Source organism: Streptomyces sp. NPDC048370, assembly GCF_043200825.1.
Taxonomy (GTDB): Bacteria; Actinomycetota; Actinomycetes; order Streptomycetales; family Streptomycetaceae; genus Streptomyces.
Genome location: NZ_JBICYI010000010.1, coordinates 1 through 55761, shown reverse-complemented (window position 1 = coordinate 55761; position 55761 = coordinate 1). Strand labels below are relative to the sequence as shown.

The 55761-nt window shown below is 69.8% G+C and carries 52 protein-coding genes and 1 tRNA gene (1 of these 53 only partly in view); 17 read left to right on the top strand and 36 right to left on the bottom strand.

Annotated features, from left to right (window positions below):
- The 6 genes from ACGFYP_RS21805 to ACGFYP_RS21780 all read right to left on the bottom strand — a co-directional run.
- Window positions 1-1396 carry the 5' portion of a molybdopterin oxidoreductase family protein gene (locus tag ACGFYP_RS21805; protein ID WP_393495927.1) on the bottom strand. The gene continues 923 nt to the left of window position 1, outside the view, so the window shows 1396 of its 2319 coding nt (coding positions 1-1396); it begins with the start codon at window positions 1394-1396; its stop codon lies beyond the left edge, outside the window.
- Window positions 1393-2490, bottom strand: coding sequence for an MFS transporter (locus tag ACGFYP_RS21800; RefSeq protein ID WP_393495924.1), 1098 nt, complete (start codon window positions 2488-2490; stop codon window positions 1393-1395). Before ACGFYP_RS21800 ends, ACGFYP_RS21805 begins: the two co-directional genes overlap by 4 nt.
- 67 nt (window positions 2491-2557) lie before the next feature.
- The gene (gene pflA, locus ACGFYP_RS21795) at window positions 2558-3334 is read right to left on the bottom strand and encodes a pyruvate formate-lyase-activating protein (protein ID WP_393496493.1); all 777 of its coding nucleotides are present in this window, start codon (window positions 3332-3334) and stop codon (window positions 2558-2560) included.
- A gap of 117 nt (window positions 3335-3451) precedes the next feature.
- A complete protein-coding gene (gene pflB, locus ACGFYP_RS21790; RefSeq protein ID WP_393495922.1) occupies window positions 3452-5722 on the bottom strand; it encodes a formate C-acetyltransferase in 2271 nt (756 codons plus the stop codon).
- Window positions 5723-5900: 178 nt separating this feature from the next.
- A complete protein-coding gene (locus tag ACGFYP_RS21785) occupies window positions 5901-7325 on the bottom strand; it encodes a NarK family nitrate/nitrite MFS transporter (RefSeq protein ID WP_393495920.1) in 1425 nt (474 codons plus the stop codon).
- Between the two features lie 130 nt (window positions 7326-7455).
- Window positions 7456-7581 carry a hypothetical protein gene (locus tag ACGFYP_RS21780; protein ID WP_393495917.1) on the bottom strand — a complete coding sequence of 42 codons (126 nt, stop codon included), beginning with the start codon at window positions 7579-7581 and terminating at the stop codon, window positions 7456-7458.
- Between the two features lie 35 nt (window positions 7582-7616).
- Between ACGFYP_RS21780 and ACGFYP_RS21775 the strand changes: the two genes are divergently transcribed.
- The 4 genes from ACGFYP_RS21775 to ACGFYP_RS21760 all read left to right on the top strand — a co-directional run bounded on the left by ACGFYP_RS21775 (window position 7617) and on the right by ACGFYP_RS21760 (window position 11022).
- On the top strand, window positions 7617-7838 hold the full coding sequence (locus tag ACGFYP_RS21775) for a hypothetical protein (RefSeq protein ID WP_393495914.1): 222 nt from the start codon (window positions 7617-7619) through the stop codon (window positions 7836-7838).
- On the top strand, window positions 7835-9013 hold the full coding sequence (locus tag ACGFYP_RS21770) for a low temperature requirement protein A (RefSeq protein WP_393495911.1): 1179 nt from the start codon (window positions 7835-7837) through the stop codon (window positions 9011-9013). The genes ACGFYP_RS21775 and ACGFYP_RS21770 overlap by 4 nt, the downstream gene beginning before the upstream one ends.
- 26 nt (window positions 9014-9039) lie before the next feature.
- Complete coding sequence (locus ACGFYP_RS21765; protein ID WP_393495907.1) at window positions 9040-10113, top strand: P1 family peptidase; 1074 nt, start codon at window positions 9040-9042, stop codon at window positions 10111-10113.
- 66 nt (window positions 10114-10179) lie between these two features.
- Window positions 10180-11022: a DUF6227 family protein gene (locus ACGFYP_RS21760; protein ID WP_393495904.1), complete on the top strand. Its 843-nt coding sequence runs from the start codon at window positions 10180-10182 to the stop codon at window positions 11020-11022.
- 147 nt (window positions 11023-11169) lie between these two features.
- Here ACGFYP_RS21760 and ACGFYP_RS21755 read toward each other — a convergent pair whose 3' ends face one another.
- Both ACGFYP_RS21755 and ACGFYP_RS21750 read right to left on the bottom strand, forming a co-directional pair.
- Window positions 11170-12801 carry a glycosyltransferase family 39 protein gene (locus tag ACGFYP_RS21755; RefSeq protein WP_393495901.1) on the bottom strand — a complete coding sequence of 544 codons (1632 nt, stop codon included), beginning with the start codon at window positions 12799-12801 and terminating at the stop codon, window positions 11170-11172.
- 8 nt (window positions 12802-12809) lie between these two features.
- Window positions 12810-13907 carry a glycosyltransferase gene (locus ACGFYP_RS21750; protein WP_393495898.1) on the bottom strand — a complete coding sequence of 366 codons (1098 nt, stop codon included), beginning with the start codon at window positions 13905-13907 and terminating at the stop codon, window positions 12810-12812.
- Window positions 13908-14184: 277 nt separating this feature from the next.
- Between ACGFYP_RS21750 and ACGFYP_RS21745 the strand changes: the two genes are divergently transcribed.
- The gene (locus tag ACGFYP_RS21745) at window positions 14185-15636 is read left to right on the top strand and encodes a hypothetical protein (protein WP_393495895.1); all 1452 of its coding nucleotides are present in this window, start codon (window positions 14185-14187) and stop codon (window positions 15634-15636) included.
- A gap of 78 nt (window positions 15637-15714) precedes the next feature.
- Here ACGFYP_RS21745 and ACGFYP_RS21740 read toward each other — a convergent pair whose 3' ends face one another.
- The 4 genes from ACGFYP_RS21740 to ACGFYP_RS21725 form a co-directional block, all read right to left on the bottom strand.
- Entirely contained in the window at window positions 15715-17766 is a 2052-nt protein-coding gene (locus ACGFYP_RS21740) for a fructose-specific PTS transporter subunit EIIC (RefSeq protein WP_393495892.1), read from the bottom strand.
- Window positions 17763-18716 carry a 1-phosphofructokinase gene (gene pfkB / locus ACGFYP_RS21735; RefSeq protein WP_393495889.1) on the bottom strand — a complete coding sequence of 318 codons (954 nt, stop codon included), beginning with the start codon at window positions 18714-18716 and terminating at the stop codon, window positions 17763-17765. The genes ACGFYP_RS21740 and pfkB overlap by 4 nt, the downstream gene beginning before the upstream one ends.
- On the bottom strand, window positions 18713-19474 hold the full coding sequence (locus tag ACGFYP_RS21730) for a DeoR/GlpR family DNA-binding transcription regulator (protein WP_393496490.1): 762 nt from the start codon (window positions 19472-19474) through the stop codon (window positions 18713-18715). The genes pfkB and ACGFYP_RS21730 overlap by 4 nt, the downstream gene beginning before the upstream one ends.
- A 182-nt stretch (window positions 19475-19656) precedes the next feature.
- Window positions 19657-21186: an MFS transporter gene (locus ACGFYP_RS21725; RefSeq protein WP_393495886.1), complete on the bottom strand. Its 1530-nt coding sequence runs from the start codon at window positions 21184-21186 to the stop codon at window positions 19657-19659.
- A 62-nt stretch (window positions 21187-21248) separates the two neighbouring features.
- Between ACGFYP_RS21725 and ACGFYP_RS21720 the strand changes: the two genes are divergently transcribed.
- Window positions 21249-22208 (top strand): helix-turn-helix transcriptional regulator, encoded by a 960-nt coding sequence (locus tag ACGFYP_RS21720; RefSeq protein WP_393495883.1) that lies wholly within the window; start codon window positions 21249-21251, stop codon window positions 22206-22208.
- A gap of 36 nt (window positions 22209-22244) precedes the next feature.
- On the opposite strand, the gene ACGFYP_RS21715 is transcribed toward ACGFYP_RS21720, so the two are convergent.
- A complete protein-coding gene (locus ACGFYP_RS21715) occupies window positions 22245-23252 on the bottom strand; it encodes a sigma-70 family RNA polymerase sigma factor (RefSeq protein ID WP_361969658.1) in 1008 nt (335 codons plus the stop codon).
- A 405-nt stretch (window positions 23253-23657) separates the two neighbouring features.
- Here ACGFYP_RS21715 and ACGFYP_RS21710 point away from each other — a divergent pair, with 405 nt between their 5' ends.
- Complete coding sequence (locus ACGFYP_RS21710) at window positions 23658-24710, top strand: questin oxidase family protein (RefSeq protein WP_393495879.1); 1053 nt, start codon at window positions 23658-23660, stop codon at window positions 24708-24710.
- Between the two features lie 3 nt (window positions 24711-24713).
- Here the strand turns inward: ACGFYP_RS21710 and ACGFYP_RS21705 are convergent, their stop codons facing one another.
- Complete coding sequence (locus ACGFYP_RS21705) at window positions 24714-25505, bottom strand: dioxygenase (protein ID WP_393495875.1); 792 nt, start codon at window positions 25503-25505, stop codon at window positions 24714-24716.
- A gap of 103 nt (window positions 25506-25608) precedes the next feature.
- Between ACGFYP_RS21705 and ACGFYP_RS21700 the strand changes: the two genes are divergently transcribed.
- The gene (locus ACGFYP_RS21700) at window positions 25609-26121 is read left to right on the top strand and encodes a MarR family winged helix-turn-helix transcriptional regulator (RefSeq protein WP_393495872.1); all 513 of its coding nucleotides are present in this window, start codon (window positions 25609-25611) and stop codon (window positions 26119-26121) included.
- Between the two features lie 65 nt (window positions 26122-26186).
- Here the strand turns inward: ACGFYP_RS21700 and ACGFYP_RS21695 are convergent, their stop codons facing one another.
- Together ACGFYP_RS21695 and ACGFYP_RS21690 are read right to left on the bottom strand one after the other, a co-directional pair.
- Window positions 26187-27692 (bottom strand): MFS transporter, encoded by a 1506-nt coding sequence (locus ACGFYP_RS21695; protein ID WP_393495869.1) that lies wholly within the window; start codon window positions 27690-27692, stop codon window positions 26187-26189.
- Between the two features lie 109 nt (window positions 27693-27801).
- Complete coding sequence (locus ACGFYP_RS21690; protein WP_361969644.1) at window positions 27802-28476, bottom strand: TetR/AcrR family transcriptional regulator; 675 nt, start codon at window positions 28474-28476, stop codon at window positions 27802-27804.
- Between the two features lie 244 nt (window positions 28477-28720).
- On the opposite strand from ACGFYP_RS21690, the gene ACGFYP_RS21685 reads away from it, so the two are divergent.
- A complete protein-coding gene (locus ACGFYP_RS21685; protein WP_393495865.1) occupies window positions 28721-29995 on the top strand; it encodes a M6 family metalloprotease domain-containing protein in 1275 nt (424 codons plus the stop codon).
- On the opposite strand, the gene ACGFYP_RS21680 is transcribed toward ACGFYP_RS21685, so the two are convergent.
- Both ACGFYP_RS21680 and ACGFYP_RS21675 read right to left on the bottom strand, forming a co-directional pair.
- On the bottom strand, window positions 29982-31766 hold the full coding sequence (locus ACGFYP_RS21680; protein ID WP_393495862.1) for a class I adenylate-forming enzyme family protein: 1785 nt from the start codon (window positions 31764-31766) through the stop codon (window positions 29982-29984). The genes ACGFYP_RS21685 and ACGFYP_RS21680 overlap by 14 nt on opposite strands.
- 168 nt (window positions 31767-31934) lie before the next feature.
- Window positions 31935-32777 (bottom strand): NAD(P)H-binding protein, encoded by an 843-nt coding sequence (locus ACGFYP_RS21675; RefSeq protein ID WP_393495859.1) that lies wholly within the window; start codon window positions 32775-32777, stop codon window positions 31935-31937.
- Between the two features lie 156 nt (window positions 32778-32933).
- Here ACGFYP_RS21675 and ACGFYP_RS21670 point away from each other — a divergent pair, with 156 nt between their 5' ends.
- Window positions 32934-33368, top strand: a complete 435-nt coding sequence (locus ACGFYP_RS21670) for a winged helix-turn-helix transcriptional regulator (protein WP_393495856.1) — start codon at window positions 32934-32936, stop codon at window positions 33366-33368.
- A 198-nt stretch (window positions 33369-33566) separates the two neighbouring features.
- Window positions 33567-33642 (top strand) — tRNA-Arg (locus tag ACGFYP_RS21665).
- 68 nt (window positions 33643-33710) lie between these two features.
- Here the strand turns inward: ACGFYP_RS21665 and ACGFYP_RS21660 are convergent.
- The 10 genes from ACGFYP_RS21660 to ACGFYP_RS21615 all read right to left on the bottom strand — a co-directional run bounded on the left by ACGFYP_RS21660 (window position 33711) and on the right by ACGFYP_RS21615 (window position 40639).
- The gene (locus ACGFYP_RS21660) at window positions 33711-34862 is read right to left on the bottom strand and encodes a tyrosine-type recombinase/integrase (protein WP_393495853.1); all 1152 of its coding nucleotides are present in this window, start codon (window positions 34860-34862) and stop codon (window positions 33711-33713) included.
- Entirely contained in the window at window positions 34862-35050 is a 189-nt protein-coding gene (locus ACGFYP_RS21655) for a helix-turn-helix domain-containing protein (RefSeq protein WP_393495849.1), read from the bottom strand. Before ACGFYP_RS21655 ends, ACGFYP_RS21660 begins: the two co-directional genes overlap by 1 nt.
- Window positions 35047-36429 (bottom strand): replication initiator protein RepSA, encoded by a 1383-nt coding sequence (repSA, locus tag ACGFYP_RS21650; RefSeq protein ID WP_393495845.1) that lies wholly within the window; start codon window positions 36427-36429, stop codon window positions 35047-35049. The genes ACGFYP_RS21655 and repSA overlap by 4 nt, the downstream gene beginning before the upstream one ends.
- Before the next feature lie 90 nt (window positions 36430-36519).
- Complete coding sequence (locus ACGFYP_RS21645) at window positions 36520-36846, bottom strand: SpdD-like protein (protein ID WP_393495842.1); 327 nt, start codon at window positions 36844-36846, stop codon at window positions 36520-36522.
- 26 nt (window positions 36847-36872) lie between these two features.
- Window positions 36873-37031 (bottom strand): hypothetical protein, encoded by a 159-nt coding sequence (locus ACGFYP_RS21640; RefSeq protein ID WP_017947661.1) that lies wholly within the window; start codon window positions 37029-37031, stop codon window positions 36873-36875.
- A gap of 13 nt (window positions 37032-37044) precedes the next feature.
- Window positions 37045-37239 (bottom strand): mobile element transfer protein, encoded by a 195-nt coding sequence (locus tag ACGFYP_RS21635; RefSeq protein WP_393495837.1) that lies wholly within the window; start codon window positions 37237-37239, stop codon window positions 37045-37047.
- Window positions 37240-37256: 17 nt separating this feature from the next.
- Window positions 37257-37907: a DUF2637 domain-containing protein gene (locus tag ACGFYP_RS21630; RefSeq protein WP_393495834.1), complete on the bottom strand. Its 651-nt coding sequence runs from the start codon at window positions 37905-37907 to the stop codon at window positions 37257-37259.
- 90 nt (window positions 37908-37997) lie between these two features.
- The gene (locus ACGFYP_RS21625) at window positions 37998-39362 is read right to left on the bottom strand and encodes an FtsK/SpoIIIE domain-containing protein (RefSeq protein ID WP_393495831.1); all 1365 of its coding nucleotides are present in this window, start codon (window positions 39360-39362) and stop codon (window positions 37998-38000) included.
- A gap of 2 nt (window positions 39363-39364) precedes the next feature.
- Entirely contained in the window at window positions 39365-39721 is a 357-nt protein-coding gene (locus ACGFYP_RS21620; protein WP_393495828.1) for a hypothetical protein, read from the bottom strand.
- Between the two features lie 138 nt (window positions 39722-39859).
- Complete coding sequence (locus ACGFYP_RS21615; RefSeq protein WP_393496487.1) at window positions 39860-40639, bottom strand: GntR family transcriptional regulator; 780 nt, start codon at window positions 40637-40639, stop codon at window positions 39860-39862.
- A gap of 18 nt (window positions 40640-40657) precedes the next feature.
- On the opposite strand from ACGFYP_RS21615, the gene ACGFYP_RS21610 reads away from it, so the two are divergent.
- The gene (locus tag ACGFYP_RS21610; protein WP_393495825.1) at window positions 40658-41128 is read left to right on the top strand and encodes an NUDIX hydrolase; all 471 of its coding nucleotides are present in this window, start codon (window positions 40658-40660) and stop codon (window positions 41126-41128) included.
- Window positions 41125-41601: a hypothetical protein gene (locus ACGFYP_RS21605; protein WP_393495822.1), complete on the top strand. Its 477-nt coding sequence runs from the start codon at window positions 41125-41127 to the stop codon at window positions 41599-41601. Before ACGFYP_RS21610 ends, ACGFYP_RS21605 begins: the two co-directional genes overlap by 4 nt.
- A gap of 359 nt (window positions 41602-41960) precedes the next feature.
- Here ACGFYP_RS21605 and ACGFYP_RS21600 read toward each other — a convergent pair whose 3' ends face one another.
- The 6 genes from ACGFYP_RS21600 to ACGFYP_RS21575 all read right to left on the bottom strand — a co-directional run bounded on the left by ACGFYP_RS21600 (window position 41961) and on the right by ACGFYP_RS21575 (window position 48579).
- Window positions 41961-46412: a hypothetical protein gene (locus tag ACGFYP_RS21600; protein WP_393495819.1), complete on the bottom strand. Its 4452-nt coding sequence runs from the start codon at window positions 46410-46412 to the stop codon at window positions 41961-41963.
- A 186-nt stretch (window positions 46413-46598) separates the two neighbouring features.
- Window positions 46599-46943 (bottom strand): hypothetical protein, encoded by a 345-nt coding sequence (locus ACGFYP_RS21595; protein WP_393495816.1) that lies wholly within the window; start codon window positions 46941-46943, stop codon window positions 46599-46601.
- Entirely contained in the window at window positions 46940-47635 is a 696-nt protein-coding gene (locus ACGFYP_RS21590; RefSeq protein ID WP_393495813.1) for a GntR family transcriptional regulator, read from the bottom strand. Before ACGFYP_RS21590 ends, ACGFYP_RS21595 begins: the two co-directional genes overlap by 4 nt.
- Before the next feature lie 7 nt (window positions 47636-47642).
- The gene (locus ACGFYP_RS21585) at window positions 47643-47867 is read right to left on the bottom strand and encodes a hypothetical protein (RefSeq protein ID WP_393495810.1); all 225 of its coding nucleotides are present in this window, start codon (window positions 47865-47867) and stop codon (window positions 47643-47645) included.
- A 175-nt stretch (window positions 47868-48042) separates the two neighbouring features.
- A complete protein-coding gene (locus tag ACGFYP_RS21580; protein WP_393495807.1) occupies window positions 48043-48288 on the bottom strand; it encodes a hypothetical protein in 246 nt (81 codons plus the stop codon).
- A gap of 12 nt (window positions 48289-48300) precedes the next feature.
- Window positions 48301-48579, bottom strand: coding sequence for a hypothetical protein (locus tag ACGFYP_RS21575; RefSeq protein ID WP_393496483.1), 279 nt, complete (start codon window positions 48577-48579; stop codon window positions 48301-48303).
- Window positions 48580-48657: 78 nt separating this feature from the next.
- Here ACGFYP_RS21575 and ACGFYP_RS21570 point away from each other — a divergent pair, with 78 nt between their 5' ends.
- The 4 genes from ACGFYP_RS21570 (at window position 48658) to ACGFYP_RS21555 (ending at window position 51188) form a co-directional block, all read left to right on the top strand.
- Window positions 48658-49413 carry a GntR family transcriptional regulator gene (locus ACGFYP_RS21570; RefSeq protein ID WP_393495804.1) on the top strand — a complete coding sequence of 252 codons (756 nt, stop codon included), beginning with the start codon at window positions 48658-48660 and terminating at the stop codon, window positions 49411-49413.
- 35 nt (window positions 49414-49448) lie between these two features.
- Window positions 49449-49856, top strand: a complete 408-nt coding sequence (locus ACGFYP_RS21565; protein WP_393495801.1) for a hypothetical protein — start codon at window positions 49449-49451, stop codon at window positions 49854-49856.
- Window positions 49857-50245: 389 nt separating this feature from the next.
- Window positions 50246-50560: a hypothetical protein gene (locus ACGFYP_RS21560; protein ID WP_393495798.1), complete on the top strand. Its 315-nt coding sequence runs from the start codon at window positions 50246-50248 to the stop codon at window positions 50558-50560.
- Between the two features lie 109 nt (window positions 50561-50669).
- On the top strand, window positions 50670-51188 hold the full coding sequence (locus ACGFYP_RS21555; protein WP_393495795.1) for a hypothetical protein: 519 nt from the start codon (window positions 50670-50672) through the stop codon (window positions 51186-51188).
- A 156-nt stretch (window positions 51189-51344) separates the two neighbouring features.
- On the opposite strand, the gene ACGFYP_RS21550 is transcribed toward ACGFYP_RS21555, so the two are convergent.
- Together ACGFYP_RS21550 and ACGFYP_RS21545 are read right to left on the bottom strand one after the other, a co-directional pair.
- The gene (locus ACGFYP_RS21550; protein ID WP_393495792.1) at window positions 51345-53033 is read right to left on the bottom strand and encodes an MFS transporter; all 1689 of its coding nucleotides are present in this window, start codon (window positions 53031-53033) and stop codon (window positions 51345-51347) included.
- 285 nt (window positions 53034-53318) lie between these two features.
- Window positions 53319-55643: a D-alanyl-D-alanine carboxypeptidase family protein gene (locus ACGFYP_RS21545; RefSeq protein ID WP_393495789.1), complete on the bottom strand. Its 2325-nt coding sequence runs from the start codon at window positions 55641-55643 to the stop codon at window positions 53319-53321.
- Window positions 55644-55761: the final 118 nt, after the last annotated feature.

The following is a 55761-nucleotide window of genomic DNA, read 5'->3' as shown; positions in this document are numbered from 1 at the left end:
CGTGGAACTGCAGGGTGTCGTAGCCGTTCTTGACGGTCGCGTAGTTGGGGAGGGAGACGAAGGGGTTGTTGCAGATGCCGATCAGGCCGCGGATCTCCTCGCGCTGCATCTGCCAGACCATCTCCATCATGGAGGTGCCGGCGGGCGGGAGTTCGGACTCGTCGATGCCCCAGATCTCGCAGATCTGGCGGCGGTGCTCGGGGTTGGTGATCGAGCGGCCGCCGGGCAGCAGGTCGGACTTCTGGCCGTGCTCGCGGCCGCCCTGACCGTTGCCCTGACCGGTGATGGTGCCGTAGCCGGCGCCGGGCTTGCCGATGTTCCCGGTGGCGGTGCAGAGGTTGATGATCGTCAGGCAGTTCTCGACGCCCTGGGAGTGGTGTTCGACTCCGCGCGCGTGCCAGGCCATGGCCTTGCCGGCGCCGGCGAACATCCGGGCGGTGCGGACGATCTGCTCCTCCGGGACGCCGCAGATCTCGGCGGAGCGGGAGGGCGGGTACTCCTGGACGGTCCGCTTCACCTCGTCCCAGCCGGTGGTGTGGGCGGCGAGATACGCCTCGTCGGTGAGGCCCTCGGCGACGATCACGTGCAGGACGGCGTTGAAGAACGCGGAGTCGGTGCCCGGCTTGAGGGCGACGTGGAGGTCGGCGGTGCGGGCGATGGCCGTCTCGCGGGGATCGACGACGATCAGGGAGGCACCCCGGTCCCGGGCTCCCCAGAGGTACTGGGTCATCACGGGGAAGCACTCGCCGACGTTGGATCCGGCGATGAGGAGGCAGTCGGTGAGCAGGATGTCGGAGAACGGGTTGCCCGCCCGGTCGATGCCGAAGGCCAGCTTGTTGGCGCCGGCGGCGGAGACCATGCACAGGCGCCCGTTGTAGTCGACGTGCCGGGACCTCAGGGCGACGCGGGCGAACTTGCCGACGAGGTACGTCTTCTCGGAGTAGAGGCTGGCTCCGCCGAGCAGGCCGAAGGAGTCGTTGCCGTACTCGTCCTGGATGCGGCGGACCTCGGCGACGGTGAAGTCGAGCGCCTCCTCCCAGCTGACCTCGCGGAACTCCTCGTCGCGGTTGCGGCGCATCAGCGGGGCGGTGAGCCGGTCGGGGTGGTTGACCTGCTGGTAGGCGTTGATGCCCTTGGGGCAGAGCCGCATCCGGTTGATGTCGTGGTTGCGGGGTTCGACGCCGAAGACCTTGCCCCCGCGGTCGACGCGGAGGTACATGCCGCACTGGACGCCGCAGAAGCAGCAATGGGTGGGGACGAGCGCCTCGCCGTTCTGGTCCGCGTGCCAGCGGTCGGCGGGGATGCCGCCGGCGTCGCGGAAGTTGCGGGTGCCGGGCGGGGCGATCGAGGGGTCGAGCGGGAGGGGGTCTTGCCGGCCCACGTGCTGCTGGGTCACTTGAAGCCCTTCTTGACGTGGGTCAGGTAGGCGTTGCCGCGCATGACGCGCTTGCAGCGGGGGCAGTACTCGGGCCCTTCGGCGAAGCCGAGGTCGAGGTCGCGCATGGTGCCCTGGAGGTTCTCGACGTAGGGGGCGGTGTCGATGGGTTCCTGGCAGCGGCGGCAGGCGAGGACCTCGTCGCCGTCCTTGTTGCGGGAGGTGTACTTGAAGAGCTGCATGCCGACGGCGGCGGGCCGCTGCACGATGTGGAAGAACTTCCCGAACGGGATGTAGATGAGGGTGAAGACCACCGACACCATGTGCAGGATCGCCAGGAACTCGTAGCCGCCGCCGTGCAGGAAGATCGACGAGAAGGTGAGCAGGAGCCCGGTCACGGCGATGACGATGAGGGCGATCAGCGGCACCAGGTCGTAGGCGAAGCGCTGGCCGGTGATGGCGCCGCGGTCCTTCATCCGGCGCCACAGGAAGTAGGCCGCGCCGGGGATGACGAGGACGGCGGCGATGTCGAGGCCGTGGAACATCAGCCAGCCGACGATGTTCAGGGAGTCGAAGCCGAGGACCTTGAAGCCCCAGATCCGCATCTCGTAGCCGGGCCCCGAGCCGGTGGACGAGGTGAAGGTGAACCAGCCCCAGGTGAGCGGGAAGGTGATCAGGGCGGCCAGGACGCAGCCCCAGAAGATCAGCTGGTGCGCGGCCCAGCGGGCGTGGGAACGGGCGCCGAGGAACTTCTGGAAGCCGAGGTAGGTGGCGATCATCTTCGGCAGCGCGGTGGGCGCCTTGCGGAAGTTGGCCGCCGAGAAGAAGGAGCGCCAGCCCTGCTTGAAGAGGCGGCGGGCGCCGGGCGCGGAGATCCACACGGTGTAGCGGTAGGCGACGCCGAAGGCGAGGAAGACGGTGGCGACGGCGTACGGGAGGAGCGCCGAGTCGAAGTCGCGCAGGAGCCGGCTGCCGAGGACGATCGCGACGATCAGCAGGACGGAGACGACGGTTCCGGCGAGCGCGGCCCGGCGGCGCACGTCGGCCGGGGTCCGGCGGCGCACATCGGGGGGCGTCTGGGCGACGGGCGCGGGGCCCTGCGGTGGCTCGGTCACGCGCACACGCTAGGACGGTAAGTCCCAGGCCGCCCCGTTTTGCGGGGCGGGTGGGTGAGCGTGTCGCTCAGATGGCGTTCAGGCCGTGGGAGCGGAAGACGGCCCGGGCGCGGGCGACCTCGTCCGGGGTCGGGGAGGGAGTGTCGTGGAGGGTGAAGGGCTTGGCGAGTGCTTGCCACTTCGCTTCGCCGAGCTTGTGGAAGGGGAGGATGTCGACGCGCGAGACATTGCCCAGGCCGGCGGCGAAGGCGGCGACTCCCTCGATGTTGTCGGGGTCGTCGGTGAGGCCCGGGACGAGCACGAAGCGGACGTGGACCTCCTGGCCGAGGTCGGCGAGGCGGCGGGCGAAGTCCAGGGTCGGCCGCAGCGGCCGGCCGGTGACCTTCTTGTACGTGTCCGGGTCCCAGGACTTGATGTCGAGGAGGACGAGGTCGGTGTCGCGCAGCAGGGCGTCGGTGGCGCGGACGCCCAGGAAGCCGGAGGTGTCGAGGGCGGTGTGGAGACCGAGCTCGTGCTTCATCCGGTGGAGCAGCTCGCCGGTGAAGACGGGCTGGAGGAGCGGCTCGCCGCCGGAGACGGTGGCCCCGCCTCCGGAGGCCTCGATGAAGCGGGTGTACTTCCCGGCTTCGGCGATCACGGCGTCGGCGGAGGTGCGGGTGCCGTTGCGCATCCGCCAGGTGTCGGGGTTGTGGCAGTAGAGACAGGTCAGCGGGCAGCCGGAGAGGAAGGTGACGAAGCGGGTGCCGGGGCCGTCGACGCCGGTCGACAGGTCCCAGGAGTGCACCGAGCCCTCGGAGGGACGGCGGGTCACGGCGGCGGCCGGCGTCGCGGGACCGAGCCCCATGCCGAGTGCAGTGCCGGGTGCTGTCGTCGTCGTGGTCATGGCAGGGCCTCTCCGTTCCGAAGGGGGGTGGTCCCGGGGCCGAGGTGAGGGCCCGGCCCCGGGCGCACGGGTCAGCGGCTACAGCGAGCCGTGGAAGGTGCGGTTGAGGACGTCGAGCTGCTGGTCGCGGGTGAGCCGGACGAAGTTGACCGCGTATCCGGAGACCCGGATGGTCAGCTGCGGGTAGTTCTCCGGGTGCTCCATGGCGTCCCTCAGCACATCCCGGTTGAGGACGTTGACGTTCATGTGGAAGCCGTCGCCGGCCATGTAGCCGTCGAGGACACCGGCCAGGTTCCTGATCCGCTCCTCGGGGGTGCGGCCCAGGCCGTCGGGGGTGACCGTGTTGGTCAGCGAGATGCCGTCCTCGGCGTCCTCGTACGGAAGCTTGGCGACCGACAGGGCCGAGGCGACATAGCCGTGGGTGTCGCGGCCGTTCATCGGGTTGGCGCCCGGGGAGAACGGCTCACCGGCGCGGCGCCCGTCGGGGGTGTTGCCGGTCTTCTTCCCGTAGACGACGTTGGAGGTGATGGTCAGGACGGACTGGGTGTGTTCGGCGTGGCGGTAGGTCGGGTGCTTGCGCACCTTCCTCATGAACTCCTCGACCAGCCAGACCGCGATCTCGTCGACCCGCTCGTCGTTGTTGCCGAACGCCGGGTACTCACCCTCGATCACATAGTCGGTCGCGAGGCCGGTCTCGTCCCGGACCGGGGTGACCTTGGCGTACTTGACGGCGGCCAGCGAGTCGGCGGCCACGGAGAGGCCGGCGATGCCGCAGGCCATCGTGCGGCGCACGTCGCGGTCGTGCAGCGCCATCTCGATGCGCTCGTAGGCGTACTTGTCATGCATGTAGTGGATGACGTTCAGGGCGTGGACGTAGACGCTCGCGAGCCACTCCATCTGCTCGTCGAAGCGGGCGAGCACCTCGTCGTACTCCAGTACGTCGGCGGTGATCGCGCCGGTCGCCGGGCCGACCTGGTCGCCGGACTTCTCGTCCCGGCCGCCGTTGATCGCGTAGAGGAGGGTCTTGGCGAGATTCACGCGGGCGCCGAAGAACTGCATCTGCTTGCCGACCGGCATCGCCGAGACGCAGCAGGCGATGGCGGTGTCGTCGCCGAAGCGCGGCCGCATCAGCTCGTCCGACTCGTACTGCACGGAGGAGGTGTCGATCGAGACCTTGGCGCAGAAGTCCTTGAAGCCCTGGGGCAGCCGGGGCGACCAGAAGACGGTCATGTTCGGCTCGGGCGCGGGGCCGAGGTTGTACAGGGTCTGGAGGTAGCGGAAGGAGGTCCTGGTGACCAGCGGACGGCCGTCCTCGCCCATGCCGGCGATGGACTCGGTGACCCACGTCGGGTCGCCGGAGAACAGCTCGTCGTACTCGGGGGTGCGCAGGAAGCGGACGATACGGAGCTTGATGATGAAGTCGTCGACCAGTTCCTGGGCCTGCTCCTCGGTGAGGAGTCCGGCCTCGATGTCCCGCTGGAGATAGACGTCCAGGAAGGTGGAGGTCCGGCCCAGCGACATCGCCGCGCCGTTCTGCTCCTTCACGGCGGCGAGGTAGGCGAAGTACAGCCACTGGATGGCCTCGCGGCCGGTCGTCGCCGGGCCGGAGATGTCGTACCCGTAGGAGGCGGCCATCGTCTTCAGTTCGCCGAGCGCGCGGATCTGCTCGGCGAGCTCCTCGCGCAGCCGGATCGTCTCCTCCAGCGAACGGTTCCCGGTGGGAAGGGAGTTGAGCTCCTCCTTCTCCTCCTTCTTGACCGCGATCAGGCGGTCGACGCCGAAGAGGGCGACCCGGCGGTAGTCGCCGATGATGCGGCCGCGGCCGTAGGCGTCGGGGAGACCGGTGACAATGCCGGCCTTGCGGGCGGCGCGGATCTCGGGGGTGTAGGCGTCGAAGACACCGGCGTTGTGGGTCTTGCGGTACTCGGTGAAGACCTTCTCGAGCTCGGCCGAGACCGGGTAGCCGTAGGTCTCCAGGGCGCCGGCGACCATGCGCCAGCCGCCGTACGGCATGATCGCGCGCTTCAGCGGGGCCTCGGTCTGAAGGCCGACGATCAGGTCCTTGTCGCGGTCGATCCAGCCGGGGGCGTGGGCGGTGATGGTGGAGGGGATGTCGTGGGCGACGTCGTACACGCCCTTGGCCCGCTCCTCGGGGAAGCGGTCGGTGATGGCCTTCCACACGGCGACCGTGCGCTCGGTGGGGCCGGCGAGGAAGGAGTCGTCGCCCTCGTACGGCGTGTAGTTCTGCTGGATGAAGTCGCGGACGTCGATGGCATCACGCCACAGACCGCCCTTGAAGCCCTTCCAGGCCCTCTCGTTCTCCGTTGCCTCAGCAGGGGTCGCAGTCATCGCCCGCACCGCCTTCTTCGAATCATTCGATCGCGTGGTTGCCTACATCCATTGCACGCCTTTTGATCGATCAAAAGGCTCGGCATTGGTCACCGGTCGACGGCCGTTGGTCCCCTTCCGGGCATGCGGAAAGACCCCGCCGGGGCGGGGCCTTTTCCGCGCTGGGGGACACGGCCGGTCAGCTGGGCGCCTCCGCGCCCTTGCGGGCGTAGAACCACCAGGTCACGACCGTGCAGCTGGCGTAGAAGGCGACGAAGCCCCACATCGCGCTGGTCACGGCCACCGAGCCGAAGAGGGCCGGGATGAAGAAGAAGCCGTAGGCGGCGATGGCCGAAGTGAAGCCGGTGACGGCGCCGGACTCCATCTCCGACTGCTTCAGCGCCTTCGTGTACTCCGGCGTGCCCTCCGTCAGCCCCTTCAGATGGGTCGAGCGGAAGATCACCGGGATCTGGCGGAAGGTCGAGCCGTTGCCGATGCCCGAGAAGAAGAACGCGGCGAGGAAGCAGAAGAAGAAGCCGTAGAAGCTGCCCGTGTCGGAACCGGACGGCAGGAAGGTGATGACGCCGATGATCGAGGCAGCCATGCCCACGAAGGACAGGATCGTCACCCGGGCGCCGCCCAGCTTGTCCGCGACCCAGCCGCCCGCCCACCGGGCCAGGGCGCCGACGGCGGGGCCCATCCAGGCGTAGGTGGCGACGGAGTAGTCCGGGAACGTGGTCTTGATCAGCATCGGCAGCGCGGCCGCGAAGCCGATGAAGGAGCCGAAGGTGCCGACGTACAGCCAGGTCATCACCCAGTTGTGCTTGCGCTTGAAGATGACCTTCTGCTTGCTGAAGGGGGTGGAGGCGACCTTCAGGTCGTTCTGGCCGAACCAGGCCACCGCCGCCAGGACCAGCAGCACCGGCACCCAGATGAAGGCCGCGTTCTGCAGATGGACCGGGGGCCCGTCGGCCCTGTGCTGGGCCGAGCCGATGGCGATGGTCGAGAAGGTGATGACGATCGGCGTCAGCAGCTGGACCACCGAGACGCCCAGGTTGCCCAGGCCGCCGTTGATGCCGGTCGCGCTGCCCTTCTTCGACTTCGGGAAGAAGAAGCCGATGTTGGCGAGCGAGGAGGCGAAGTTGGCGCCGCCGATGCCGCAGAGGGCGGCGATGGCGACCATCACGGCGTACGGGGTCGCCGGGTCCTGGATCGCGATGCCCAGCCAGATCAGCGGCACGATCAGCACGACCGTGGACAGCGCCGTGAAGCGCCGCTGGCCGATCCTCGGGCCGAGGAAGGTGTAGAAGATCCGGGCGGTGCCACCGGTCAGACCGGGGATCGCCGTCAGCCAGAACAGCTGCGAGGTGGAGAAGCCGAAGCCGACGTCCTTCAGGTTGGTGGCGGTGACGCTCCACACCTGCCAGACGACGAAGGCCACCAGGAGCGCCGGGACCGCGATCCAGAGGTTGCGGCTGGCGACGCGCTTCCCGATCGACTTCCAGAAGAGCTCGTTCTCGGGCTCCCAGTCGGTGATCGGCCTGCCGGGGCGGTACTGCTCCGCGTCGTACGAGGGTGCCGACCCGCTCGTCGCCGCTCTGCTGTCCTGGACTACGGAACTCATGGCGCTTCCCTGGGGGTGGGGACTTCGGTGGGTGGGGACTGTCGGGTTCTTCCTTGCTCCTCCACCGTGCGCCCGTGCATAAGGGGGAGGTCAGAGGCCATGGTCGCGACCCGGGTGGGCGGAGGTCCCGTCAGTCACGGGCCGTACGAACCGCCCCGGGCCCGTGCACCGGCAGCGCGACGGACGGGTCGTCCAGGCAGACGCCGGTCCGCAGGGAGAACTCCTGCTTGAGCATCCGCGAGGCCACCACCGGCACCCCGTCCCGGGCTGCGGGCGGCCGGCCACGCGCGCGTGGCGATCGCGACGCACCTGCTGGCCCCTGGCCGCTTCACGCACGCGCTCGCCGCCGTGCCGGGCGCCTGGACGGTCGCGGCTCCCCTGGGCGCCCACCCGGGGCTCGCCCACGCGGTGACCTGGCGGTACCGCGAGGCGGCGGCCCCGCCGGTCACGCGAGCCGGTCCGCGTGCCAAACGCCCCGGCCGGGCTCCCGCTCTGGTGTCCTGGGGCGCATGACGCAACCGTTCCTGCCGCTCACCGCGCGATCCCGCGACGAGGCGCACCGCGCCGCCACGCCGCTCGAGCTCTTCTTCGACCTCTGCTTCGTCGTCGCCGTCTCCCAGGCCGGTGCCGAGCTCGTGCACGCGATCGCCGAGCACCACGCCGCCGACGGGATCGCCCACTACGCGATGGTCTTCTTCGCGATCTGGTGGGCCTGGATGAACTTCACCTGGTTCGCCTCCGCGTACGACAACGACGACGTCCTCTACCGCGTCGTCACGCTCGTCCAGATCGCCGGCGTCCTGGTCCTCGCCGCCGGTGTCTCCCGCGCCTTCGAGGACGACTTCCTCATCACCGTGCTCGGCTACGTCGTGATGCGGGTCGCCCTCGCCTTCCAGTGGCTGCGCGCCGCCCACCACGCCACGGACCCCGGCGAGCGCAGGATGTGCCGCCGGTACGCGGGCGGGGTGCTGCTCGTCCAGATCGGCTGGACCGCCCTCCTCTGGGCGCCGGAGTCCGCCCGCACCTGGATCTTCATCGTCGGGATCATCGCCGAGCTGGCCGTCCCCGCGTTCGCGGAGAAGGAGGTCAACAGCCATTGGCACCCGCACCACGTCTCCGAGCGCTACGGCCTGTTCACCATCATCGTGCTCGGCGAGACGATCTTCGCGGCGACCGTCGCCGTGAAGACGGGCGTCGCGGAGTACGACGCGCTCGACGAGGTGCTCCCGATCGCCGCCGGCGGACTGCTGATCGTCTACGCGGCCTGGTGGATCTACTTCGCCGCCCCGGCCCACCTCCGGCTCGCCTCCAACCGGCGGGCCTTCCTCTGGGGTTACGGCCACTACCTGATCTTCGCCTCCGCCGCCGCCATCGGCGCCGGCATCGAGGTCGCCGTCGAGCAGGTCGTGGGCAAGGCCCACATCTCCACGCTCGCCGCCTCCTCGGCCGTGACGATCCCCGCCGCGCTCTTCCTGCTCTGCGTGTGGGTGCTGCACGCCCGCTACTTCAAGATCGGCATCGCGCAGCAGCTCGTGCTGCCCGTCTCGGCGCTCGCGATCCTGATGTGCACGTTCGCCGGCCGCTGGGCGGTCCTGGTCGCGGGCCTCGTCGCGGCGGCGACGGTGGCGGTCGGGGTGACGCTGTCCGCGCGCAACCCGGCCACGCGCGGCACCGGCCCCGGCCACTGATCGAACGCGCGTGGTACGCAAGGACCATGACGAACCATGACGCAATCACGGACGTGGCCGGGCTGCGGGTCGGCCACGCGCGCGTGGCCGGGCCGGGAGCCCTCAGCGGGACGACGGTCGTCCTCGCCCCGGAGGGCGGGGCGGTGGCGGCCGTGGACGTGCGCGGCGGCGGCCCGGGGACCCGGGAGACCGACGCGCTCGACCCCCGTAACCTCGTCCAGCGGATCGAGGCCGTGGTCCTGACCGGCGGCAGCGCGTACGGGCTCGACTCGGCCGGCGGAGTGATGGCCTGGCTGGAGGAGCGCGGCCGAGGGGTACGGGTCGGGCCGGACCCCTCGCACGTGGTCCCGGTGGTCCCCGCCGCGTGCGTCTTCGACCTGGGCCGGGGCGGGGACTTCTCCGCCCGCCCCGACGCGTCCACCGGACGCGCCGCCGTGGAGGCCGCGGCGGCGACCGAGCTCCACGCGCGCGTGGAGACGGGCGCGGTCGGCGCGGGCACCGGAGCCGTGGTCGGTGGGCTCAAGGGCGGGGTCGGTACGGCGAGCACGGTCCTGGAGTCGGGGATCACGGTCGGCGCGCTCGTCGTCGCCAACGCGGTCGGCTCTGCGGTCGACCCGGAGACGGGCGCGCTGTACGGGGAGTTCTTCCAGGGCGGCCGCCCCGCCCACCCGGAACCGGCCGTCCACGAGGCCGCCCGGCGACGACTCGCCGAGGCGGCGGCCAGGAACACCCCGCCGCCCCTCAACACGACCCTCGCGGTCGTGGCGACGGATGCGGACCTGACCCGTGCGCAGGCGCAGAAGCTCGCGGGCACGGCGCACGACGGCATCGCGCGCGCCGTCCGCCCGGTGCACCTCCTCAACGACGGGGACACCGTCTTCGCCCTCGCCACCGGAGACCGCCCGCTGCCCCCGGAGGCAGGGCCGCTCGCCCTCAACGACATCCTCGCGGCGGGCGCCGACATGGTGACCCGGGCGATCGCGCGGGCGGTCAGGGACGTCGCCGAGGGGGTGGCGGGACCGGGCGGGGAGTTCCCCGCACACCGCGAGTTGTACGGCCCGGACGCCACTGTCGACTCCCCGTCCAACAAGGGGAGTTGACGGATTCGACGGTCGGCGCGCGGGAACTTTCCGCGCGCCCCCCTCGTTTTGCCGAACCCGGACACGATGTCAGACCCAGGGACTACGTTTAGCAAGCACCAAGTGACATGCGGCGACGGCCTGGAGACCCTCTTGAACGATCCGCAGGATCCTCACGATCCGTACGAGACGACCGAGACGCACCTCGCGCGGCTCCTGGGCCGGGCGCTCAACTCCTTCGACCTCCCCGACTCCACGATCGAACGCCTGGAGACGGCGTTCGCCCACTCCAGCACGCTGCACTCCTCGCATCACAGCGCGTCGCTGCACCGCACGACGTACCGCCACACCTATCTGCTCGCCGACGGCACGGCGCTCGGACTGTGGGAGCTCGTGCACAACTCCGGCCGGGACGGGGCCGAGCAGCACGAGCTGTACGCGGACGAGGCGGAGGCCCGGCTCGCCGCGTCCCGGCTGCCGACCCGCTTCTCCCCGGGCTGGGGCGTGGAGCGCTCCGCCGGCCCGGACTTCGACGAGGACAACGACCTGGAGCTGCTGAGCGCGCTCCTGTCGCGCCCGATACCGAAGCAGCCCCGCATGTACGTCCCGGACAACTCCCCGGACCACGCCCGCCGGGTGCTGCGCCGCGCGGAGAACCCGGACCGGCCGGGCGAGGAGACGGCACGCCGGCTGCGGGTGGCGTACGCGCACCACATCACCCAGGCCTTCGGCCGTCTGTGCGCGGTGGAGGGCGGCCGGGGCGCCGGATTCACACTCTACGAGCACGCGTTCCTGCTGCTCGACGGCAGCGAACTGAGCCTGTGGGAGGTGGAGCACACGGCGACCCCGGACGGCCGCCACATGTGCGAGGTCTACGGCGACGAGCACACGGCCCGCGAGGCGATGGAGCACCGCGCCCGCGTGCGCTGACCCCACCCGGGGCCGGTGGACGGAACGGATCCCGGACTTCCGGGCCTCCGGGCCTCCGGGCCTCCGGACTTCCGGGCCTCCGGGCCCCAAGGGGTGTCCGGGGGATCAGGGCCGGACCCTGCTCCCCCGGACGCCGCCGGACAGGCCCTAGGAGGCGCGTACGAGCAGTGCGACCGTCACGCCGGTCAGGCGCTCGGTGCCGGTCGCGGTGTAGCGCGCCCGGAGGGCCCGCGCCTGGTCGACCGGGAGCGCGTCCAGCGGATCGGCCGCGTCGCCGGCCACCACCAGCCAGATCCGCGGCTCGTTCTTCACGCACGCGGCCGGGTCGGGGCACTCCGTCGACCACAGGTCGGCGCGGTCGGCGGCCGACGTGCCGAGGAAGACGTCGCGCGGCCGCAGCTCGTCCCGCAGGTAGAAGCGGACGCCCACGTCGAGCATGCGCCAGTAGTCGTCACCCCGGTCGAACGCCACCGCGTCCCCCGGCCGGTGGTACTTCTCGATGGTCCGCGCGGCTCCCTCGTAGTCGATGCCCTGCCAGAAGTGCGCGTACGGACGGCGCACCGCCTGCTGGTCCGGCAGCGTGAGCACGGCGAGCGCCACCAGCACCGCCGCGACGACTCCCCGGGAGCGCGGCGCGCAGAGCCCCGCCCCGGCCAGGACCGTCCACGCCGGGAGGGTGAACAGCAGGTACCGGTAGAAGAAGTACGAGACGTCGCCGTGCGAGACCGCCCAGAGCAGCAGCGGGGGCAGCACGGCGAGCGCGGCGACGACGACCACCGGGCCGCCCCGGGTCGCGGCACTCCCGGCCGCCGAACCCCCGGTCTCCGGGCCCCCGGTCGTCCCGCCGCGAGTCGTCGGCCGACGCTCGCCCCAGGCCAGTACCGCCAGGGTGGTCACCGCTCCGGCGACCAGCGCGGAGGCGTACAGCTGAGGCAGGAAGCTGACCAGGCTCCACAGGTCCGGGCCGGGGATCCAGGAGATCTGACGTCCGGCCTGCGCCCGCCCGAGAAGGGCGACGGGGGCGGCGACGGCCGTCCCGGCCACCGCGGCGAGGCCGAAGCGAAGGGCGATCGCGCTCGGGCTGATCGAGCTCGGAACGGCCCAACGTTCCGCGCGGGCCCGCCGCGCCACGGCCACCAGATGCCCGGCCAGGACGGTCAGCGCGATCAGGTGCAGCAGGCCCACCGCCGCCACGCACAGGCCGTACGGGATCCAGCGCCACCGGCTCTCCGGCCGTTCCAGCGCGCGGAGCAGCAGCAGGGTGGCGACAGTGGCGGCCAGGACCACGAGGGCGTAGGGCCGGGCCTCGTGGGCGTAGCGCGTGACGACGGGGGCGAGCGCGAAGAGCAGCCCGGCGGCCAGCCCGGCACGGCGGCCGAACAGGCGCTGCCCGATGAGCGCCGTACAGCCCGCCGTGGCGGCCATCGCGAGCGCCGAGGGCATGCGCAGTGCGGTGGCGGAGTCCCCGAAGACGGCCATCCAGCCGTGCAGGAACAGGTAGTAGCTGCCGAGTACCGCGTCCACGCGCTGGACCGCGTCGAGCAGATGTCCCGTGGACCGGGAGGCCATGTCCCAGGTGTTGAGTTCGTCCTCCCACAGCAGGGGTCGGCCGATCTCGTACACCGCCAGGGCGAGGGTGACCAGCGTCGGCCACAGCCACAGCGCGATGTCGCGCCGCCGCCCTCGGTCGTCCCGCTGCCCGCCGGGGCGCGGTTCGGCCGTCGCGCGATCCCGGACGGGGGTGGCGACGGGCGAGGGGGGCGGGGAAGGGGTCGCCATGACGGGCCTCAGTCCCGGAGCGCGGTGACCGCGTGCTCCGCGGTGGCCGGCTCCGGGATCGGGGCGAGCCCGAGCCCGCGCACGGCGAACTCGCGGTTCTTCTCGGTCTGCCGGCGGTACGCCTCGGGCAGGTCCGGCATCGCCAGGAGCCGGTCGCAGGCGGCGAGCGACCCGGCGAGGTCGCCGACCCAGTAGCTGCTGATCGAGAACTCGAACAGCAGCCCCCAGCGGTACACCCACGGCTGGGTGAACAGGATGTCGTCCGGCGGCTCGCGGTCGACGGTGGCCGAGACGATCGCGTGGGCGCTGTGGTGGCGTTTCATCTTGCGCAGCCGCGCCGCCAGTTCGTAAGAGGCTTCGAGGCGCTGCGGGCGCGCCTCCCAGGCTCGGGTCAGGGCGTCCGCCGCCGAGGGCCAGTCGCCGGCCTCCGCCCTGAGGACCCCGGACTGCAGCAGCGCGTAGTAGACCTCCTCGACCCAGCCGCCCATGCTCGCGCGGCGCTCGTAGAGGTCGATCGCCTCACCCGTACGGCCCATGTCCCGCATGGTCTGGGCGAGATAGAAGACGGTGCGGGTGTTGGACGGGTCGCGTTCGTGTTCGGCGGAGAGCAGCCGGGCGTCGCGCTCGAACTTGTCGTGCCGCGAGCCCCCGTCGGCGTGGTCCTCGATGACCAGCGCGTCGAGGTTGTCCTGGCTGTGGCTGCGGTCGGCGGTGATGTACTCGTGGGTGACGCCCTCGTACCGCCAGGCGATGTCGCCTCTGACCAGGCGTTTGATGCGGTACTCCAGCGCGCCCTCGTGGCGCAGCATGTAGGCGTCGGCGGTCAGCGGGGGCAGGGGGCCGTCCTGCCGCAGGACGAGGTCGGCGTCGAGGAGCAGGAGGTAGTCGGCGCGGCCGCGGGCGTGGGAGATGTTCAGGCTCCGGTTGTGCCCGAAGTTCACCCACGGCTCCTCGTGGAGCTCGCCGGGGATGCCGTCGAGCGCCTTGCGGATCAGGTCCTGGGTCCCGTCGGTCGAGCCCGTGTCGGAGATGACCCAGGTGTCCACCAGGTCGCGTACGGAGGCGAGGCACCGTTCGATGACCCGGGCCTCGTTCTTGACGATCATGCACAAGCAGAAGGACGGCTTCACGGCAACACCACTTCCGGGGGGGTCTGCGGGGGGCGACCATAAGCACGGCGCCGGGATGGGCGGGGACGGCACGCCGACAGGCGCTTTCAGGTTCGCCGCCGCGTACGCACCCATGGGGATGGTGGCGATAGGCCAAGGCGTTGAGGCTCCCGGAGAACCGTCAAGGCTTTGCATCAGCGATCCGATGATCTGAAAGGAAGCTCGAACTGGCTTCCGGTGCATCACTCGATCCGGATGAAGAAGGAGCTGTTGCATGAGTCCTGATTCCAGGACCAGGTCCTCTCTTGGACCGCTCCCCCGTCGGCGCGCCTGGCTCAACGGCGGCGCCATGGCATCGATCGCTCTTGTCCTCACGGGCCTCGCGAGCCCGGCTCTCGCCGCGCCGCAGATCCTCGTCGGCCCCTCGGGCGTGAACGTCATGACGGGCGACGAGTGCGAAGACCGTCCTCCGCACGAGGGCCCGAAGCCCCGCCCTCCGCACCACGACGGCCCGCCGCCGCGCCACGAGGACGGCCCACCACCGCACCACGAGGGCCCACGCGGCCTTGAGGGACCGCCCTCAGACCTGGACCTCCAGCACTTCCTGGACGACCAGCTGCGGCAGGCGTTCGAGGGCGGCCCCGAACGGTTCATGCGGGAGCCCACGGACGACTTCGACCGCTACGTACGGACAGTGCCCAGGGGCGGCGAACCCGAGCACTGCAAGGAGGGCCCGCCCGGCAAGACGGGCCCCACGGGCCCGACGGGCCCGAAGGGCGACACGGGCCCGAAGGGCGACACCGGGCCTGCCGGAGCCACCGGATCCACCGGCGCGACGGGCGACACCGGACCCGCCGGACCCACGGGCGAAACCGGGCCTGCCGGAGCCACCGGATCCACCGGCGCGACGGGTGACACCGGACCCGCCGGACCGACCGGCGAAACCGGGCCTGCCGGAGCCACCGGTTCGACGGGGGCCACGGGTGACACCGGACCGGCCGGACCGACCGGCGAAACCGGACCTGCCGGAGCCACCGGATCCACCGGCGCGACGGGCGACACCGGACCCGCCGGACCGACCGGGGCCACGGGTGACACCGGACCCGCCGGAGCGACGGGCGACACCGGACCGGCCGGACCCACCGGTGACACCGGACCCACCGGGCCCACCGGATCGACCGGTGACACCGGACCGGCCGGAGCGACGGGCGACACCGGACCCGCCGGACCCACCGGCGCGACGGGTGCGACCGGAGCCACGGGCGCGACAGGTGCCACCGGAGCCACGGGCGCGACAGGTGCCACCGGCCCCTGCTCCGACATCGACCTCTACGCCCCGTCGAACACCGTGGACCAGCAGGCGGTACTGACCGGCGGAAGGGTGTACGTCGGACAGGCGCCCACAGCGGGCGGGACGATCACCTGGCAGGACCTCAGCAACTCGGTCGCGACCATGACGGACCCCGCGAACGCCAACTTCCCGCCGAACCCCTGTGGCGTCTCCTTCGCGGACCAGGGAAACACGGCCTACGTCAAGATCGTGACGCAGAACGGCCAGGTGTGGCAGACAGTAGGCAACACCACAGGGGCCAACTTCATCTGGAACCAGCCCTGGGTGCAGCAGACGACACCCACCCCGGCGGTGCTCCGATCGAACAAGTTCATGCGCGGTCTGCCCGCCGAGTCGCTCCTGAACCAGAAGCTCCGGGGGGTGAGGCGCCCCTGACGGACCGGTAGCGACACCGAGGGGCGGTGCGCTCGCGATACGCACCGCCCCGCGGGACCCCTCCTGTCCAGGGGTCGGTCAGGCTGCGACGGCGACCGTCGTCTCAGCCTGAGGCCTTTCCTCGGCCGCCACCGCCTCGGGCGCCGCCGGCTTCCGCGCGCCCTTGAGGAGGATCACCAGGCCCGCGCTGACGAGCGTGCCCGCCACGATCGCGACGAGGTAGAGCAGCGGGTTGCCGATCAGCGGGACCACGAAGATGCCGCCGTGCGGGGCCCGCAGGGTGCACTCGAAGGCCATCGACAGGGCGCCGGTGACCGCGCCGCCCGCCATCGCCGCCGGAATGACCCGCAGCGGGTCGGCCGCGGCGAACGGGATCGCGCCCTCGCTGATGAACGAGGCGCCCAGCACCCAGGCCGCCTTGCCGTTCTCCCGCTCGGTCTTGGTGAACAGCTTGCCGCGCACGGTCGTGGCCAGCGCCATCGCGAGCGGCGGCACCATGCCGGCGGCCATCACGGCGGCCATGACCTTCAGGGAGCCCTCGTTCGGGTTGGCGAGGCCGCCGACGGCGAAGGCGTACGCGACCTTGTTGACCGGGCCGCCGAGGTCGAAGCACATCATCAGGCCGAGGATCACGCCGAGGATGATCGCGTTGGCGCCGGAGAGGCTGGACAGCCAGTCGGTCAGGGCGTTCTGGAGGCTCGCGATCGGCTTGCCGATCACCAGGAACATCAGGAAGCCGACGACGATCGACGCGAGCAGCGGGATCACCACCACCGGCATGATGCCCCGCAGAGCGGCGGGCACCTTCACCTTCTGGATGGCGAGGACCGTTCCGCCCGCGATCAGACCGGCGGCGAGACCGCCGAGGAAGCCCGCGTTGATGGTGAGGGCGATCGAGCCGCCCACGAAGCCGGGGACGAGACCGGGCCTGTCGGCCATGCCGTACGCGATGTAACCGGCGAGGACCGGGACGAGGAACGCGAACGCGAGCCCGCCGATCTGGAACAGCAGCGCCGCCCAGCTGTCGGCCTGCCCCCACGCGAAGTGCTCGGCGACGGACGGGGCCTTGTCGATGTCGTAGCCACCGATGGCGAAGCCGAGGGCGATGAGGAGACCGCCCGCGGCGACGAAGGGAACCATGTAGCTCACGCCCGACATGAGCCACTTCCGGAGCTTGGTGCCGTAGCCCTCCTCCGGCTCCCCCGCGCTCTCGACCGGGGTCGGCCTCCCGGCCGGGGCGGCGGTCTCGCCGCGTTCGGCCTTGCCGCGGACCTCGGCGATCAGCTCGGCGGGCCGGTTGATGCCCGCCTTGACGCCCACGTCGACGGTCGGCTTTCCGGCGAATCGTTCCTTCTCCCGTACGGGCACGTCGTGCGCGAAGATCACGCCGTCGGCGGCGGCGACGACCGCCGGGTCGAGCCGGGTGAACCCGGCCGAACCCTGCGTCTCGACGACGACCTCGACACCGGCGGCCTCGCCGGCCTTCTCCAGGGACTCGGCGGCCATGTAGGTGTGGGCGATGCCGGTGGGGCAGGAGGTGACGGCGACGATCCGGAAGGGAGCGGCCGCCTCCGCCTCCACGGCCGGCTCCGCAGGGGCCGGGGCCGGAGCCGGGGCCGGGGCCGGGGCCGGAGCGGGAGCGGGAGCGGGAGCCGAAACGGGAGCCGGAGCGGGAGCCGGGGCCGGGGCCTCCTCCCCCGCGATGAGCGCCGCCGCCTCCGCCGGCGAGCCCGCCGACCTGAGCGCCGTCGTGAACTCCTCGTTCATCAGCTGGCGGGCCAGCGAGGAGAGGATCGTGAGGTGGGCGTCGTCCGCTCCCGCCGGAGCCGCGATCAGGAAGATCAGGTCCGCCGGACCGTCCGGGGCGCCGAAGTCGATGCCGGCGGCCGAGCGGCCGAAGGCGAGCGTGGGGGCGGTGACATGGGCGCTGCGGCAGTGCGGGATGCCGATGCCGCCGTCGAGGCCGGTCGGCATCTGGGCCTCGCGGGCGGCCACGTCGGCCAGGAAGCCGTCGAGGTCCGTCACCCGGCCGAGCGTGACCATGCGCTCCGCGAGCGAGCGGGCCGCCGCTTCCTTCGTTCCGGCGGACAGGTCGAGATCGACCAGGTCCGCGGTGATCATCTGGCTCATCGCGGGCTCCCTTGCTCGCTGAGTTCTCGGTCGAGGGGTACGTCGGCGGTCACGGTGACCGCCGCCGGGTTCAGGTCGGCCGGGGTGGGCATCTCGCTCCCCGGCAGCTGGACGGCCGCCGCGCCGTGCGCGACCGCCGCCGCGAGCGCCTCGGGGCCGGCGCCGCCCGCCGTGAGGAATCCGGCCAGGGAGGCGTCGCCCGCGCCGACGTTGGAGCGGACGGTGTCGACCTCCGCCGCGCCGAACCAGGTGCCGTCGGCGGTGACGAGGAGCTGGCCGTCGGCGCCCAGGCTGGCGAGTACCGCGCCCGCGCCGCGCTGGCGCAGCTCCTCGGCGGCCTTGACGGCGTCGCCGACGGTGGCGAGGGGGCGGCCGACCGCCTGGGCCAGTTCGTCGGCGTTCGGCTTGACGACGTCAGGCCGGGCCGCGAGGGCGGCGAGCAGCGAGGGGCCCGAGGTGTCGAGGGCGATCCGGGCGCCCGCGCCGTGTGCGCGGGTGACGAGTTCGGCGTACCACTCGGGCGCGAGGCCGCGCGGCAGGCTGCCGCAGCAGGCGATCCAGTCGGCGGCCGGGGAGTAGGCCCCGACGGCGGCGAGGAGGGTCTCGGACTCGTCCGGGGTGAGCTCGGGGCCCGGCGCGTTGACCTTGGTGAGCGTGCCGTCCGGTTCCGCGAGGGCGATGTTCGAGCGGGTGTGGCCGGCCACCGGTACCGGCGCGACCTCGATCCCCTGGTCGGCGAGGAGTTGGGCGACGAGGGCGCCGGGCGCCCCGCCGAGCGGGACGACGGCCACGGTCCGCCAGCCGGCGGCGGCGACGGCCCGGGAGACGTTGACGCCCTTGCCGCCGGGGTCCATCCGCTCGGCGGAGGCCCGGAGCACCTCGCCGCGCTCCAGGGCCGGGACCTCGTAGGTCCGGTCGAGGGAGGGGTTGGGGGTGACGGTGAGGATCATGCGCGTACGACTTCCGTTCCCGCGGCCTCGATCGCCGCGGCGTCCTCGGGGCTGAGCCCGCTGTCGGTGATGAGCAGGTCGACGTCGGTGAGGGCGCCGAAGCGGGCGAAGTGCTCCTGGCCGTACTTGGCCGAGTCGGCGAGGAGCACGACCCGGCGGGCGGAGGCGATCACGGCCCGCTTGACGGCGGCCTCGGCGAGGTCGGGGGTGGTGAGCCCGAGGTCGGGCGAGTAGCCGTTGGCGCCCAGGAAGGCGACGTCGGCGCGGATCTCGCCGTACGCGCGCAGCGCCCAGGCGTCGACGGCGGCGCGGGTACGGTGCCTGACCCTGCCGCCCACGAGGTGGAGGTCGATGCCGGGGTGGTCGGCGAGCCGGGCGGCGACGGGCAGGGCGTGGGTGACGACGGTCAGTCCGCAGTCGAGGGGGAACTCGGCGGCGAGCCGGGCGACGGTGGTGCCGGCGTCGAGCACGACGCTTCCCTCGTCGGGGAGTTCGGCGAGGGCGGCGCGGACGATCCGGTCCTTCTCGTCGGCGGCGGTCCCCTCGCGCTCGGCGAGGTCGGGCTCGAAGTCGAGCCGTCCGGCCGGTATCGCGCCCCCGTGCACCCGGCGGACGAGTCCGGCCCGGTCCAGGGCCTTGAGGTCGCGCCGTACGGTCTCGGCGGTGACCTGGAACTCCTCGGCGAGGGAGAGGACGTCGACGCGTCCGCTCTCGCGGGCGAGCCGGAGGATCGCTTGCTGTCGCTCGGGTGCGTACATGTGGTTTTGCATCCGTTCCATGCCCGAACCTGTGGTTTCTCTTGCAGGCTACGTCCGCGTATCCGCGAAGTAAACAGATTCGGGCATCAAAACGGACACGGAACCGGACATACGACGAAGGGCCCCGGCCCCCGGGGACGTCCATCCCAGGGGGCCGGGGCCCTTCGGCCCGCGTCGCGTGCTCAGGAGGTGAGCGCCGGCTCCTTCCGGAGGACGTCCTCGACGTCGTCCTCCGCGCCCTCGACGTGCTGCTTCGGCTTCGCCGGCAGCGCGAACATCACCAGGAAGATCACGGCGAGCACCGCCACCGCCCAACCGAGCGCGTTCTGGAAGGCGTCCGTGAACGCCGCACCGACCTCGGCCGGGGCCTTCGCGAGCCGCTCCTCGTCGATCACGCCGAAGAAGACGACCGACACGAGCCCGAGTCCGAGCGCGTTGCCCATCTGCCCGGTCGTGTTGATGAGGCCGGAGGCCGAGCCCGCGTGCTCGCGCGGCACGTCCGAGAGGACCGCGTCCGTCAGCGGGGCCACGATCAGGCCCATGCCCAGACCCATGACGACGAGGGGGAGGATCATCTGCCAGGAGTCGATGGAGGTCCCGTACCGTCCGGCCTCCCACAGGTAGAGCAGCAGGCCCGCGGCCATCGTCAGCGCGCCCGTCTGCAGTACCTTGCGGCCGAAGCGCGGGACGAGCTTCTGCACCGAGAGTCCGGCCGCCGTCGAGACGGCGATCGAGAACGGCACGCCCGTCAGACCCGCCTTCAGCGGGCTCCAGCCGAGCCCGATCTGCATGTACAGCGTCCAGACCAGGAAGAAGATGCCCATCACGACGCCGAAGGTCAACTGCACCGCGATACCGGCCGCGAAGCTCTTCACCTTGAACAGGGAGAGCTCGACCAGCGGGGAGCCGTCCTTCTTCGTCTTGTACTTCTCGTACGCGATGAGCGCGGCGAAGACGAGGAGGCTGCCGGCCATGCAGAGGTGGCCCCAGAGCGGCCAGTCCAGCTCGCGGCCGCGCGTCAGCGGGTAGATCAGCATCAGCAGCGCCAGCGTCACGAGCAGCACGCCGACGATGTCGAGGCGGAGCGCCTTCGGCGCCTTGGACTCGGTGATGAACTTACGGCCGAGGAGCAGGCCCGCGATGCCGACCGGCAGGTTGATGAGGAAGATCGGCCGCCACTCCAGGCCGGCGATGTTCCACTGGGTGAGCAGCGCGCCGAGGAGCGGTCCCGAGACGGCGCCGAGGCCGATGATCGCGCCGAACATGCCGAAGACCTTGCCGCGCTCGTGGGCGGGGAAGGTGACGTGGATGATCGACAGGACCTGCGGCACCATCATGGCCGCGGCCGCGCCCTGGAGCAGGCGGGAGGCGACCAGCATCTCCGGGTTGGCGGCGAAGCCGCAGAGCGCGGAGGCGACGGTGAAGCCCGCGGTGCCGAGGAGGAACAGCCGCTTGCGGCCGTAGATGTCGCCGAGGCGGCCGCCGGTGATCAGGCCCGCGGCGAAGGCGAGGGCGTAACCGGCGGTGATCCACTGGATGGCACCGAAGGTGGCGCCGAGGTCCCGCTCGATGCTGGGGATCGCGATGTTGACGATCGTGGCGTCGACCAGGTCCATGAAGGCGGCGGTCATGACGATGGCGAGGGCTATCCAGCGCCTGCGGTCGTTCGCGGTCGCGGGGGCCGCCTCCGTGACGGCGTCGTGTGAACTCATAGGAGAAACGTAGAGTCCATATAGGTCAGTGCATGTCCTAGATGCGACGCATGCTGGAACACATGACGGACACTCCGGCACGACTCCTGAATCTGCTCTCGCTGCTCCAGACGCCGCGCGAGTGGCCGGGCAGCGAGCTCGCCGAGCGGCTCTCGGTCTCCGCGCGCACGATCCGCCGGGACATCGACCGGCTGCGGGAGCTCGGCTACCCGGTGGAGGCGACGAAAGGCGCGGTGGGCGGGTACCGCCTGGTCGCCGGTACGGCCATGCCGCCGCTGCTCCTCGACGACGAGGAGGCGGTCGCGATCGCGGTGGGGCTGCGGGCGGGCGCGGGGCACGCGATCGAGGGGGTGGAGGAGGCGTCGGTGCGGGCGCTCGCCAAGCTGGAGCAGGTGCTGCCGTCACGGCTGCGGCACCGGGTCTCCACGCTGCAGAACGCGACGATCCCGCTGACGCGCGGGGACGGGGCAACGGTCGCCCCCTCGACGCTGACGGCGCTCGCGGGCGCGGTGACGGCGCAGGAGCGGCTGCGGTTCGGGTACCGGGCGGGGGACGGGACGGAGTCGCGCCGGCTGGTCGAGCCGTACCGGCTCGTGTCGACGGGACGCCGGTGGTACCTCGTGGCGTACGACCTGGAGCGCGAGGACTGGCGGACGTTCCGCGTGGACCGGGTGTCGGACCCGTTCGCGACTGGGGCGCGGTTCGCACCGAGGGAGCTGCCCGCGGGCGGGGCGGCCGAGTTCATGACCCGCTCGATGGCCCGTGCCCAGCCGGAACTGGACCTGGACGTCACCTTCGAGGCCCCCGCGGAGTTCGTGGCGGGCCGCCTGCCGTCCCATCTGGCCCCGACGGCGACGGGCCCGACGACGTGCCGTGTCCGCACGCGCACGTCGGACTCCACGGAGTGGCTCGCGATCCGCCTGGCCCTGGTCGACGCGCCCTTCACTATCCACGGCCCGCCGTCCCTGACGACGTACACGAAGGACCTGGGGGCGCGGCTGACGGCGGCGACGGCGCGCTAGCGGTGCGGGGGCCGTGCGCCCCCGCACCGCGCCGCTCTAGGCCACCGCGTCGAAGCCCGTGTCGCGGGCCATCTTCTTCAGTTCCAGGAGCGCGTGCTTCTCGATCTGGCGGATGCGCTCGCGCGTGAGGCCGTGTTCCTTGCCGACCTCCGTGAGCGTGCGCTCGCGGCCGTCCTCGATGCCGTACCGCATGCGGATGATCGAGGCCGTGCGGTGGTCGAGCTTGTCGATCAGGTCGTCGAGCTCCTCGCTGCGCAGCAGCGTGAGGACGGACTGCTCCGGCGAGACCGCCGACGTGTCCTCCAGGAGGTCGCCGAACTGCGTCTCGCCCTCGTCGTCCACCGACATGTTCAGCGAGACCGGGTCACGGGCCCAGTCCAGGACGTCCACGACGCGCTCGGGCTTCGTGTCCAGCTCGGCCGCGATCTCCGCGGGCTCCGGCTCACGGCCGTGCTCCCGGTTGAACTCGCGCTGCACGCGCCGGATCCGCCCGAGCTCCTCCACCAGGTGGACGGGCAGCCGGATCGTGCGCGACTGGTCGGCTATGGACCGCGTGATGGCCTGGCGGATCCACCACGTGGCGTACGTCGAGAACTTGAAGCCCTTGGCGTAGTCGAACTTCTCGACCGCGCGCACCAGGCCCGCGTTCCCTTCCTGGATCAGGTCGAGCAGCGGCAGGCCGCTGCGCGGATAGCGCCGCGCGACCGCGACGACCAGCCGCAGGTTCGACTTGATGAAGAGGTCCTTGGCCCGCTCGCCCGCTTCGTAGAGCGCTTCGAGCTCCTCGCGGGACGCGCCGCCCGCCTCGCTTTCGACCTCGCCGTCGAGGATCTGGCGTGCGTACACACCGGCCTCGATCGTCTGGGAGAGCTCGACCTCCTTGGCGGCGTCGAGCAGGGGTGTGCGCGCGATCTCGTCGAGGTACATGCCGACCAGGTCGCGGTCGGCGATCTCCCCGCCCACGACGCGAACGCTGCTCGCCCGGCTCTTGCCGCTACCGCTGGTGGCGGAGGACTGACGACGGGCGACGGCACGGGTTGCCATGCGTGCTCCCTTGCTGAGTAGGTCGCGACACCCTTTCGGGTGCCCTGCATCCGACGGAAACAACGACTGGAATCAGGACAGAATTCCCACCGGGCGCATAGATTTTCGCGATCATGCAGTACCCTGTGCCGCCACCGAGGGGGATCGATGCCATCCGCACGCACAGACGTGCAGGTCAGGCGGGGCCCCGAGGGCCGGAGCGGCGACGTCCCTGGCTCCGCTCCCACCGTGAAGACGGCACACGTCACCTTCTGGTTGCGTGCGATGTCCGGAATGAGAAGAAGAAGATAAATCTGGGTCGCCCGACCGGCGGTCTCGGCCCCGAGGACTCCGGCGGTCTCGGACCCGAGGACTAGGTCCGACGGCCGTTACGGACGGGGTACGGGCCCGCCTACCGTCCCGTCCATGACCGACACCGACGGCCGCGACACCGACGGCGGCACCGACACCTCCGGCACCCTCGACGAAGCCCTCCAGCGCCTCCACGCCCATGGCCCCGAGCGCCTCGGACGGCTCACCAACCACGCCCCCATGGCCGTCGAGGCGCTCGTGCACCGCGGACAGGCGCGGACCGTGCACCGCTGGCTCGACCGGTACCGCCACAAGCTCGAGGACATGCCGGCGCCCCACTCCCCCGTCACCGCCACCACCTGGCGCGAGGCGCTCGGCGACACGGCGCGGATCGCCGACTGGGCCCGCTTCTTCGAGCGGGAGACGCAGGAGCGCCCCTGGCGCGACGTCCTCGCCGAGTGGTGGCCGCGCCTGCTGCCCGGCATCGCCGGGGGCTCCACCCACCCCGTGATCCGTACCGGTCACGCCGTACGCACCCTCCTGACGACCGAGGAGACGGCGCCGCGCCGCGCGGAGCTGGCCCACGCGCTCGGCTACTGGGCCGCCCGCTCCCAGCCGCTGCCCGAGCTCACCGCGCTCGCCCCGGCGCCCAGCGCGGCCGCCGCCCTCGACGCAGTACCGCCCGTCCCCCGGCAGGACGGCGGGATGCGCGACCGGCTGCCGCAACTGACCGCGTTCCCGAGCTGGGGCGCGACCGCCGACCCCGACACCGCCCGCACCCTGCTCACCGAGCTGGTCACCGCCGCGACCCACCGCTACGCCACGCACGGCCACGGCGAGCCGATCATGCTGGTCCACGCGGCGACCGCGCCCAACGCCGTCCTGCGCACCCTCCCCGCGCTCCCGCGCGAGCTGTGGCCGGCGAGCCTCGCGGCCGCCTGGGCCGCCTCCGCCGCCGTGACCGCGGCCTACACACCGCGCGAGGTGCGCTCGCACCGGGCCACGGCCCTCACCGCCGAGGAGGTCTTCGAGCTGGCGGCGGCCCACGGCGACGACCACACGATCAAGTTCGCCGACACCGCGCTCGACATCGGCGACCCGAAGGCCCTGGCCGCCGCCCTCCGCGCGACCGAGCTCAACCCCCCGGTCTTCCCGTCGAAGGCCTAGGACCTACTGGCCGAACTGGACCGAGCGCTTCGCGAGCCCCATCCAGAAGCCGTCGATCACGCTCCGCCCGCCGTCCAGGTCACCGGCCGCGTCCGCAGCGCCCAGGGTGACGAAGAGCGGCGCGAAGTGTTCCGTACGCGGATGGGCGAGGCGCCCGGCGGGGGACTTGTGCTCGAAGTCCAGGAGCGCGTCGACGTCCCGCGCCTCAAGGGCGCGGCGTCCCCAGTCGTCGAACTCCGCGGACCAGCCGGGCACCCCACCACCGGTGTGGCGCAGCGCCGCCAGGTTGTGGGTGAAGAAGCCGCTGCCGACGATCAGTACGCCCTCGTCGCGCAGCGGCGCGAGGCGGCGGCCGATCTCCATCAGCTTCCGGGGGTCGAGCGTGGGCAGGGAGATCTGGAGCACGGGCAGGTCGGCGTCCGGGAACATCTCCACCAGCGGGACGTACGCGCCGTGGTCGAGGCCCCGGTCGGGGATGTCCTGCACCGGCGTGCCGGGGCCGTGCAGCAGCTTGCGGACCGATGCGGCGAGTTCGGGCGCGCCCGGGGCCGCGTACCGCACCTGGTAGTAGTGCTCGGGGAAGCCCCAGAAGTCGTACACGAGCGGCACGGTCTCGGTCGCGCCGAGGGCGAGCGGGGCCTCCTCCCAGTGGGCGGAGACCATCAGGATGGCCTTGGGCCGGGGCAGCCCGGCGGCCCAGGCGGCGAGCTCCCCGGGCCAGACGGGGTCGTCGGCGAGCGGCGGGGCGCCGTGCGAGAGGTAGAGGGCCGGCATCCGTTCCAGCGTGGCGTCCATGGTGACGACCGCCTCCGAAGATCTGGGGTTCCTTGAACTTTCAAGCGTGCTGTCACCCCGAGCGTATGCCCATATAGTTCAACTTTCAAGGACGAGTCGTACGATGGATCCCATGAGCACCACATCCGAAGACGCGCCTCGCTGGCTCAGCGACGAGGAACAGTGCGTCTGGCGCGCGTACCGCCACGCCACCACCCTCCTCGAGGACCATCTCGACCGCCAGTTGCAGCGCGACGCCGGGATGCCGCACATCTACTACGGCCTGCTCGTCCAGCTCTCCCAGGCGCCCAGGCGGCGGTTGCGGATGACCGAGCTGGCCAAGGACGCCAAGATCACCCGCTCCCGGCTCTCGCACGCCGTCGCGCGCCTGGAGAAGAACGGCTGGGTGACGCGCCAGGACTGCCCCTCCGACAAGCGGGGTCAGTTCGCGCACCTGACGGACGAGGGGTTCGAGGTGTTGAGGCGGACCGCCCCCGGCCATGTCGACGCCGTGCGGCAGGCCATGTTCGACCGGCTCAGCCCGCAGCAGGTGACCCAGCTCGGCGAGATCATGAAGGTGATGGCGGAGGGGCTCCAGCCGACGGGTCCGGACGCGGACCTGCCCTGGCTCCGCTGAGCGGAACCAGGGCAGGCGGCGTCGTACCCGGCGCACCGGGGTCGTATCCGGCGTACCGGGGTGCGTCAGTGCGCGATGACGGGGATCTTCACCTCGTCCTCTGCGCCCTCGCCCGAGCCGGCGACCGGTCCGGTCTCCGGCTTCCCGGTGTTGATGAAGGTGAAGGCGATCGCGGCCGCGACGACCAGGATGCCGACGGCCCACCAGATGGCCGCCGCGTAACCCTCGACCATGCCCTGGAGCTGGAGCAGCTTCTGGGCGGGCTGGGTGGTGGCGCCGGCCGCGTGGTCGGCGATGTACGCGGTGGTCGCCGAGGCGGCGATCGTGTTCAGCAGGGCCGTACCGATGGCGCCGCCGACCTGCTGCGAGGTGTTGACCATCGCGGAGGCCACACCGGCGTCCCGCGGGTCGACGCCGTGCGTGGCGAGCGACATGGCCGGCATGAACGCCGTACCCATGCCGAGGCCGAGCAGCAGCTGCGCGGGCAGGATCAGACCGGCGTACGAGGTGCCGATCTCCAGCTGGGTGAGCAGCAGCATGCCCACGCCGGCGGTCAGGAAGCCAGGGCCCATCAGCCAGCGCGGGGGAACCCGCATCATCAGCCGCGTACCGATCTGGGTCGAGCCGACGATCATGCCCGCGATCATCGGGAGGAACGCGAAGCCCGTCTTGACCGGCGAGTACCCCTTCACGATCTGCAGGTAGTACGTCAGGAAGAGGAACAGGCCGAACATCGCGATGATGGCCAGACCCAGCGAGAGGTACACCCCGCCGCGGTTGCGCTCGGTCAGGACGCGCAGAGGCAGCAGCGGCGACTTGACCTTCGCCTCGGTCAGGACGAAGGCGGCGAGGAGCACGGCCGAGGCGACGAACATGCCGATGGTCGTGGCGTCCGACCAGCCCTCGGACTCGGCGCGGGTGAAGCCGTAGACGAGCGCGACCAGACCGAGGGTGGAGAGGACCACGCCAGGGATGTCGAGCGGCGAACGGTTGCGGCCTTCGGCCGGCTCACGGATCACGAAGTACGCGCCCGCGGCGGCGACGATCGCGAAGGGGATGTTGACGAAGAAGGTCCAGCGCCAGTCCAGGTACTCGGTGAGGAATCCGCCGAGGATCAGACCGACGGCGCCACCGCCACCGGCGATCGCACCGTAGATGCCGAAGGCCTTGGCGCGCTCCTTGGCGTCGGTGAACATCACCGCGAGCAGGGAGAGCGCGGCGGGCGCGAGCAGCGCGCCGAAGGCGCCCTGGAGCGCGCGGGCACCGAGCATCATGGCCTCGCCGGTCGCGGCCCCGCCGAGCGCGGAGGCGGCGGCGAAGCCGATCAGGCCGACGACGAAGGTGCGCTTACGGCCCCACAGGTCGGCGATGCGGCCGCCGAAGAGCAGCAGACCGCCGAAGGCGAGGGCGTAGGCCGTGATGACCCACTGCCGGTTGCCGTCCGAGATCCCCAGGTCCTGCTGGGCGGAGGGCAGCGCGATGTTCACGATCGTCGCGTCGAGCACGACCATCAACTGAGCGAGGGCGATGAAGACCAGCGCTTTCCAGCGCCGGGGATCTGTTTCGGACATGGGGGTAGCCACCTCATGGTGCGTAAAGGAAAAAAGGGATGTAAGTGGGTGGGTCCGTAAGGGCGGTTACGGACGCGCGCGTCTGTTCACGGGACGGTCAGCTCGGGGGTCACGACTCGTGGGAGTCACCCCGCAGATCCTCCAGAGTGGCGGCCGAGCCGGGCAGTACGGAGCGCGCGGGCGCTTCGAGACCGTCCAGGAACAGCTGCAGATGGCGGTGGACGAAACGGTCCATGTTCAGGCAGGCGGTGCCCGGGAGCGGGCGGGTCAGCTGGGAGACGGCCACCATCAGGTCACCGACGCCGACGTCGCCGCGGAGCCTGCCCGCGCCGTGCGCACGGTCGACGAGGCCTTGGACGGCCCCCTCCAACCGCTCGCGCTCGGCGTGAAGTTCGGGGTGGTTCATGTCGAAGGTGCCGTCGAGCATCGGGCACAGGGCACCGATGCGCTCGTCGGCGGCGGCGTGGGTGAAGCGGCGCAGCGCGTCGAAGGCGTCGGCCTCGCCGGCGTCGACCGCCGCGATCCCCTCCTGCGCCAGGTCCGTGGTGCGGGAGGTGACGGAGAGGACGACCTCGTGGACGAGGTCACCCCGCTCGGGGAAGTTCCGGTAGAGCGTGGCGTTGCCGACGCCCGCACGGCGCGCGATCTCGTCGAGCGGCACCTGGGGGCCGAACTCGACGAACATCTCACGGGCCGCGACGACGATCCGCTCGCGGTTGCGCAGGGCGTCCGCCCGGGGGCGGGGTACGCGGCGAGCGGGCGCGGTCTCGGCTTCGGCGGTCACGCCACGACCTCCTTCTGACGATCATCGTTTGGGCGATCCGGGGACCACGTCCCCACTTCCTCGAACACAGGCGTAAACGGGGAGGGAGTCCCCGGTTATTTCCCTGTACGAATGTGACCTGCGTCACACTCGTAGGACCGCGCGGAATACCCACGATCGGGCCACCCGACGCGCGCCCCCGGATCTCTCGACACAGGCTGATCGAACAGCAGCGCTGATCAATGCCGACCCGAGAGGCGACCGCATGCAGCAGACCCGCCGGCACATACGCAGACCCGTCGTCCTCGCAGCGGCGACCGCCCTCGCGCTCGCCGCCCTCGCCTCGGCCAGCGGCACGCTCCCCGGCCCGGCACCCGCCTCGGCGGGCCCGGTGGCCGCCGCACCGGGGGACGCCACGGCGCTCGGGCCGTGCAGGATCGCGACGACGATGGGTGTGCAGATGTCGGAGGGGATGCCCACGGCCCCCGGGTACGCCCGCTCCACGGGCCGCGTCAGGGCCCTCAACCTGATGGTCGACTTCCCCGACGCGGAGGGGGAGGGCACGGCGCTCGACCGGTACGGCGAGTTCTTCCCGAAGACCACCGAGTGGTTCAGCACCAGCTCGTACGGGCGGCTGCACTACCACCCGGAGGCCCCGATATCCGACTGGCTGCGGATGCCCCGGCCCTTCTCCTCGTACGGGATAGAGCGCGGGTCACCGTACGAACCCGGCTACCGCGGGCTCGTCGAGGACATCGTGAAGACCGCCGACCCGACGGTGGACTTCAGCGCGTACGACCTGGTCAACGTCCTGGTGACCCCGAACGCCGGGCCCTCGGCCCTGGACACCGTCCTGTCCGTCACCTTCTCGGGGAACGACGAGGCGCCGTACGCGGACGGCGTCCCGCTCTCCAACACGTCCTTCGTCTACAGCCGCCAGGACGACGGCTCGGGGACGTACGCGGAGACCGGCTACCGCGTGCTGCCGCACGAGAACGGCCATGTCTTCGGCCTGCCCGACCTCTACACCGTGGACGGCGGGGGCACGGTCGGGCACTGGGACATCATGTCCGAGGACTGGGGGGCCAACAACGACCTGCTCGGCTGGCACAAGTGGAAGCTGGGCTGGCTGGACAACAGCCAGGTCGGCTGCGCCTCCACGCCCGGAGCGCACGACTACACGCTGACCCCGCTGGCGACGGCCGGCGGATCGAAGCTCGCCTTCGTCCCGCTCTCCGAGAAGTCGGGGTACGCGGTCGAGGTCCGCACCCGGGAGGGCAACGACGAGGCGGTCTGCGAGCCGGGCGTCCTGATCTACCGCGTCGAGTCGGACGTCGACACGGGCCACGGCCCGGTGACGGTCTCGGACAGCGACAAGGACAGCGGCGGCTGCACGCGCCGCCCGAACGTCCACGCGGAGCTCTCGGACGCGCCGTACCGGCCGGGCGAGACCTTCACCGACCGGACGAACGGCATCCGGATCACGGTCCTCGCCGAGGACGACGGCGGCACCTACCGCGTACGGATCACCCGCAGCTGAGCTCGCGGACGGGCTCGCTCCCGGGCTGCTCGCGGCCGGACTGCTCGGTCCCGGGCTGCTCGCGGCCGGGCTGCTCGCTCCCGGGCTGCTCGCGGACGGGCCGCTCGGTCCTGGGCTGCTCGCGGCCGGGCTCGCGGGTCAGCTCCCGGCCGAGCTCCTCCCGCAGCTCCCGCTTGAGGATCTTCCCCGTGGCGTTCCGGGGCAGCTCGGTGTCCCGTACGAGGACATGGGCGGGCACCTTGAAGGCGGCGAGCCGGTCCCCGACGTGCGCCCTGAGCTGCTCGACGCCGACGCCCGCGCCCTCGCGGAGGCGCACGACGGCGGCGACCTCCTCCCCCAGGGTGGGGTGGGGCACCCCGAGGACGGCGGCGTCGAGGACGTCGGGGTGGTCGTGGAGGACGGCCTCGACCTCGACGCAGTACACGTTCTCGCCGCCCCGGATCACCATGTCCTTGAGCCGGTCGACGATCGTGACGCGCCCGTCGCGGAGGTGGGCGAGGTCGCCGGTGCGGAACCAGCCGTCGTCGGTGAACGCGGCGCGGGTGGCGGCCTCGTCGCCCCAGTAGCCGCGCACGAGGGACTGCCCGCGCAGCAGCAGCTCCCCCACCCCGTCGGCGTCGGGCCGGTCGACGCGGACCTCGGTGGCGGGGGTGGGCCGGCCGACGCTGTGCGGATGGGCGCGGTACTCGGCGCCGAAGACGGCGAAGACGCCGCCGCAGGTCTCGGTGAGGCCGTAGCCGTTGCGGGGCTCGACGCGCTCGCCGTAGGCGGCGGTGAGCCGGGCGACCAGCTCGGGCGGGGCGGCCGCGCCGCCGGTGTTGAGCATGGTGAGGCTCTCCAGCGGATCGCCGGTCCGCTCGGCGAGGTCGAGCAGCTGGAGGGCGGTGGTGGGGACACCGGCGTAGTGGGTGACGCGGTGGAGCCGGATCAGCTCCAGGGCCTTCTCGGCGTCCCACTTCCGCATGAGGACGAGGGTCCCGCCTGCGGCCATCACGGAGTAGAAGGAGGTGAAGGCGGCCACGTGGAAGAACGGGAACGTGGTGAGCGAGACCGGCGCGGGCCCCTGCCCGGGGACGGTGCCGCGGCCGAGGGCGGAGGCGGCGGCGTAGTACCGGGGGTTCATCGCGGCCCCGGCCTGCGCGAGGTGGGTGGCGACGGCGCCCTTGGGGCGGCCGGTGGTGCCGGAGGTGTAGATGAGGGTGGCGTCGTGCTCGGGCAGGACGTCGACGGGCGGGGGTCCGAGGAGGGAGTCGGTGTCGCGCACGTACGCCTGGAAGCCGTCCCCGGCCTCCCCGTGGAAGACGATCCCGGGCACGTGGTGCTTCCGCGCCCACCCGCGCACGCGCTCCTTCCGCTCCCCGTCGACGAGGAGGACGCGGGGCGTGCAGTCGTCGAGGGCGTACGCGCACTCCTCCTCGGTCCACCAGGCGTTGAGGGGGACGGCGACGAGGCCGGCGAGCTGGGCGGCCCAGAAGGCTATCTGCCACTCGGGGTGGTTCCGCATGGCGACGACGGCCCGGTCGCCGGGGCGCAGCCCGTACTGGTCGACGAGGGTCCTTGCGAGACCGCAGGCGGCGTCGAAGAACTCCCGGTAGCTGAGCACCCCGTCCTCGGAGACGAGGAACGGCCGGTCCCCGTACGCCCAGGTGGCCTCGACGAACTCGCGCAGCGTGCGGGGGCCCTCGACGTACACCCCGTCCTCGACGGCGAAGGGCGCTCCGGGCGCGGCCAGCCGGGCGGCGACTGCCTCCGCCGTCTCTCCTACGCCCACGATCGACCCTCTCCAAGCGCTTGCTCAGCCCCCGGCCGACGCTATGCCCGCCCTCCCGGAGCGTCAAGAAAAACACACGGCCGGTGGCGGGGCCGGGGCGCGGGGCCCGCTCGGGACCCGCGCCGACCGCGGGGTCACGTGAGGGCCGACAGGGTCACTCGAAGGCGGTCATTTGAAGGCCGGCAGGCTGCGCCGGACCCAGGCGGAGAACGGCGCGGCGGGGCGGCCGAGGACCTTCTCCACGTCGGGGCTGACCTGCTGCTCGGACGGCAGCGGCATCCCCAGGATGTCGAGCGTGCCGTTGACGACGCCCTCCTCCATGAACCGCGACATGTGGGCGAAGGCCGACTCGCGGGTCAGCTCGACGAACGTGACCTGCTCGCCGAGCGCGTCGGCCAGGGCGTCGGCCTGCTCGCGCGGGGTGATGGCGACCGGACCCGTCAGCTCGTGGACCAGGCCGGAGTGGCCCTCCTCGCGCAGCGCCACCGCGGCGACGGCCGCGATGTCGGCCGGGTCGACGACGGGCAGGGCGACATCACCGAACGGGGCCATGACCGTACGGTCGGAGCGCACCGACTCGGCCCAGGCGAAGGCGTTGGAGGCGAAGCCGCCCGCGCGCAGGATCGTCCAGTCGAGACCGGACGCGCGGACGGCCTCCTCGAACTCCCGCAGCCGGAGGTGCGAGGCCGCGCCGGGGCGGGTCGCGGTGATCTGCGAGGAGAGCAGGACGACCTTGCGGACACCCTCCTCCTTGGCGACGGCGAGCAGGGTGTCGGCGCTCTCGCCGGGGCCGAGCAGCTCCCCGGCGAGCAGCACGAACAGGGCCTCGGCGCCGCGCAGCGCCTCCCGCAGGCTCTCGGCGCGCCCCAGATCGGCCTGCACATGGCGGGCACCCTTGGGCAGGTCGGCGAGCGGACGGCGCGAGACGGCGGTGACCTCGGCGCCCGCGGCGGCCAGGGTCGCGATCAGCGGACGGCCGACGTTGCCGGTGGCTCCGGTGACAACAATCATGAAACGCCTCCTTCATCAAGGGAATTGGGTGGGTGACAGCCGCTGGAGAGGGCGTCGCCGTCATGACCGCACGGGGCTCTTCGCCGTGCCGTGAACGACGCTAGCATCCTCGATATAGTAGGTACCTAGAGGAAAGTGACTATCGGAAGGGTTCCCATGAGCAGCAGCGTCACCGTCCCGACGGCCGCCCAGACGGCCGACGTGGCCGCCCGCGCGGCCCAGGTCGGCTCGCAGCAGGCCTGCCCGATCGCCCCGGTGCTCGACATCGTCTTCAGCCGCTGGACCACGCCGATCCTGTGGACGCTGCACTCCTTCGGGCGCCAGCGCTTCGTGGCGCTGCACCGCAACATCGGCACGATCACGGCGAAGGTGCTGACGCAGCGCCTGCGCCAGATGGAGCGGGACGGCCTGGTCGTGCGCACGTACTACCCGGAGGTGCCGCCGCGGGTCGAGTACGAGATCAGCGAGCTGGGCCTGAGCCTCGCGCCGCTCTTCGCCCACCTCGCCGACTGGTCGGCCGACAACCTGCCGCGCGTCGAGCGGGCGCGGCAGGAGTACGACGTCGCGGAGGAGCTGAGTTCCGACCGTTGAGCTCAACGCGCGGTCCTGCCCGATGCCCGGTCCAGCTCCCGCATGACTCCCTGGAAGAAGATCAGCGGCTCCCCCTCCCCCAGAACCACTGACGGCGCACCCACCGCCCGAACGCCCGACCCAGCCGAGCAACAACCAGGGCGACCTCCGCAACCCCTATCCGCTAGGCTGTCACCGGTCGATCGACCCCCAAGGCATGCCTTCGTAGCTCAGGGGATAGAGCACCGCTCTCCTAAAGCGGGTGTCGCAGGTTCGAATCCTGCCGGGGGCACCAGGGAAAAGAGCACCTACGGATCTCCGTAGGTGCTCTTTGACATCTAGGGCTGACATCAACGGCGGCGGTCACTCACGGCCGGGCCGCCTCTTGAGTAGCCGGTCCATGTGGCTGATCGCCTCGCGCTGGGTGTCCTGGACGACGTGTGCGTAGACATCCATGGTGATGCTGATCTGGCTGTGGCCGAGGATCTCCATCACGACGCGAGGAGCGACCCCGGCAGCGGTGAGCAGGGTGGCGCAGCCGTGCCGGGCGTCGTGCAGACGGATCACGCGGAGTCCGGCGGAGGCGGCGACGCGGGTGAAGGAGCGGTAGACGTTGCGCGGCTCGACGGGCCGACCGCTCGCCGTGGTGAAGACGTAGCCGCCCTCCGCCCACTGCTCCCCCGCCTTGACTCGCTGATCGTTCTGCCGCATCCGGTGCCACCTCAGAGGCGCGATGCACATGGCGGGCAGGGGTACGGCCCGCCGGCGGCGCCCCTTGGGATCGTCGTCGTACAGGACACCCCGGCGGCGCTGGGTCTGCTGCCGGACGTACAAGACTCGCTTGTCGAGGTCCACGTCCGCCCAGCGCAGACCGACGAGCTCGCCGCGGCGGAGACCCATGGCGATGGCGAGGACGAAGGCGGCGTACAGCGGGTCCCGGCGGGCTGCGGCGAGGAAGTCGAGCGTCTCATCAAGGGACCAGGGGCTGAGTTCCCGCGCCTTGGCGCGGGGCGGCTCGACGAGGGTGGCCACGTTGCGCGTGATCAGCTCCTCGCGGCAGGCGGCGGTGAGCGCCGTGCGCAGGACGCGGTGGGACTCCTTGGCCGTCGCAGCGGTGGTCTTCTTCTCCAGCTGCACGAGGAAGCGCCGGACGTCGGCGACGCCGAGAGACTCAAGTCGCTTGGAGCCGATCATCGGGACGAGGTACAGACGGACGTGCGCCTCGTATTTGTCGTAAGTGCTGAGCTTGCGACGCGGCTTGATGACGTTGTCGAGCCAGTAAGGCAGCCACTCGGAGAGCTTCGCGGACCGGGTGGGGACGGGGATGCCGTTGGCGGCCTTGTCGAGGAGCGCGCGGCGCTTGGTGTCGCACTCGGCCCAGGTCTTGCCGTAGGCGAACTTCCGGGCGCGGGTGCCGTCCGGCTGGAGGACGTAGACAGCGGCCTGGAAGCGGCCATCCTTGCGCTGGGTGATGGTGCCAGCGCCGTTGGGGTTGCGCTTGCGCTGGGCGGCCATCAGGCGGCCTCCCCGATCTCGCGGGAGATGAACTCCCGTACGGCGTCGACCGGGACGCGGCGGGCGCGACCAACGGTGATCGAGGTGAGGCGGCGCGAGCGGATGAGGTCGTACACGGTGGAGCGTCCTAGCTTGAGCCGCGCCATGACCTCGGGCACTGTGAGCAGTTCGGCGGTGGCGGTGGTCATGCTGCGGCTCCTTCCAGGGCGAGTTGGTCGCGTAGGGCTTCGCGGGCGGTGTCGCGGTTGAGCTGGATGTCACGGGCGATGGACGCGGCCAGAGCGGCTTCCCCAGGGGTGTGGCCGTGGCCGGCGTACTCCCAGGAAGCGAGGACGAGCACGGAGTCCGGGTCGGCACCGTCGCCTTCCTGCGCAGCGCGGTAGTCGGCACGGATCTGGCGGAGGTCGCCGAGGGTGGTCGAGTAGCGGCGGGACTTGGTGGAGAAGTGGCCGCGGAAGCCGAGCATGTGGGCCCAGGCGGTGAGCTTGCGGTCCGGGTAGAGCGGAGCCAGGTCGAGGCAGGCCTCGATAAGGCGACGGGGATGGTCGGCTACGTCCAGGAGGTCGAGCACCTCCCGGTTGCCGATCCGCCGGTCGAGGCTGCCGGTGGTCTCGGCGGCCTTGGTTGCGTACTTCGCGACGTACGCGGCCACGGCCTGTTCGGTGATGTCGGAGCCGTCGCCGAATGCCTTGACCGGTCGGATGTCAAGCTGGCGGCCCCACTGGAACCGCCGCCGCGGCTGGTCTCCGGCGGCCGGGACGGTGATGGTCGTGTACGCGTGGACGGCGGCGGCGCGGATCGCGTCGTCGAGTAGCCGCGCAGTGGCCCAGGGGGGTGGGGTGGTGCCGGGCCCGTGCGGCCCGTCGAGCCGGATCACGGCGTGGAAGTGGATGGCGCCACGCTTCTGGAACTCGGCGACCTTCCCGTACGAGACCCGTAAGACGTCCTTCAGTTCGCGCTGGGTGAGACCGGCGCGGGCGGCGAGCTCGCGGCGCAGACGGTTGGTGAAGCGTTGCCACAGCTGTCCGGCGTGGTTGTTGAAGAGGACAGCTCCGGCGTAGTCGTACGACTCGGGGTCGAGCGCCGTGCCCAGGGCGGGATCGTTCTCCGGGTGGCGGGTGCCGCAGCGACAGGAGCCGCGGTCCGGCCGGTTGTGCACGGGGCCGAAGGACGGGGCGGTGAGGGTGGCGAAGACCCGGGGGTGGTCGCGGACAGTCGCGGGGATGGCTTTGGACTCGTCGCCGGCGAGGCCCGCGCGGATCAGGTGGTACGTGTCCCCGGAGTACGTGTGGGCGCAGGAGGGGCAGCGGGAGGCCCGGCGGTTGCCGCAGGCGACGCGGAGACGGCCGCCGGGCTCGGCCTCCGTGGAGTAGCGGCGGAGTGTCTCACCGGACGTGCGGTCCTTGGCCAGGGACCAGCCGGTCAGGTGGACGGGGTCGGAGCAGCCGCCGGTGCGGTGCACCTGGTCCCGCCAGCGATCGAAGTCGGGGGCGGCGGCGACTCGGAGAACGTCGTGGAGGGTGGCCGGGTCCAGGCCCGCCGCGGCGGCGGCGGTGCGCTGATCCATGATGGGTGTTCCTTCCGGTTGAGAGATCGGCGAGGGGTACGGCTCCCGGGCGGCGGATGCTTGGCGGTATCTAGGCCGCCCGGGGGCCGGTCAGCGGCGCTTGGCCGAAGACGCGATCAGCGAACGGACGACGACGGCGCACACGGCGACCGATGCGGCAGTGACGGCGGTCGCGAGGAGCATCGAGACCAGGACCGTGCCGACGACCAGGACGACGGCGGTGCTGGCGCCGATGGCGGCGAGCGCGGTCCCGGGGGTGATCTGGACGGTGGGCCGGGCCGGGGTGACCGGGGCGGGCGCCGGGACGACCGGGGCCGAGGGCTGCTGCACGGTCTGGATCACGGTCGGCTGGACGACGGCGGGCGGGGTGACGAGCCCGGTCGGCAACGGCATGGTCGGGATCTTGGGTCGGAGCATGGGGTGGTTCTCCCTTCCGGGTCAGGTCACTTGGAGATCGCGGTGTCGATGACGGGGGCCAGCAGGCTGTCGGCGAGGAGGAAGCCACCGAGGAGGAGCACGGCGACGAGCCACCAGGGCGGGCGGATGAGCTTGATGCCGAGGGCGCCGACGACGATCAGGGCAAGCCAGAGCGGGACGTCCACGAGGAGCTTCCGTTCAGTCGGAGATGCGGCAGCGGTGGGTACGGGCCGCGAGCTGGGCGGCGGAGGAGCTGGAGTAGTCCGAGGACCAACCGCAGCGGTCGGAGGTGCAGACGGCGGCGTGCTTGGTGCGGCCGTGGCGGTCGCGGTGGCTGCCGATCTGCACGGGACCGATGCGCATCACGGAGTGGAAGTGGTCGCGAGGGGGCATGACGTTCTCCGTTCTGATCAGGCGAGTTGGGCAGCGATGGCGTCGGCCATGGGTGCGGGGACGCCGAGGCGGGCGCGCAGCGTGTCGGTGTCGATGGACTGGCCGGTCCGGGTGCGGTGATCGGCAGCGAGCTTGCGGGCGTGCTCGACCAGGGCGGCCGGGACGGGCACGGCGGGTGCGGTCGTCGGCACGGGCGGGGTCGGCTCCAGCTCGGCGACGGCATCGGACTCGGGGCCGCGTTCCGGATCGGCCGACGTCTCTCCGATCGGCTCCGGCTCGACCACGGGGTGGGTCTCCGAGGCCGGCAGTGCCGGGGAGTGGGCGAGGAGCGTGCCACCGAGGAAGGCGACCGCGGGCCACCCGGCGATGCCGAAGCGCAGCCAGCCGGGTGGATGGGCGAGGTCGAGGAACCCAGCGGTGGCGACGTTCGCACCGAGCGACGCGAACAGGGAGACCAGGAACCAGCACCAGGCGAGCCGGGACGAGCCGTCCGAGCGGAGGCGGCGCCAGGCGGCGACCAGGAGCAGGTCGACGGAGACGGGGTAGGCCCACGCCTTCCATCCGGTCTGACCGGCAGCGGCGGCCAGGTCGTGCAGGTGGGCGAAGGACAGCGCACCGGCGATCAGGGCTTGGACCAGCACGGCGTCGACGCGGAGCTTGCTGGTCATGTCGGCACCTCCTTTGCGGGCGTTCTGGGCATGGCGGGGTAGGGACGTGGCGCGCGATGCGGTCGCGCCGACCGGGTGGGGCGGGGAGGGTCAGGCGGTAGCCGGGGACTCGGCGGACGCCGGGGCCGGAACCTTGACCGGGTGTACGAGCGGCGCGACGGCGGGCCGGAAGGCGGCAAGGCCGGGCAGGTCCGGGACGAGGTGCGCGTACTTGTTGCAGGCGTTGACGGCCGTACGGAGCGAGGTGTGCGGCGTACGGATGCGGGCCCAGCCGCCGGAGGCATCGCCGGTGATCGCGAGGCCGGGCGAGTCGACAGGGATCTGGACGGTGGCGAGGACGGCGTCCGGCGCGATGTCGCCGAAGGCCATGTTGGCGCTGGTCTCGTCGTTGACGCGGTGGGCGGTACGGACACTGAGCTGAGCGCGGAGCATGGTGATGCCCTTGCCGAGTTCGGAGCCGAAGCGCTGCCCGCAGATCTCCAGATAGATGCCGGCTGCGCGGCCTAGCTGGGCGAGTCGAGCGAGTGAGGTGATGATCCGGTCTCGCCGCTTCTCTTCCTCCTTCGTGGCGAAGAGGGCGAGTTCGGCGACCTCGTCGACGAGGAGGACGACGGGAACGGGACGGAGATGGTCGGGCAGGTCCCAGATGTCGGCGGCGATGTCGGCGTCCGGGGTGTCGGCGGTGATGCGCTGTTCGGCGCGGATGAGTTGGTAGACACCCTCCATGTGCGCGATGAGCGCGTCGAGGAGGTCGGCGGCGGTGTCGGGGTTGTCGGCGAGGGCGGAGAAGCGACGGGCCAGAGGGAAGAGCTCGACCCCTTGCTTGCAGTCGATCCCGATCAAGGCCACTTCCTGGGCGGCGAGTTCGGCGACCAGGTTCCGCTGGTAGACCGACTTCCCGGACTTGGTGGCTCCGATCGTGAGGGCGTGCGGGGTGGTGCGGTAATCGCGGTAATGAACGGCGCCGTCCTCGCGCAGAGCGACCGGCAAGCGCATGGTCGAGCGCTCGACGCCGGCGGGCATCTGAACCCGCTTGAGTACGTCGTAACCGGTCATCCGCAGTTCGACGACGCCGGAGCGGAGCTCCCGCGAGGCCACGCCGTGCATGCCGAATGAGTGCCGCAGCCGGTCGCACGAGGCAGCCACGTCGAACGCGTCCTGTCCGGGGCGAAGCCCCAACCGTAAGACGAGGCCGGTCCGGGTGGGCCGAAGCCGCAGGATGCGCGGGGCCCGGGGCTCCGGCACGGGCCGGTTGGCCATGCGGGCGATGGCGAGACGCCAGCGGGGCGGAGGAACTGTGAGCCCGCAGGCGTCCATGACCGAGGAGTACCGGCCCAGGACCCGAAGGGTGGCGAGTACGACCCCGAAGGTCATCCAGTACCAGGCGGGCCGCCGCCACCGCAGGAGACCTGCGAAGGCGACGACCAGCACAGCGGAGACGATCAACCACCGCATGATCAGGCGGCCTTCGAGGTCGCAGCGCTGCCAACGAGCGAGGTGACCGCGACGGCGCGGAAGGCGATGCCGTGTCGGCGCTGGCCGTTGAACTCGTTCTCCCAGGGCCGGGCGATCAGGCCGGTGACCGCGACCGGGGTGCCCATGACGAGGTCGGCGGAAACGCCGGTCTCCGGGACGGTCACGGTCAGAATCTCCACCTCACCGTTCGCCGCGAACATCACGTCCACGGTCGACAGCGCGGCGCCAGTCTCGGCGTCCATGGCGCGCTCGCCGGTACGGCGGTCCTTCACCTTGGGCTGCGGGGGCTGGGCGACCATCACGGAGGCCGCGGAGGTGTCGACGGGGATCTGACGCACAAAGATCACTCCTCTAGAAGTGCTGGACTCCGTCACTCATGTACATGAGTGCCATGAAGAAGAGTGCCCGACTCCTATACATGAGTCAACCCGCCCAGACGAAGAAGTCCAAGCGGGTTGAGGAGAGTTGACCGCGCGTCAGTCGGCGGCAGGGATCCGATACTCGAAGACGAACTGGTCAGCCGCCATGAGGGTGTCGCAGACCTCGACCACCCGCCCGGTCTTGGTGACGGCGTTCCGCAGCAGGTGAACGACGGGGGCCCCGGGACTCAGAGCGAGTTCGGAAGCCTCGGCCTTGGCTGCCGGCCGAGCCTGCAACGTCTCGACGAACTCGGTGAAGACGTGCCCGTCGTCCTCCAGCCGGGCGTAGATCCCACCGGGCCCGGGGTTCTCAGAGAAGAGCTGAGGGATGTCCTTGACCACGTCCCACGGAAGGTAGGAGGAGGCGGTCTCGACGGGAACGCCGTTACGGAAGTACAGCCGCCGGCGCGCAAGCACCTGCGTACCGGCGTCGACGCCCAGGCGCTCGGCGATGTCCTCCGGCGCTTCCATCGGCCCGATATAGAGGACGCTCACCTTGGCGGTGGCACCGGACTGAGCGGACTCAGCAAGGTATGCGGCCTTCCCCCCACGCCGATGCGAGGCCCGAAACCGATCCGACGACCGCAGCCGCACGGGCGGCCGGTCCTTAACGATCGACCCCTTGCCGTGCCGCGTCTCCACGAGCCCGCTCGCACGAACCTCGACCATTGCCTTACGGATGGTCCCGCCGGCGACGCCGTACCGCTCGGCGAGCTCGGACTCACTCGGCACCAGGTCGCCAGGCTTGAGAACCCCAGCCTGGATCTGCTGAACAATCTCCTCAGCGATCTGGACGTACCGAGGTACGGACCGACCACCTCCTACTGGAGTTCCCACAGTCTTTCCCACTCTCCTATGCTCCTGTACATGAGTAACAGCGCCCGAGAGACGACGTCAACGCCACTGCACTCCGTGTCCGTCGCGGGCGCGGTCGTACGCGAAGACGGCCGACTCTTGGCGATCCGCCGAGCGGACAACGGCACCTGGGAACTCCCGGGCGGCGTACTCGAACTCACGGAGGCCCCCGAAGAGGGCGTGGCCCGCGAGGTCTGGGAAGAGACCGGCATCCGGGTAGAGGTCGAGGAACTGACCGGCGTCTACAAGAACACCACCCGAGGGATCGTGGCGTTGGTCTTCCGCTGCAAGCCATCCGGCGGCAAGGAACGAACCTCCACGGAGTCGACCGCGGTCGAGTGGCTCACCCCGGACGAGATCTCCGACCGCATGACAGAGGTCTATGCGATCCGCCTCCTGGACGCCCTGGACGGAGCCAGCCCGCACGTCCGCAGCCACGACGGCCGGCACCTCCTGGAGAGGTCGGCATGACGGCCCCCATAGCCCTCAGTTTCGAGCTGCTGGCGGAGAAGAAGTCTCACGACAACCTCCAGTTGCGCCTGGGGCCGTATTGCCACACCTGCGACTCGTTCTACCTAGACAACGACGATACGGCCACTGCATCCCCGGACCTGAGGGGGAACCTCGTACGCCTCCTGGAGCAATGGAGGAGCCAGGTCGATGGACTGAGAGGCACAGTCGGCACGGCCTACCTGCCATACGACTTCTCCGACGAGTGCACGGGCTGGCTACGCGTAGGGTCCGCAGACGGACACAACGCCGAGGTGCAGGCCGGATGGAGCATGGTGAACGGCTGGGGCTTCACGCCCTCCGACTACCTTGCGACAGCTTCCGAGATCACAGACTTCGACGCCGAGGCCCACGCCAGGATCGAGTGCTCCTTGGACGACCTGTCTCAGCGCATCGCAGCGAACGCCGAGACCTTCAAGGCCCCCAAGCAGTAGCGCGGTAAGAGTTTCCCTACTTCATCAAGGCACCCGCCGCGCACTGCGCGGCGCGTGCGGCCCGTCGTCCGGGCCGCCGCTCCTGTCTTCGCCCCGCTCCGGCCCGGCCGCCGGCCGCACGCCTGACAGCTCGGGTTGATGGGTGGTGAACCCCGCTGTGGCTGGGGCGGTCGGCTCCACGGCTTTAGGCAGCCACTTTGGGGCGAGCCTCTAAGATCATGGCCCCAACGTCGTGCTTTACCGGGCAGGTCCACAGACTGCCCGCCGCGCCGGAAGCTTACGGGGCCATGATCACTCGCCCCAAAGCAGCTCCCGCCCAAAGCCGCTCCACCGACCTTTTAGGGAACGGAACGCGATCGCTAACGTTCCGAATTCTTAACCAGGTCCGCTACGCCGAAAGCGCCAACCCCTAGCAGTCTGTCGATCAAATCCAAGACCGGCGCTCGCCTTGTTCCGGTGGCGGCTTGTGCATAAGCTCGAATTAGAAGACCACCTACATGCCGACCGCCACCCGCTGCACCAGTTCGCATTTCTGCAGAATCTTCTCCCTTGATCTCAATGAAGCGTTGTGAACATTCCAAGACCAAGTCATCTACACGGTCCGGCGCATGCTCCAGAGTGATGAAGAGCTGAGGCAGAGCCGCTGTGAACGAAGCTGACGAAATTAGACGAGTCAGCGGTTCCTTGAAGGGGCGAAGGCGCTGACCCCGAAGTGCAACCGCCATCTGGCCAACCGCTGCCTGAACCGCAGTGTCGGTGTCATCCATAAGTGCGTCCAAGGCTTTGCGTGCAACGGCTGTGTCATTCGCTGCCGACAGCTTATGCGCGCATAGCTGCGCGGCTCCCTCTCGTTGTGCACTGTCACCTGCGGAAAGAATCTCATTGAGAAGCTCCGCCATGCCCCATTCCACTGCAGCTAGGGCAGCAAGTTGGCCGCCAGCGGTTCGCACTTCCACAACTGGTGATTGAAGCATTCGAGCAATCACTGGGCGTGCTAGGTCCAAGTCCACAGATCCAACGTACGCGATCAAGCGGACGGTTGTTTGCGTCGCGAAGAGGTTATCGTCGTCCGTCTCAATTAGCTGAGAAAATGCCTGCAGGGCCTGATATCGCCCGTGTCGCATGGAAGCATGAACAAGGTGCGCGACACACGCTCGAATCGAGGTAGAGGCGTCTGCTGCTAGCTGATTCAGAGCCGGCGCCACTAGTGCTGTGCGGCTTCCGTCGGTGTCGTGAACGAGGAGATCTCCCAAGGTTTGTGCAGCCGCACCACGAGCGGAGTTTATTCCGGCTTCGTAGGTATCACGACCGACGTTCTCGGCATCCGTAGGTGGCCAACCATCTGGAACTTCGCCTTCGAGACTCACTGGACGAGTTGCGTATTCAACAAAGGTCTGCACGAGATCCAGCGGAACCGACTTGTAGTAGCGTCGAAGTGCAGTACCGAGCCATTGAACATTGTCGCCGTTGCCAAGCGATGAGATGTGACGGACAGCGTTGAATACTACCTCGCCGTCATCTAGCGCTTCTGCTGCCCCAAACGCCTGGAACAAAGCGTTGCTGTAAGCCGGATGTGTGTCGGCGTCAAAATGCATGGCGAGGCGAGCGAATCTTTCTGAATCTTGCTCTGCCTCCTGACGCAACACGCCCGACAGTTCGTGAGCTCCACCCGTGAAGGATTGCCAATCGGTTTTCTGCGAGTTATGTTTCGCAATAGCGCTCAGCCAGTTGTGGTCACTCATTTTCTGGGCGGACTCGAGAGGAATCGGAGAGGCGATGCCTCCGCCAACGACTCCTTGCGGTTCAGGGGGCTGCTCCATCCCCGTGGCTCTGCGCAACTCACCGAGACGGCGCTTTGCAGCTTCAGAAAGCCGTGACTCGTTCATCGCAGACAGGAGGTTGAATGTGTACCACCCCGGTCGCCTGCCCTCCCACGGGAAGCGAAGGGCCAGAATCGCACTCTCAAGCGCACGGAAGGAGTCGTCGGAGCAAAACGAACTCGTGGCCTCAATCAGCTGCCGTGCTCCCCATACAACATTTGATGAGTATCCGCTGAGGAAGCGATGAGCGCCTTCAAGCATGAGGTCAGTTGCCCACTGAGCATAGCGTTCGCCCTCTGTCCGCATTCCCTCGTACAGCAGCCATTGCGCCGTCTCGAATTCGCTTATTGCAAGGGTTTCCAGAGTTGTCTGTGCTTGTTCTGATCCTAGCCTGACAAGGCCGCGAATAGCTGAAGCCGCACCAGTCAGGAGAGCCCCTCCGAGGTCATGCGCATCAAGGCTCGGATATCGATGCGAAAAGTGTCGATCCTTTGTGGGGAGATCGTCCCTCGCGTAAGCTGTTGCCGCCATGACACGCAGCATGTAAGGCACAAGCAGTTCACAAAAAGACGCAGGGGCATTCTCAGCCCCAAGCTGTACCAGCTCAATCGCTGTGTGCTCTCGCACCCTTAGACATTCCACCTCATTGCGCGAATCAACATGCATGGCATTAGGACGGTCGACAAAATAAGCTGCAAGAAGTTCAATCGCCCAAACCGGTTTGATCTGCGCAAGGTTGTGGGATGAAAGCCAGAGCTCTTGCTCAGCATTTCCCTCGTATTGACCGTCACGGACTGCCTGCAGAACCAACTCGAAGAGTGGACGGCTTTCATGTAGGTCGGTAAAGCGAGTAATCCAACGGAGCCAGGCCGGAAATTCACTTTTTGTGACTTGCGCCTGCAGTAGTGACGCTAGTCGGTCGGGATCGGCCTTGGCTGATCCGGTCATGATTTCAAGAGCCCGCTCTTTCTCGGCGACACTATTGCCATTTAGCCAGTATTCAATTAGCCCTTCCTCGTCGAGACGTCGAAACCATTCGGCCGTACACAATGATCGCCACAGTCGGTCTTCGAAGGCGGGATGAGTCTCTAGTACCCCGGCAACCATCTCCCATTCGCCGGACGTCGGTCGGGTTAGCGCGCTCAGAAGAGTCAAGATGACGTCTTTAACGTGAAACCGGACGTCAGTGCTTGCCAATGCATCTTCCACTTCGTTTACAAAGCGATCTGGCTCTAGCTCGCGCAAATGACCCAAAATCTGCCGCACTTGAGCACGTCGAAAGAGCTCTTGCTCTCCACTCCTTAGGAAATCGATAAGGGATTCGTTGCGATCGGCCCATCCCCGGGCGAAGGCGTAATCGAAGAACGATTCGTGAAAGAAGGCGATCTCCTGGCCGTCTCGCACCAGAATGTGCTCCGACACCAACACGCCGGCATCGACAGCCAGATCGGCTTGGTCGAGAACGGTGACGGGGACTGAGAGGCGCTGCCGAGTGCTGATTGCCTCGGCTAGTTTTGAAATAACCTCGTTGAAGCGGACCGATTCCTTCCTTTGTGCGCAGTCGGTCAGCTTGCGTTGCCAGAAGGAATCGAAAAGACTCTTGATCGTCTGGAACGCTAGGGCGTTAGGATCTGCCCCAGATCCATGCAAAAGGACGAGGCACAATGGCGATCGGAGAAGTTTCTTCTGATGGGGACTCAGGGTGGACGCATCGAGCCCCATAGAGAAAAGGGCATCAGCGACCTGAGCTTCAGAGAGCTCTGGTACTTCTATGCGCTCACAATGCCTATCGTCGACCAGTTCCCGAATACGGTGATCGTTTTCTACGTCAAACTTTCGACAGGAAAGCAGTACTCGCATTCTCGGGAACGCGGACGCTTCCCGAACGAGGTCGGCTACCGAATCGAAGTTTCTCGGCATCCTTCCCGAGACTAGGCTGACGGCATCGACCTGATCTACGACGAGTACGGATGGGCGCTCGCCAGCCACAGCCGCAAGGGCTGCCACGGGTGAGATGCTCAGCCCGACCCGCTTACCCAGCTCCGTGGTAGACGCAAAAGATTCTAGTCTATCTAGCCGAAAGCTAAGGACGGGAGTGTCTCGCTCCCGTAGGGCTCGAACGGCCTGCAGAAGCGTGGCACTCTTTCCGCCTCCGGCTGCCCCCATGAGGAGCGTCAGCATGTCCGAGTCTGAATCGAGAAGCTGAATAAGCTGGTCTGCCTCCGGGCGAAGAATTGCAGGCCGAAGAAGCTCACGCTCAACACTCGCAGCCCATGCTGTCGTAATATCGTTGACCATTCCGGAAATCGTATTCCCGGAGAGGATGGTAGAGCGACAGAGGCCGTACTGCTGAAGTCGAGACTCGATGGCCGTTGAATCAAGTGTCGAGCCAAGGCTATAGTTTGCTAGATCCCCGAGTCCTGCGGCTGCAAGACGTCCGGCCGCACCGCTGAGAAGCAGCTCCGCTAGTACTGAGTTTCCGCGGACGAGGTCATTTTCGTCAGGCCATGAGACCCAGAGTCCGCGTAGCACTCTCCATGCGACCTCAGCTGATCCATAGATGGTAGAGGACAGTTCATCGAACGAATCTTTGAGCCCTTTCGTGAGCCGATCGCTTAGGAACTCAGTGAGATCGTCAGCACTCCTCGCTCTTTCTGTGAGCTCTTGGATCGAGCGGGCTGGGACGACTGAGACGAAATGAAAATGGCGCCCTTGGTCCACGTGGTAGCGCGCATTTTCCCAGATTTCTTTTTTGTCGAGCGACCTAACGTTCCAGCTATTGGCATTGCCGTTCTGTCGCTTCACTTGATGTACTTCCACGGTGCTGCCGTGGCGGTATGTGAACTCCGCGCCCTTGCCCAGGTCGTCAATATCTTCGACCTTAATGGAGTCGCCACTCCCAAGCAGTACATAAAGTAGGTGACGAACTGTCCAAGCACCCTCGTACCGATTGCCGAACTTGTCGGTCTCTCCTCCTGCACGAGGGCTCATGTGTTCTCCCGTCTTGGCAGTGTCTCGACAGCCGGGCGTTGGCTTGAGGCGGCAGCCTACTCGCGAAGACGGGGGTTCGTGATGCGATGCCTCGATGTCTGATCAACGCTCGACGAGCGCGCATGCGCGACGGCACAGGAGCCCCCAGGGTCATAGCGGGGCTCCTGTGGATGCTTGCTCCTGCCGCTAGCCGACGGCTGCCGCCGGCAGTTGTGGGCCGTCATTGCCTTCGTGAGTGCTGCCGCCCGGTGCCGTTAGGCGGTGGCCGCGGCTTGTGGCTACGCGGAGCATGTCATTGAGGGCATCCGCCAGGTCCGCTGTCAGGCAGCGAAGTTCATCCGGGTCGGTCCTCTCGTCGTCGAGGGCTTCCAGCGCGTGCGCCACGAGGGCGGCCGCCATGCCTAGTTGGATCTCTTCGGTGTTGTCCGCCAGGCGGGACATGTGGCTGTCGTCATCATCGGTGCTCAGGTAGCAGGGCTTGCCGTCTGGGCCCGCCCACGGGAGGAGGCGCAGCTCGTTGTGGGACGTCATCCTTCGGCCCTTCCGTCTTCGGCGCTGTGATGGGTGGTGAAGCGTGCGTCGGCTCGATCGCCGGGGAGGACTAACAGGGCGGCTTCGACGACGCGGCCTGTGATGTCAGCAGATACCCGAGTGATCGCGAGGACTGCCAGCGCCGAGCTGATCCGGAGGGTTGAGGCTTCCTCCAGGGTCGGGAGGCGGGCGCCGACCTTCTCGCGGACCTCCGCGATGTGTGGCCCGAGTGGCGCTGGCTTGGGCCAGCGACAGGACGATTCGGCCGGCGCCAGCTCTCTGGGGACGTAGATGCGGGCCAGGCTGTGTGGCGACTCCCCCACGTGGCTGACACAGAGGTACTCGGTCAGCAGGGCTCGTGATGACACCTTCAGCAGGGTGCTCAGCACCCCTTGCGCCCGGAGGTGGGTGGTGCGGACCGTGACATGGAGCGTCGGAACGATGGGAGTGAGGGCGCCTCCCTCGTACGTGAGTCTGCGGCGGAGGCGGCGGACGAAGTTGCCTTTGCCGTGGACCTTTTCGATCAGGCCCTCGGCCTGGAGGAGTGCGAGGGCGTTGCGCAGTGTCGCCGTGCTGACCCTGTAGCGCGCGGCGAGCTGGGGCTCCGAGGGGAGGCGTTCGCCGGGCTTGAGGAGGCCCGTGGTGATCTGGGTCCTGAGGTCGTCGGCGATGGTGTGGCGGAGGGACGGCACGGGTTGATCACCACCTTCTGAGGACCCGTACGGCAACGAGTCGGGTTCGGGGGTGGATGGTCAGCAGTTCGCCCGACTCGAAGAGAAGACGTTTGGCGCCCTGAGGCAGTTGGAAGAGGTCGGCCACTCGGCAGGGTTGCCCGCCGATCTGGATGACGTCGCCGCGCTGCACGTTGGTCGAGGTGATCTCGACAGGCGCGGCCATCGCACCACTCGGAGCCCAGGCCTTCATGAGGCCGTCCCCATGGAAGTGGCCGCGGCGGCTGGCGCGTGGCAGGAGCAGGCGCATGTCTCGTAGACCACGGGAACGCCGACCGGCGCAGTCACCGGGGACGAATGCGCGCACTCGTGGTGCGTGCCGATCCGGCACGAAGTCGATCGGTAAGGGGCTGCCTTCGGCTGCGGCATCAGTGGGCCTCCGCCGGCTTGAAGCAGGTACAGGCGAGGAGTTCCTCGACTGCCAGTACGTACGGGCGGACGAGTGCGGTCTCCTCACCCGGAAGGAAGTCCGTGCGGTCCCGGGGCTGTCTCAGCGCCAGCGTCGGCCAGTCGGTGAGGGTGGGGCTGGACTGCGTTAACGGGGCGTGGTGGCGGGCCTTTCGGGAGTACCGCTCTCTGGTGCGCGCTACGGCGCGACGGATACGGTTGAACACGCTGATCAGCTCCTATCGCTGATGGCCAGGTCCCCGGACATCGCCCGTCGCGGGGACCGCTTTGCGTACGACGGCCCACAGGGTGCGGCCGCCCAGGCTGGTGGCGAGGAGTCCGAACCGGTCTGCCTTCGCCACCACTTCCAGGACCTCCCGCCATGTCTCGGCGGGGAAGGAATCCGGCACCTCCACTTCGATCGACGTGTGTCTGGTGTGCTCTTGCACGCGCGTGGACAGCCCCACAGCTGACAACCGGGCGGCGATGGCCTCCGCGCTTACCTCTGAAGCGGGCACTGGGCAGCCTCCGTCACCGGCGATCACTTTGAGTGAAGCTAGTTAACTAGGTTAGAGCTAGTGGACTAGATTTTCCATATGCCTGAGCAGCCGCCTTATCTCCGTATCGCCGACGAACTCCGGCGGCGGATCGCGGAGCACGAGTGGACGCCCGGAGACCGGCTGCCCTCCCGCGCCCAGATCGGCCAGGAGTGCGGCGTAGGCGAGAACGTCGTCCGCCGCGCGCAGGAGCTCCTGATCTCCCAGGGCGTGTTGGAGGGGCGGGCCGGGTCCGGGACATACGTGGTCGAGCCGCGGCAGCGGGTGCGGATGGTTCGGTCCGCGGCGCGCGAGCAGCCCGACGGGTCGCCGTTCCGCGCGGACATGAAGGCCGTGGGGCGGAACGGTGGCTGGGAGAGCCGGACAGATGCCAAGGTGCCCGCGCCGGCGGAGATCGCTGCGCGGCTCGGGATCGGTGAGGGCGAGCTGTGCGTCCGGACCGTGTACGAGTTCCTCGCCGACGGGCGGCCCGTGCAGTTGTCCACGAGCTGGGAGCCGTACGACCTCACCGGCGGGACCCTCGTCGTACTTCCCGAGGGCGGGCCGCACGCCGGGGCCGGCGTCGTGAACCGGATGGCCGCGATCGGCATCACGGTCAGCCACGCCGTTGAGCAGCCGGAGCCGCGGCAAGCCACCGCTGAGGAAGCGTCGCTCCTCGGGATCCAGAAGGCCGCGCTCGTCACGCACATCCGGCGGACGTATTACAGCGACGAGGGCCACCCGGTGGAAACTGCCGACATCGTCGTCCCCGCCGCTCTCTGCGAGATCGTCTACGAGATCCCCATCAGCCGCTAGGCGGGGCTGTCAGTGCTCCGGCGTACCTTCTCGCCATGGCGAACAGACCCCCTGAGAACTGGCGTGCCTGGATGGTGCAAGTGGCCCGCGACATCGAGGCCGGGATCCTGGGGCCCGAGTGCGCCCGTGCGGCGGAGATGTACCCGGAGTCCTTGCTGAGGGCGACGGACTCGGCCTTGGAGGCATTCGAGGCGGAGATGCGTGGGCTGGTGAAGCCCTCCGACGAAGAGGTCTTCCGGGCTGTCGAGAGGGTCGTTCTCGCGCTCAACGCCGTCGACCACGATCCGGCCCATAGCGGGGCCCGCTTCTGCACCGAAGAGCGGGAGCAGTTGTGCGACTACGTCGACCTCACCCTGGGCGAGCATGGTGTGGACGTGGCTGCTTTGTTGGCGAGGAAGGGCATCGTCCGAGCCGGGATCACCGACGCCTGGCGCGACTGGTGACCGCGGATCAGGCAGCGGAGCCTGACATCCAGAGCTGACATCAACGGCACCGAACGAGGGCGGTCTCAGGCGGTCGCTGAGAACGGGACAGGGCTCGGTGCGGAGCCCTACAGCACCCGCCCGATCGAACTCCTAAAGCGGGTGTCGCAGGTTCGAATCCTGCCGGGGTGAGACTGAGCGGCTGAGTTGGCTCCCTAGCGCTTGAGTTGGCCTGGCTGAGCTGTCCAGTTGGCCGGTGCGCCCGCTGACGTAGCACGCCCCCGGATCCGGTAGTTTGAACGCGTTCAAGTCATCGGGTCCGGGGGTTGGTCATGCACGCCGCTGCGCGAGCGAGTGTTCATCCATGGCAGTTCGGCCTCGTGCTGTGCGCCGTGGTCACCCCCCTACCCGTGCTGATCGTGTGGTTCGCGGGTTCCGGCATCCTGGCGCTCGCCTTCGCGACCGCCGCGGTGGCCTCCGTGCCGTTGTTCCTGTACGCCCGGCCGTCCGGCTTCGTCTACGTCGCGGGCGCCATCGCGGCGCTGCTGGTGCTGTGGTCGTTCATCGGCGCCATGGCCGGCATGTTCCTGTTCTTCCCCTCGGCGCTGCAGCTCCTGCTGGCCACCGGGGCGGACCCGCGCGAACGCCCGACCGCCGCCAAGGTGATGGCCGGTGCCGGACTCATGCTGTCGGCGGCGGTCGTAGTGCGGTCGTTGAGGAGCTGAGCGCTCCCAGGGGGTGTCCGGCTAGCGGGTGCGCGGCTGGTTGAAGCGGAGCATGTTGCCGGCGGGCTCCGCCTGCTGTGATGTCGTACTCCGCTTCTATGCTCCTGCGATGACGTCTTACGAAGGCACGCACCCCACCGTTCTCGTCCGAGTGGGCAACCTCCACGCCCAGATCGACGAGCAGCTCGCACCAGCTATCCAGGCGATCTGGGAGTGTGGCATCGACACGTTCACCTGCTGCCAGGACTTGGCCGAGAGCAACGCGGATTGGCCAGCGAAGTTGCCGCACATGGCGGAGTGGGTGGAGTCCCGCCGCGGCTGGATGCTCATCGACTTCCCGGTCGACAGCGGACTCTCCTTCCTCTCGGCCGTAGCAAATGCCGGACCGCGGGATGCCTTCTACGTGCGGATGACGCACTGGGCCGCCCCCGACGCCTGGGACGTGACGATCAAGCCGATGGACGCGGCAATGTTTCAGGGCGACCAGCCGTCGGAGTTCGCCCTGCGCCTCCTGCAGGTCAGCTTCCCTGCCTACGATCTGCCGGAACTGACCCGGCGCCTCCACGAACACATCGCCGGCCGTACGGTGCCGCCCGCCCCCGCTGACTGGAGCACGGTGGGTCGCTAGCTTCCGACCGGATCGCTCTGGATGCGGGCTCCAGCTGAGCGCTCTACTTGGCCAGACGGGCCAAGTAGAGGGCTCAGTCACACGGGGGCACAGAGGCAAAGGGCACCTAGCAACGTTGCTAGGTGCCCTTTGACGTACGCGGCGGCGCTTCGGCTCTCAGCGGAGTTCCTTCGGGCAGGCCGTGCCCCTCGGGAAGAACTTGTACGGGGCCGACAGGCGGTAGACGCCCGCCTTCGGGGCCAGGAGTTCCGTCCACTCGTCGCCCTCCGCGTCCGCCTCCGTCTTCAGGAGGCAGCCCGACTCGTTGAGGAAGACCTTCTCCAGCTCCTCCGTCGACTCCTCCCGGGCCGTCTTCGACGCCTCCGTCTCCTCCGGCGGCTCGATCTTGCCGCCGGTCTCGTCGACGAGCGCGAGCCACGGTGAGTACGGGACGCGGATCAGGACCCGGCCCGGGGCGTCGACCTCGATCACGACCTCGTTCGCGCCCGCCCGGCGCACCTTCGCCGGCGGGTCCGCGAGCGGGGTCGGGGCGTCCACCTCGTACAGGCGCCAGTTCGCGTCCGACCAGACCTGCTTCAGGTACGGCAGCCCGTCCCCGACAAGCTCCGCCTCCAGCTCGGCGCCCGAGTCCGGCGCCCCCGTCGGCAGCACCACGTAGTGCACCGCCCAGCGGTCCAGCCAGTCCTGGTAGTTCGTGGCGTTCAGGGTGTCGTCGTAGAAGAGCGGGTTCCGCTCCATGTCCGCCTGGCGGTTCCAGCCCCGCGCCAGGTTGATGTACGGGCTGAGCGCCGAGGACTCGCGGTGGCTCGACGCCGGTACGACCTCGACCCGCGCCTTCTCCGCACCTCGCACCTGCAACTGGTTGATCAGCGGCGCGACCTCCCGCGTCCACGACGCGTCCGGAGCGGTGCGGATGACGTCGTCGACGCCCTTGAAGCCGATCCAGACGTTGAGGCCGGCGAAGGCCAGCACGATCGCGTACCACTTCCGCGAGCGCGGGACGCTGTACGGCAGCGCCGCCAGCAGGACCACGCCCGCGAAGAGCATCACGAGCCGCGAGACGTTCGAGCCGATCTGCGAGTCGATCAGCCAGGTCAGCAGCGTCCCCGCCGCGTACACCGCCGCGCCCGTGCGTACCGTGCGCCACTCGCGCGGTACGAGCGCGAAGCACAGCACCCCGAAGAGGAACGGCAGCGCCGTCGACGCCCACGACATCGGCTGCGTACCGGAGAAGGGGAACAGCCAGGAGGAGAGGGCCACCACCAGGACCGGGGCCAGGCCAAGCGCGTACGCGCCCGGCCGGCGGCGGTTCAGGAACAGTGCCGCCGCCGCGACACCGAGGAAGAGGCCCGCCACCGGGCTGCACGCGGTCGCGATGCCCGCGAGCGGCGCGGCGACCGCCGCCTTCGCCCAGCGCCTGCGGCGCCAGCGGTGCGGCCAGCAGAAGACCGCGGCGACCGCGCCCAGCGCGAACATCATGCCGAGCCCGAACGTCACCCGTCCCGACAGCGCGTTGCAGAGGAACGCGAAGACGCCCGCGAGCGCGCACGCCAGCGGATTGCGCACCGCCCGCACCCGCACCAGGATCAGCGCCGTCAGACCGGCCGAGAGCGTGCCCGCGATCATCATCGTCGTACGGACGCCGAGCACCGACATCACGTACGGCGAGACGACGCTGTACGAGACCGGGTGCATCCCCCCGTACCAGGCGAGGTTGTACGCGGAGTCCGGATGCCGGCCCACGAACTCGGCCCACGCGTCCTGCGCCGCGAGGTCCCCGCCGCTGTTCGCGAACAGGAAGAACCAGAGGACGTGAGTCAGGGCGGCCACACCCGTCGCGATCATGACCGGGTAGCGGCGCCTGCGGCGCGGTCGCCGCGCGGGCGATGCCTCAGGCGACGGCTCGGCCGGCTGCCTGGGGGTCGGGAGGTCTATTCGCGAGGAGGGCCCAGAGATCTTGGAGTGCGGCGGTTCGGGGTGCCTGGGCGCGCTCTCGTCGGCGCGTGTCGGCTCGGCGGTGGTCACTCGCGTCCCTCTCCCGTGCTGCTCCCGAACTGCCTTTCGCACATGTCTCGGCCTCCGGAACGCTAACAGCAGGGCGCCCCGGGGAAACCGGGACGCCCTGACACGTCAGCCCAGACGGGTCAGCTTCTTGTCGAAGCCGGGCTCCACGAGGTCCGTCTTGAGCGAGACCGGAGAGCTGACCTTGCCCGTACCGGTGCCGATCGACACCTGGCCGACGACGTCGCCCGCCTTGCCGGTGTGCGGGACGGCCTTGCCGCCGTCGGTCAGCTCCAGGTCGACCTTCAGACCCGGCCAGCCGACGGCCTTGAGCTCCTTGTCCGCGACCACGGCGGTACGACCCCCCAGGCCGTCGTCGATGTGGCCGACGACCTGACCCTTGCGGATCACGGCGGCCGAGGTCACGTCCTTCTGTGCCTGCTGGATCAGCTTGAGGCTGTAGTCGATCGACAGCTGGAGCTTCTGGTGCAGCAGCTTGGCGTCCTTCGCACCCATGACGATGCCGAGGATCCGGCGCTCCTTGCCGTCGACCACGGTGTTCGCGGACCAGAGGAGGTTGCCGCCGGCCGGGGTCGACGAGCCGGTCTTGATGCCGGAGACACCGGGCTCGAGCAGGATGTTGTTGTTGTTCTCGATCTGGCCGGGGATGCCGTCGACGGTCAGGTTCGGCATGTTCACGATCTCCCGGAACACGTCGTACTGCATGACCGCCTTCGCCAGCTTCAGCTGGTCCTGCGGGGTGGAGACGGTGGTCGACTCCAGACCGGACGGGTCCGTGTACGTCGACTCCGTCATCCCGAGGTCCTTGGCGGCGGCGTTCATCTTCTCGACGAACGCGGCCTCGGAACCGGCGTCCCAGCGCGCCAGGAGCCGCGCCACGTTGTTCGCGGACGGGATCATGAGGAGCTGGACCAGCTCCTTCTCCGTGTACGTCTGGCCTTCCTTGACCGCCGCCGTCGACTCGAACTGCGCGCCGGCCTCGTCGGCCGCCTTCTTGTCGATGGTGATCTCGGGGCCGGGCTCCGCGCCCTTGATCGGGTGGTCCCTGAGGATCACGTACGCCGTCATCGTCTTCGCCACGCTCGCGAGCGGGGCGGGCTTCTGGGCCCCGTACGTCCCGAGCGAGCCGACGCCCTCGACCTCGGCGGCGCCCTGACCCTCGGTCGGCCACGGCATCTGCAGCTCGCCGCCCTCGAAGGTGAAGGTGGGCGCGGCGGTGAGGGAGAGCGTGGGCGCCGGAAGCGGCCGCACGAACTGTACGACCGCAAAGACGATCAGCAGCAGAACGACCAGCGGCGTCCAGATCCGCACCCGCCGGAGGGTGATGCGCATCGGCGTCGGCGCCGGGGGCGGGGTGTTGGTCAGCTCGGCGAGCAGGTCGAGCGGGGGAAGCGGCGGCATCGGCTGCTGCCTCGTCCGCTCGGCCTCGGCGAGCGAGGGCGGGGGTACGGGGGTGGGGGCCGGGGCCGCAGCCGCCGCGGGGGCGCGGGGCGTCGGGGACACGGGGGGCGTCGGGGACGCCTTGGCCGCGGGAGCCGCGGGAGCCGCCGGCGTGTCCGGGCGCAGCGGTACGAAGGTGCTCGGGCGTTCCTGCGCAGGCGCGGGCTCCGGAGCGGGCGGCATCTTGAGCGCCGTCGTCGGCTGGTCCACGACCGGCGGACGGACGATCTTGAACATGGCGGTCGGCTGATCGACGGGTTCGGCCGACTCGGCAGGGTCGGTCGACTCGGCCGACTCGGCGCGGTCGGTGGACTCGGCGGACTCAGCGCGGTCGGTGGACTCCGCCGGCTCGGGCTCCTGCTCGTCGGCCTCCGGCTCGGGCTCGGCCTGGGCCTCCGGCTGGGGCTCGGCCTCGGGCTCGTCCTCGGCCTCCTGCGTCGCCTCGGCGGGCTTCCGCGAGGCGAACCAGGAGTCGGCGGCCTCGGGGGCCTCAGCGGCCTCCTGAACCGTTTCCGCGTCCGCATCCGCGTCCGCCTCGGAGTCCGCGTCGTCGTTGGAGTCCTCCTGAGCCACCGGCTCGTCCTCGGAGGCCGCCTCGGCCTCGGTCGCCTCGGCCTCGTCGTCGGAGGCGACCCACGCCGCCACCGCGGCCCGCAGACGGTCGCTCTCGCCCTCCGAGCCTTCCGTGCCCTCCGAGCCCGCCTCCGAAGCCGTCTCCGACTCCTCGGCACGCTCCTCGGCACGCTCCTCGGCAGCCGCCTCCGGCTCCGCCGCGCGCTCCTCCGCCGGAGCGTCGTCCTCCGGGGTCCGCGGCGCCAAGGTCTTGAAGACGGCCGTCGGCTGGTCGACCTGGACCGGCGACGGCGCGGGCTCGCGGAGTACCGACAGCCGGGGATCCCGGCCGCCGCCGCCCGGAGTCTTCTCCCGCGAGGACTCCTGCTGCTCCGCCTTGTCGGGGGACTCGCCCGCCACCGTGCCTCCTCCATGCGTCATGCGTACGTCCGAACCATGTATCAGTGTCCTGTGTGAACCCCTTGGCCCCCGTGCTAGACGAGAACGACATACCTACTGGTTCCCGTACGAAGCACCCAGGCGCTCTCGACAGATGAAT

Bases quoted from the DNA above. Each gene is read 5' to 3' on its own strand.
- repSA (WP_393495845.1), bottom strand. From the start codon at position 36,429: ATGGATCAGCGCACCGCCGCCGCCGCGGCGGGCCTGGACCCGGCCACC.
- ACGFYP_RS21585 (WP_393495810.1), bottom strand. From the start codon at position 47,867: ATGAAGGCCTGGGCTCCGAGTGGTGCGATGGCCGCGCCTGTCGAGATC.
- ACGFYP_RS21645 (WP_393495842.1), bottom strand. From the start codon at position 36,846: ATGCTCCGACCCAAGATCCCGACCATGCCGTTGCCGACCGGGCTCGTC.
- ACGFYP_RS21750 (WP_393495898.1), bottom strand. From the start codon at position 13,907: ATGATCGTCAAGAACGAGGCCCGGGTCATCGAACGGTGCCTCGCCTCC.
- ACGFYP_RS21555 (WP_393495795.1), top strand. From the start codon at position 50,670: ATGACGTCTTACGAAGGCACGCACCCCACCGTTCTCGTCCGAGTGGGC.
- ACGFYP_RS21760 (WP_393495904.1), top strand. From the start codon at position 10,180: ATGTCAGACCCAGGGACTACGTTTAGCAAGCACCAAGTGACATGCGGC.
- ACGFYP_RS21570 (WP_393495804.1), top strand. From the start codon at position 48,658: ATGCCTGAGCAGCCGCCTTATCTCCGTATCGCCGACGAACTCCGGCGG.
- ACGFYP_RS21710 (WP_393495879.1), top strand. From the start codon at position 23,658: ATGACCGACACCGACGGCCGCGACACCGACGGCGGCACCGACACCTCC.
- ACGFYP_RS21675 (WP_393495859.1), bottom strand. From the start codon at position 32,777: ATGATTGTTGTCACCGGAGCCACCGGCAACGTCGGCCGTCCGCTGATC.
- ACGFYP_RS21630 (WP_393495834.1), bottom strand. From the start codon at position 37,907: ATGACCAGCAAGCTCCGCGTCGACGCCGTGCTGGTCCAAGCCCTGATC.
- ACGFYP_RS21670 (WP_393495856.1), top strand. From the start codon at position 32,934: ATGAGCAGCAGCGTCACCGTCCCGACGGCCGCCCAGACGGCCGACGTG.
- ACGFYP_RS21610 (WP_393495825.1), top strand. From the start codon at position 40,658: ATGCTCCTGTACATGAGTAACAGCGCCCGAGAGACGACGTCAACGCCA.
- ACGFYP_RS21625 (WP_393495831.1), bottom strand. From the start codon at position 39,362: ATGCGGTGGTTGATCGTCTCCGCTGTGCTGGTCGTCGCCTTCGCAGGT.
- ACGFYP_RS21700 (WP_393495872.1), top strand. From the start codon at position 25,609: ATGGATCCCATGAGCACCACATCCGAAGACGCGCCTCGCTGGCTCAGC.
- ACGFYP_RS21600 (WP_393495819.1), bottom strand. From the start codon at position 46,412: ATGAGCCCTCGTGCAGGAGGAGAGACCGACAAGTTCGGCAATCGGTAC.
- ACGFYP_RS21770 (WP_393495911.1), top strand. From the start codon at position 7,835: ATGACGCAACCGTTCCTGCCGCTCACCGCGCGATCCCGCGACGAGGCG.
- pfkB (WP_393495889.1), bottom strand. From the start codon at position 18,716: ATGATCCTCACCGTCACCCCCAACCCCTCCCTCGACCGGACCTACGAG.
- ACGFYP_RS21745 (WP_393495895.1), top strand. From the start codon at position 14,185: ATGAGTCCTGATTCCAGGACCAGGTCCTCTCTTGGACCGCTCCCCCGT.
- ACGFYP_RS21705 (WP_393495875.1), bottom strand. From the start codon at position 25,505: ATGGACGCCACGCTGGAACGGATGCCGGCCCTCTACCTCTCGCACGGC.
- pflB (WP_393495922.1), bottom strand. From the start codon at position 5,722: ATGACTGCGACCCCTGCTGAGGCAACGGAGAACGAGAGGGCCTGGAAG.
- ACGFYP_RS21695 (WP_393495869.1), bottom strand. From the start codon at position 27,692: ATGTCCGAAACAGATCCCCGGCGCTGGAAAGCGCTGGTCTTCATCGCC.
- ACGFYP_RS21725 (WP_393495886.1), bottom strand. From the start codon at position 21,186: ATGAGTTCACACGACGCCGTCACGGAGGCGGCCCCCGCGACCGCGAAC.
- ACGFYP_RS21655 (WP_393495849.1), bottom strand. From the start codon at position 35,050: ATGACCACCGCCACCGCCGAACTGCTCACAGTGCCCGAGGTCATGGCG.
- pflA (WP_393496493.1), bottom strand. From the start codon at position 3,334: ATGGGGCTCGGTCCCGCGACGCCGGCCGCCGCCGTGACCCGCCGTCCC.
- ACGFYP_RS21730 (WP_393496490.1), bottom strand. From the start codon at position 19,474: ATGTACGCACCCGAGCGACAGCAAGCGATCCTCCGGCTCGCCCGCGAG.
- ACGFYP_RS21685 (WP_393495865.1), top strand. From the start codon at position 28,721: ATGCAGCAGACCCGCCGGCACATACGCAGACCCGTCGTCCTCGCAGCG.
- ACGFYP_RS21765 (WP_393495907.1), top strand. From the start codon at position 9,040: ATGACGAACCATGACGCAATCACGGACGTGGCCGGGCTGCGGGTCGGC.
- ACGFYP_RS21595 (WP_393495816.1), bottom strand. From the start codon at position 46,943: ATGACGTCCCACAACGAGCTGCGCCTCCTCCCGTGGGCGGGCCCAGAC.
- ACGFYP_RS21785 (WP_393495920.1), bottom strand. From the start codon at position 7,325: ATGAGTTCCGTAGTCCAGGACAGCAGAGCGGCGACGAGCGGGTCGGCA.
- ACGFYP_RS21565 (WP_393495801.1), top strand. From the start codon at position 49,449: ATGGCGAACAGACCCCCTGAGAACTGGCGTGCCTGGATGGTGCAAGTG.
- ACGFYP_RS21545 (WP_393495789.1), bottom strand. From the start codon at position 55,643: ATGACGCATGGAGGAGGCACGGTGGCGGGCGAGTCCCCCGACAAGGCG.
- ACGFYP_RS21660 (WP_393495853.1), bottom strand. From the start codon at position 34,862: ATGGCCGCCCAGCGCAAGCGCAACCCCAACGGCGCTGGCACCATCACC.
- ACGFYP_RS21720 (WP_393495883.1), top strand. From the start codon at position 21,249: ATGACGGACACTCCGGCACGACTCCTGAATCTGCTCTCGCTGCTCCAG.
- ACGFYP_RS21740 (WP_393495892.1), bottom strand. From the start codon at position 17,766: ATGAGCCAGATGATCACCGCGGACCTGGTCGATCTCGACCTGTCCGCC.
- ACGFYP_RS21605 (WP_393495822.1), top strand. From the start codon at position 41,125: ATGACGGCCCCCATAGCCCTCAGTTTCGAGCTGCTGGCGGAGAAGAAG.
- ACGFYP_RS21550 (WP_393495792.1), bottom strand. From the start codon at position 53,033: ATGATCGCGACGGGTGTGGCCGCCCTGACTCACGTCCTCTGGTTCTTC.
- ACGFYP_RS21635 (WP_393495837.1), bottom strand. From the start codon at position 37,239: ATGCCCCCTCGCGACCACTTCCACTCCGTGATGCGCATCGGTCCCGTG.
- ACGFYP_RS21755 (WP_393495901.1), bottom strand. From the start codon at position 12,801: ATGGCGACCCCTTCCCCGCCCCCCTCGCCCGTCGCCACCCCCGTCCGG.
- ACGFYP_RS21715 (WP_361969658.1), bottom strand. From the start codon at position 23,252: ATGGCAACCCGTGCCGTCGCCCGTCGTCAGTCCTCCGCCACCAGCGGT.